General features: G+C 56.6%; 58 protein-coding genes and 6 pseudogenes (2 of these 64 running past the window's edge). 32 read left to right on the top strand and 32 right to left on the bottom strand.

The genetic code is table 11. The features are described 5' to 3' along the window. A protein-coding gene (locus tag HDC32_RS07645; RefSeq protein ID WP_184743301.1) for an FAD-binding oxidoreductase crosses the window boundary here: on the top strand, positions 1-11 show its 3' end. Its footprint begins 1,318 nt before the window's first position; only the last 11 of its 1,329 coding nucleotides appear in the window; its start codon lies beyond the left edge, outside the window; it ends in the stop codon at positions 9-11. A 62-nt stretch (positions 12-73) separates the two neighbouring features. Beyond that, positions 74-925 (top strand): VOC family protein, encoded by an 852-nt coding sequence (locus HDC32_RS07640; RefSeq protein ID WP_184743298.1) that lies wholly within the window; start codon positions 74-76, stop codon positions 923-925. Between the two features lie 464 nt (positions 926-1,389). Here HDC32_RS07640 and HDC32_RS07635 read toward each other — a convergent pair whose 3' ends face one another. From HDC32_RS07635 to HDC32_RS07595, 9 genes are all read right to left on the bottom strand, one after another. Then, on the bottom strand, positions 1,390-1,770 hold the full coding sequence (locus HDC32_RS07635; RefSeq protein ID WP_184744122.1) for a rhodanese-like domain-containing protein: 381 nt from the start codon (positions 1,768-1,770) through the stop codon (positions 1,390-1,392). Positions 1,771-1,907: 137 nt separating this feature from the next. Further along, positions 1,908-2,057 carry a hypothetical protein gene (locus HDC32_RS32430; RefSeq protein ID WP_184743295.1) on the bottom strand — a complete coding sequence of 50 codons (150 nt, stop codon included), beginning with the start codon at positions 2,055-2,057 and terminating at the stop codon, positions 1,908-1,910. Positions 2,058-2,099: 42 nt separating this feature from the next. Continuing rightward, a complete protein-coding gene (locus tag HDC32_RS07625; RefSeq protein WP_184743292.1) occupies positions 2,100-2,540 on the bottom strand; it encodes a group II truncated hemoglobin in 441 nt (146 codons plus the stop codon). 11 nt (positions 2,541-2,551) lie between these two features. Continuing rightward, complete coding sequence (locus tag HDC32_RS07620; RefSeq protein ID WP_184743289.1) at positions 2,552-2,839, bottom strand: cyd operon YbgE family protein; 288 nt, start codon at positions 2,837-2,839, stop codon at positions 2,552-2,554. Continuing rightward, positions 2,836-2,958: a cytochrome bd-I oxidase subunit CydX gene (gene cydX, locus HDC32_RS07615; RefSeq protein WP_081044185.1), complete on the bottom strand. Its 123-nt coding sequence runs from the start codon at positions 2,956-2,958 to the stop codon at positions 2,836-2,838. Before cydX ends, HDC32_RS07620 begins: the two co-directional genes overlap by 4 nt. Positions 2,959-2,980: 22 nt before the next feature. Then, positions 2,981-4,117 (bottom strand): cytochrome d ubiquinol oxidase subunit II, encoded by a 1,137-nt coding sequence (gene cydB, locus HDC32_RS07610; protein WP_145336451.1) that lies wholly within the window; start codon positions 4,115-4,117, stop codon positions 2,981-2,983. Beyond that, positions 4,110-5,681 carry a cytochrome ubiquinol oxidase subunit I gene (locus tag HDC32_RS07605; RefSeq protein WP_145336449.1) on the bottom strand — a complete coding sequence of 524 codons (1,572 nt, stop codon included), beginning with the start codon at positions 5,679-5,681 and terminating at the stop codon, positions 4,110-4,112. The genes cydB and HDC32_RS07605 overlap by 8 nt, the downstream gene beginning before the upstream one ends. After that, positions 5,678-5,854 carry a cytochrome oxidase putative small subunit CydP gene (gene cydP / locus HDC32_RS07600; RefSeq protein ID WP_167656415.1) on the bottom strand — a complete coding sequence of 59 codons (177 nt, stop codon included), beginning with the start codon at positions 5,852-5,854 and terminating at the stop codon, positions 5,678-5,680. The genes HDC32_RS07605 and cydP overlap by 4 nt, the downstream gene beginning before the upstream one ends. Before the next feature lie 171 nt (positions 5,855-6,025). Continuing rightward, complete coding sequence (locus HDC32_RS07595; protein ID WP_145336447.1) at positions 6,026-7,351, bottom strand: sigma-54-dependent Fis family transcriptional regulator; 1,326 nt, start codon at positions 7,349-7,351, stop codon at positions 6,026-6,028. Positions 7,352-7,586: 235 nt separating this feature from the next. On the opposite strand from HDC32_RS07595, the gene HDC32_RS07590 reads away from it, so the two are divergent. From HDC32_RS07590 to HDC32_RS07555, 8 genes and pseudogenes are all read left to right on the top strand, one after another. Further along, positions 7,587-8,465, top strand: a complete 879-nt coding sequence (locus HDC32_RS07590) for an MBL fold metallo-hydrolase (protein ID WP_145336445.1) — start codon at positions 7,587-7,589, stop codon at positions 8,463-8,465. A 52-nt stretch (positions 8,466-8,517) separates the two neighbouring features. Further along, positions 8,518-10,188: a bifunctional protein tyrosine phosphatase family protein/NAD(P)/FAD-dependent oxidoreductase gene (locus HDC32_RS07585; protein ID WP_184743286.1), complete on the top strand. Its 1,671-nt coding sequence runs from the start codon at positions 8,518-8,520 to the stop codon at positions 10,186-10,188. 28 nt (positions 10,189-10,216) lie between these two features. Continuing rightward, on the top strand, positions 10,217-11,020 hold the full coding sequence (locus HDC32_RS07580) for a sulfite exporter TauE/SafE family protein (RefSeq protein WP_167656412.1): 804 nt from the start codon (positions 10,217-10,219) through the stop codon (positions 11,018-11,020). A 187-nt stretch (positions 11,021-11,207) separates the two neighbouring features. After that, positions 11,208-11,450 carry a hypothetical protein gene (locus HDC32_RS32425; RefSeq protein WP_409438465.1) on the top strand — a complete coding sequence of 81 codons (243 nt, stop codon included), beginning with the start codon at positions 11,208-11,210 and terminating at the stop codon, positions 11,448-11,450. A gap of 13 nt (positions 11,451-11,463) precedes the next feature. Then, entirely contained in the window at positions 11,464-11,652 is a 189-nt protein-coding gene (locus HDC32_RS07570) for a DUF2892 domain-containing protein (RefSeq protein ID WP_047229595.1), read from the top strand. Between the two features lie 136 nt (positions 11,653-11,788). Further along, positions 11,789-12,028 (top strand): annotated as a pseudogene (locus tag HDC32_RS07565) (MBL fold metallo-hydrolase); the annotation flags it as partial. A 97-nt stretch (positions 12,029-12,125) separates the two neighbouring features. Next, on the top strand, positions 12,126-12,350 hold the full coding sequence (locus tag HDC32_RS07560; protein WP_184743283.1) for a hypothetical protein: 225 nt from the start codon (positions 12,126-12,128) through the stop codon (positions 12,348-12,350). Positions 12,351-12,356: 6 nt separating this feature from the next. Further along, positions 12,357-12,773, top strand: coding sequence for a hypothetical protein (locus HDC32_RS07555; RefSeq protein ID WP_184743281.1), 417 nt, complete (start codon positions 12,357-12,359; stop codon positions 12,771-12,773). A 206-nt stretch (positions 12,774-12,979) separates the two neighbouring features. Here the strand turns inward: HDC32_RS07555 and HDC32_RS32420 are convergent, their stop codons facing one another. After that, positions 12,980-13,177, bottom strand: coding sequence for a hypothetical protein (locus tag HDC32_RS32420; RefSeq protein ID WP_409438466.1), 198 nt, complete (start codon positions 13,175-13,177; stop codon positions 12,980-12,982). Positions 13,178-13,211: 34 nt separating this feature from the next. Here HDC32_RS32420 and HDC32_RS32415 point away from each other — a divergent pair. From HDC32_RS32415 to HDC32_RS07515, 8 genes and pseudogenes are all read left to right on the top strand, one after another. Further along, a pseudogene (locus HDC32_RS32415) lies at positions 13,212-13,376 on the top strand (IS4 family transposase); the annotation flags it as partial. A gap of 922 nt (positions 13,377-14,298) precedes the next feature. Beyond that, positions 14,299-14,436, top strand: a pseudogene (locus tag HDC32_RS07545) (ParA family protein); the annotation flags it as partial. Further along, positions 14,381-14,563 (top strand): annotated as a pseudogene (locus HDC32_RS07540) (DnaB-like helicase N-terminal domain-containing protein); the annotation flags it as partial. The pseudogenes HDC32_RS07545 and HDC32_RS07540, both read left to right, overlap by 56 nt. A 112-nt stretch (positions 14,564-14,675) precedes the next feature. Further along, positions 14,676-15,131: a hypothetical protein gene (locus HDC32_RS07535; RefSeq protein ID WP_131699855.1), complete on the top strand. Its 456-nt coding sequence runs from the start codon at positions 14,676-14,678 to the stop codon at positions 15,129-15,131. Positions 15,132-15,729: 598 nt separating this feature from the next. Next, positions 15,730-15,981: pseudogene (gene tnpA, locus HDC32_RS32410) on the top strand (IS66-like element accessory protein TnpA); the annotation flags it as partial. Positions 15,982-16,057: 76 nt separating this feature from the next. Beyond that, positions 16,058-16,393 carry an IS66 family insertion sequence element accessory protein TnpB gene (tnpB, locus tag HDC32_RS07525; RefSeq protein ID WP_184743276.1) on the top strand — a complete coding sequence of 112 codons (336 nt, stop codon included), beginning with the start codon at positions 16,058-16,060 and terminating at the stop codon, positions 16,391-16,393. 81 nt (positions 16,394-16,474) lie between these two features. Beyond that, positions 16,475-17,961: pseudogene (gene tnpC, locus HDC32_RS07520) on the top strand (IS66 family transposase). A gap of 68 nt (positions 17,962-18,029) precedes the next feature. Then, entirely contained in the window at positions 18,030-18,518 is a 489-nt protein-coding gene (locus HDC32_RS07515) for a GNAT family N-acetyltransferase (protein WP_184743273.1), read from the top strand. 597 nt (positions 18,519-19,115) lie between these two features. Here the strand turns inward: HDC32_RS07515 and HDC32_RS07510 are convergent. Both HDC32_RS07510 and HDC32_RS07505 read right to left on the bottom strand, forming a co-directional pair. Next, positions 19,116-19,742 (bottom strand): DUF1349 domain-containing protein, encoded by a 627-nt coding sequence (locus HDC32_RS07510; protein WP_167656446.1) that lies wholly within the window; start codon positions 19,740-19,742, stop codon positions 19,116-19,118. 101 nt (positions 19,743-19,843) lie between these two features. Continuing rightward, positions 19,844-20,161, bottom strand: coding sequence for a hypothetical protein (locus HDC32_RS07505; RefSeq protein WP_184744172.1), 318 nt, complete (start codon positions 20,159-20,161; stop codon positions 19,844-19,846). A 175-nt stretch (positions 20,162-20,336) separates the two neighbouring features. Here HDC32_RS07505 and HDC32_RS07500 point away from each other — a divergent pair, with 175 nt between their 5' ends. Continuing rightward, entirely contained in the window at positions 20,337-21,119 is a 783-nt protein-coding gene (locus tag HDC32_RS07500) for a DUF4253 domain-containing protein (protein WP_260403582.1), read from the top strand. A 300-nt stretch (positions 21,120-21,419) separates the two neighbouring features. Here HDC32_RS07500 and HDC32_RS07495 read toward each other — a convergent pair whose 3' ends face one another. The 5 genes from HDC32_RS07495 to HDC32_RS32045 form a co-directional block, all read right to left on the bottom strand. Then, a complete protein-coding gene (locus HDC32_RS07495) occupies positions 21,420-22,559 on the bottom strand; it encodes a hypothetical protein (protein WP_131699854.1) in 1,140 nt (379 codons plus the stop codon). A gap of 253 nt (positions 22,560-22,812) precedes the next feature. Further along, the gene (locus HDC32_RS07490; RefSeq protein WP_184743270.1) at positions 22,813-23,904 is read right to left on the bottom strand and encodes a bifunctional transcriptional activator/DNA repair enzyme AdaA; all 1,092 of its coding nucleotides are present in this window, start codon (positions 23,902-23,904) and stop codon (positions 22,813-22,815) included. Between the two features lie 98 nt (positions 23,905-24,002). Then, on the bottom strand, positions 24,003-24,824 hold the full coding sequence (locus HDC32_RS07485; RefSeq protein WP_184743268.1) for an isocitrate lyase/phosphoenolpyruvate mutase family protein: 822 nt from the start codon (positions 24,822-24,824) through the stop codon (positions 24,003-24,005). A gap of 461 nt (positions 24,825-25,285) precedes the next feature. Further along, the gene (locus HDC32_RS07480) at positions 25,286-26,014 is read right to left on the bottom strand and encodes an OBAP family protein (protein ID WP_371920974.1); all 729 of its coding nucleotides are present in this window, start codon (positions 26,012-26,014) and stop codon (positions 25,286-25,288) included. A 62-nt stretch (positions 26,015-26,076) separates the two neighbouring features. Then, the gene (locus HDC32_RS32045) at positions 26,077-26,205 is read right to left on the bottom strand and encodes a hypothetical protein (protein WP_260403581.1); all 129 of its coding nucleotides are present in this window, start codon (positions 26,203-26,205) and stop codon (positions 26,077-26,079) included. Positions 26,206-26,716: 511 nt separating this feature from the next. Here HDC32_RS32045 and HDC32_RS07475 point away from each other — a divergent pair. Beyond that, a complete protein-coding gene (locus HDC32_RS07475) occupies positions 26,717-27,982 on the top strand; it encodes an APC family permease (protein ID WP_167656445.1) in 1,266 nt (421 codons plus the stop codon). A 223-nt stretch (positions 27,983-28,205) separates the two neighbouring features. Here the strand turns inward: HDC32_RS07475 and HDC32_RS07470 are convergent, their stop codons facing one another. Continuing rightward, positions 28,206-28,880 (bottom strand): HAD family hydrolase, encoded by a 675-nt coding sequence (locus tag HDC32_RS07470; RefSeq protein ID WP_131699850.1) that lies wholly within the window; start codon positions 28,878-28,880, stop codon positions 28,206-28,208. A gap of 79 nt (positions 28,881-28,959) precedes the next feature. Next, positions 28,960-29,148, bottom strand: a complete 189-nt coding sequence (locus tag HDC32_RS07465) for a hypothetical protein (protein ID WP_184743265.1) — start codon at positions 29,146-29,148, stop codon at positions 28,960-28,962. Positions 29,149-29,819: 671 nt separating this feature from the next. On the opposite strand from HDC32_RS07465, the gene HDC32_RS07460 reads away from it, so the two are divergent. Then, positions 29,820-30,278, top strand: a complete 459-nt coding sequence (locus HDC32_RS07460) for an Hsp20 family protein (protein ID WP_053130927.1) — start codon at positions 29,820-29,822, stop codon at positions 30,276-30,278. Positions 30,279-30,331: 53 nt separating this feature from the next. Here the strand turns inward: HDC32_RS07460 and HDC32_RS07455 are convergent, their stop codons facing one another. The 3 genes from HDC32_RS07455 to HDC32_RS07445 form a co-directional block, all read right to left on the bottom strand. Further along, on the bottom strand, positions 30,332-31,609 hold the full coding sequence (locus HDC32_RS07455) for a cation:dicarboxylate symporter family transporter (RefSeq protein WP_131699848.1): 1,278 nt from the start codon (positions 31,607-31,609) through the stop codon (positions 30,332-30,334). Between the two features lie 95 nt (positions 31,610-31,704). Further along, positions 31,705-32,913 (bottom strand): pyridoxal phosphate-dependent aminotransferase, encoded by a 1,209-nt coding sequence (locus HDC32_RS07450; protein WP_184743262.1) that lies wholly within the window; start codon positions 32,911-32,913, stop codon positions 31,705-31,707. An 11-nt stretch (positions 32,914-32,924) separates the two neighbouring features. Continuing rightward, positions 32,925-33,587 (bottom strand): RraA family protein, encoded by a 663-nt coding sequence (locus HDC32_RS07445; protein ID WP_131699846.1) that lies wholly within the window; start codon positions 33,585-33,587, stop codon positions 32,925-32,927. Between the two features lie 122 nt (positions 33,588-33,709). Between HDC32_RS07445 and HDC32_RS07440 the strand changes: the two genes are divergently transcribed. After that, positions 33,710-34,606, top strand: coding sequence for a LysR family transcriptional regulator (locus tag HDC32_RS07440; RefSeq protein ID WP_184743259.1), 897 nt, complete (start codon positions 33,710-33,712; stop codon positions 34,604-34,606). A 64-nt stretch (positions 34,607-34,670) separates the two neighbouring features. Then, positions 34,671-35,726 (top strand): D-isomer specific 2-hydroxyacid dehydrogenase family protein, encoded by a 1,056-nt coding sequence (locus HDC32_RS07435; RefSeq protein WP_184743257.1) that lies wholly within the window; start codon positions 34,671-34,673, stop codon positions 35,724-35,726. On the opposite strand, the gene HDC32_RS07430 is transcribed toward HDC32_RS07435, so the two are convergent. Next, on the bottom strand, positions 35,723-36,397 hold the full coding sequence (locus HDC32_RS07430) for a TetR/AcrR family transcriptional regulator (protein WP_184743254.1): 675 nt from the start codon (positions 36,395-36,397) through the stop codon (positions 35,723-35,725). The two genes, HDC32_RS07435 and HDC32_RS07430, sit on opposite strands and share 4 nt — an antisense overlap. 122 nt (positions 36,398-36,519) lie before the next feature. Here HDC32_RS07430 and HDC32_RS07425 point away from each other — a divergent pair, with 122 nt between their 5' ends. From HDC32_RS07425 to HDC32_RS07410, 4 genes are all read left to right on the top strand, one after another. Beyond that, a complete protein-coding gene (locus tag HDC32_RS07425) occupies positions 36,520-37,731 on the top strand; it encodes an MFS transporter (protein WP_145336422.1) in 1,212 nt (403 codons plus the stop codon). A gap of 61 nt (positions 37,732-37,792) precedes the next feature. Continuing rightward, on the top strand, positions 37,793-38,227 hold the full coding sequence (locus HDC32_RS07420) for a hypothetical protein (protein ID WP_131699841.1): 435 nt from the start codon (positions 37,793-37,795) through the stop codon (positions 38,225-38,227). Further along, positions 38,224-39,699 (top strand): ATPase domain-containing protein, encoded by a 1,476-nt coding sequence (locus tag HDC32_RS07415; RefSeq protein WP_184743251.1) that lies wholly within the window; start codon positions 38,224-38,226, stop codon positions 39,697-39,699. Before HDC32_RS07420 ends, HDC32_RS07415 begins: the two co-directional genes overlap by 4 nt. A gap of 8 nt (positions 39,700-39,707) precedes the next feature. Beyond that, positions 39,708-40,727 (top strand): sensor histidine kinase KdpD, encoded by a 1,020-nt coding sequence (locus tag HDC32_RS07410; protein WP_145336418.1) that lies wholly within the window; start codon positions 39,708-39,710, stop codon positions 40,725-40,727. Here HDC32_RS07410 and HDC32_RS07405 read toward each other — a convergent pair. Further along, the gene (locus tag HDC32_RS07405) at positions 40,724-41,785 is read right to left on the bottom strand and encodes an SDR family oxidoreductase (RefSeq protein ID WP_184743248.1); all 1,062 of its coding nucleotides are present in this window, start codon (positions 41,783-41,785) and stop codon (positions 40,724-40,726) included. The two genes, HDC32_RS07410 and HDC32_RS07405, sit on opposite strands and share 4 nt — an antisense overlap. A 156-nt stretch (positions 41,786-41,941) precedes the next feature. Between HDC32_RS07405 and HDC32_RS07400 the strand changes: the two genes are divergently transcribed. Next, positions 41,942-42,739: a DNA/RNA non-specific endonuclease gene (locus HDC32_RS07400; RefSeq protein WP_131699837.1), complete on the top strand. Its 798-nt coding sequence runs from the start codon at positions 41,942-41,944 to the stop codon at positions 42,737-42,739. Between the two features lie 9 nt (positions 42,740-42,748). Here HDC32_RS07400 and HDC32_RS07395 read toward each other — a convergent pair whose 3' ends face one another. Next, complete coding sequence (locus HDC32_RS07395) at positions 42,749-42,928, bottom strand: DUF1289 domain-containing protein (protein WP_131699836.1); 180 nt, start codon at positions 42,926-42,928, stop codon at positions 42,749-42,751. A gap of 303 nt (positions 42,929-43,231) precedes the next feature. On the opposite strand from HDC32_RS07395, the gene HDC32_RS07390 reads away from it, so the two are divergent. Further along, positions 43,232-44,443: a YeeE/YedE family protein gene (locus HDC32_RS07390; protein ID WP_131699835.1), complete on the top strand. Its 1,212-nt coding sequence runs from the start codon at positions 43,232-43,234 to the stop codon at positions 44,441-44,443. 1 nt (position 44,444) lies between these two features. Here the strand turns inward: HDC32_RS07390 and HDC32_RS07385 are convergent, their stop codons facing one another. Then, the gene (locus HDC32_RS07385) at positions 44,445-44,606 is read right to left on the bottom strand and encodes a DUF2986 domain-containing protein (RefSeq protein WP_184743245.1); all 162 of its coding nucleotides are present in this window, start codon (positions 44,604-44,606) and stop codon (positions 44,445-44,447) included. A 164-nt stretch (positions 44,607-44,770) separates the two neighbouring features. On the opposite strand from HDC32_RS07385, the gene panB reads away from it, so the two are divergent. After that, positions 44,771-45,586, top strand: coding sequence for a 3-methyl-2-oxobutanoate hydroxymethyltransferase (panB, locus tag HDC32_RS07380; RefSeq protein WP_131699834.1), 816 nt, complete (start codon positions 44,771-44,773; stop codon positions 45,584-45,586). Here panB and HDC32_RS07375 read toward each other — a convergent pair. The 6 genes from HDC32_RS07375 to HDC32_RS07350 form a co-directional block, all read right to left on the bottom strand. Continuing rightward, positions 45,574-46,962, bottom strand: a complete 1,389-nt coding sequence (locus tag HDC32_RS07375) for a PLP-dependent aminotransferase family protein (protein WP_131699833.1) — start codon at positions 46,960-46,962, stop codon at positions 45,574-45,576. The two genes, panB and HDC32_RS07375, sit on opposite strands and share 13 nt — an antisense overlap. A gap of 11 nt (positions 46,963-46,973) precedes the next feature. Beyond that, the gene (locus HDC32_RS07370) at positions 46,974-48,200 is read right to left on the bottom strand and encodes an MFS transporter (RefSeq protein ID WP_184743242.1); all 1,227 of its coding nucleotides are present in this window, start codon (positions 48,198-48,200) and stop codon (positions 46,974-46,976) included. Between the two features lie 212 nt (positions 48,201-48,412). Beyond that, positions 48,413-48,526 (bottom strand): DUF2569 family protein, encoded by a 114-nt coding sequence (locus tag HDC32_RS07365; RefSeq protein ID WP_184743239.1) that lies wholly within the window; start codon positions 48,524-48,526, stop codon positions 48,413-48,415. A gap of 48 nt (positions 48,527-48,574) precedes the next feature. After that, entirely contained in the window at positions 48,575-49,615 is a 1,041-nt protein-coding gene (locus HDC32_RS07360; RefSeq protein ID WP_131699830.1) for an alpha/beta fold hydrolase, read from the bottom strand. Positions 49,616-49,708: 93 nt separating this feature from the next. Further along, entirely contained in the window at positions 49,709-51,730 is a 2,022-nt protein-coding gene (locus tag HDC32_RS32215) for a methyl-accepting chemotaxis protein (RefSeq protein WP_145336405.1), read from the bottom strand. Between the two features lie 551 nt (positions 51,731-52,281). Further along, a complete protein-coding gene (locus HDC32_RS07350) occupies positions 52,282-53,031 on the bottom strand; it encodes an ABC transporter substrate-binding protein (protein ID WP_145336401.1) in 750 nt (249 codons plus the stop codon). Between the two features lie 601 nt (positions 53,032-53,632). Between HDC32_RS07350 and HDC32_RS07345 the strand changes: the two genes are divergently transcribed. Continuing rightward, entirely contained in the window at positions 53,633-54,964 is a 1,332-nt protein-coding gene (locus tag HDC32_RS07345) for an AAA family ATPase (protein ID WP_184743237.1), read from the top strand. After that, positions 54,964-55,698, top strand: partial view of a DUF4435 domain-containing protein gene (locus HDC32_RS07340; protein WP_184743234.1) — the 5' portion only. It continues 225 nt past the right edge of the window; the window shows 735 of its 960 coding nt (coding positions 1-735); the start codon lies at positions 54,964-54,966; its stop codon lies beyond the right edge, outside the window. Before HDC32_RS07345 ends, HDC32_RS07340 begins: the two co-directional genes overlap by 1 nt.

The following is a 55,698-nucleotide window of genomic DNA, read 5'->3' as shown; positions in this document are numbered from 1 at the left end:
GTCGTGATTGAGCGCCCCCAGCGGTAGTTGGAAGTACAACGCTGCCCCATAACCACCTCATTGAGTATTGCGCATGCGTAAGCATATCCAAGGTATCGACCATGTGGTGATCGCCGCCAGCAGCATGGACGCCGTTGCAAAAACCTATGGCCAGTTGGGCTTTACACTCACCCCCCGCGGTTACCATTCCATGGGATCGGAAAATCACTGCGTAATGTTTGAGGACGACTACTTTGAGCTGCTTACCGTACCGCGTCCTCATCCGGCAACAAGCTACTTCCAGTCATTTGTGGAAGATGGCGGAGATGGGCTATGCGCATTGGCGCTAATGACAGATGACGCGTCAGCTTTTCACGATGAGCTGAGTCGCTCCAACATTCGCAGCGGCTCGCCTTTGGACTTTTCGCGACCAGTCCAATTACCGGAGGGTACCCGTGATGCGCGCTTCCGAATCACCCAGATCGACTTGGAGTCGACACCCGCGGGTCGAGTTTTTGCGTGCCAACATTTTACTAGAGACGTCGTCTGGCGTAACGAATACACGCATCATTCTAACGGCGTGATTGGCTTGGCGAGTGTCACAGTCATCACTGACCAGGTGAAAGTACTCGCATCAGCTTATGGGCAAGTATTTGACAGTGACTGTGCACCCAGTTCGCTGTTTACGCCTGGCCTACAAATAGATACCGGTAATGTGCCTTTACATTTCACAAACGAAGCTGCTTTTAATGCCTGCTATCCCGGGTTGTCACTGGTGAACCGCCCCGATGCCTATTACGGAGCCATCGGCTTCAGGGTTAAGAACCTTATGCCTTTGCGCGCTATCTTGCAGAAAAACGGGATTTCTTTCGTCGATATCTCACCCACCACACTAGGGATAAGCGGACAGCACTGTCATGGGGTAGCACTTCTGTTTCACATGTGAACTGGCTCCACTAACATGACCCGATTAGCGAATAGCGAGATCCATCACCGTGGATTTTGCTGTGCGCACGAAGCATGCGTGTTATCCCTGATGAAATGTTGATCCTGGCTATTGATTTTTTAACTGTTCCAGTTCGAAACCAATGGTTCAGCTTTGGCAACTCTCACGATCTGATCACAGCAAGCTGGTACTGCTCCTGATGGCAGCTATCAACAATGAGACTCGGAACCTGCGATCAGTTGGTTTTGACGTTCTAGACGGAGCAATGCTGTTAAAGTTAGTTTTCGATACAACTACCGTACCTTGAGATTTGAGGTCTGGGTGGATATGTAATATCCGGCCAGCGGATGGCCGATATACCGATGCAGATAAAATTTAGGTGGACACCATCCTTAGAACTTATACGCAACGTTCTCTTGGCTTGAGTAGCACCATTAGCGCTGACTCCACTTGAAGATAAGATGTTAATCTAAGTTTGGCATATGAGGAATGACAATTGGCTTGTCTGCACTCATCCAGGCATCAAATCCGCCGGTAATCGATTTAACATGCAGGTAACCCATATTTTTCATTGATGCGGCCGCCAGTGCGGCACGGCCACTTGTTTTGCAATAAAGCACAATTTTAAGCTCTCGAGAATTTAGGGCGCTGTCGTTAGTAAGTTTAAATTCCAGCATGCCGCGCGACGCATGTATCGCACCTGAAATGTAACCAGCAGCATACTCATCCGCTTCACGCACATCGATAAGTACATCTGCATCCTGGATAGCTTGGTCTGCGTCTTTGATGGCGACCTCTTCGATCAGTGCTTTCGCCTCAGTTACTAGGTCATGGGCATTCTTTATCATGATATTTTAAAGATCCAATTAAGAGAGGTGATTATTCTGCTGGGTGAGACAGCATTGGAAAACCATCTGGGCATAGATACGCGCCAGATGATTACTCCGTTTATTTCAAGAAAACCCCGAAGAAGTTACAGCGACTAGGTCGAGTAGTGCCAATCGATCGTATCGTAACCTTCGGCGGCACGATTTTCGGCGGCCTCGGCAGTCTTCGGTGGCGGTACGATGACCGGTAAGCCAGGGCACCAGGTTTCGGGCGTAGCAATACTATTCTCATCCGGTGTTTGCATGGCCGTTAACAACCGTACTGACACTGAAAATAAGCGCGACGCTCAGACGCGTGTCGCAATACCTGTATTTTGCCCATCAGTATTAATCATATGATCGGCCATTTCGGAAAACATACGTTGCAGCTTGCTATTTAGCGCTATGTCATTCACCTGCTCATCAATTGCCTGACGCATGCACAGCATCCATTCGTCGCGTTCAACAGTACCGACTGCAAAGGGGGCATGCCGCATGCGCAGACGCGGGTGGCCTCGCTCCAGTTGGAACAACGGTGGGCCGCCAAACCAGCCACTGAGGAACTTAAATAAACTGTCAGCACTGTCGGCGAGACTCGATGGATGCATCAGGCGCACCACTCGCGCTTCAGATAGAGTATCCATCAGGTTGTAAAAGCGGTTGACGAGTTTACGGACGCCTGATTCACCCCCTAACTGGAGATAAATACTAGCGCTGTCTTTATATGGGACACTCAAGAGTTCACTCATGTCGTCGGTCCTCAATGTAGAAACTTTACCCAGCCAGCAAGCGCAAGTGCCGCAAAGCAGGTCCAGCCTGAAAAAAGCCAACGCCAGACGAGCATCCGCGGGACAAAACCCACACCTCTCACGAAGGCCACACTCATGGCCGCAAACAACGCAGTAGCCAGCACATGGTCAGCTTTCCCATCGGGGGCCGCCATCATGGGGGGATAGAGCGTACAGGCGAGCATGATCGCAACAGCGATAACCAGACTCAGCACATTGATCCGTGAGGAGGGTGGAGCGTTAGCGACACGCGGCATCATGTCCGCGTCTCCTCATTGTCGCTCAAGGCTCGGCCACCTTCGTTCTCGCCCCACATCGCATTCAATATAGCCAGTAGCAATGCAAAACCGACTCCCAGCATCCAGGCGAAATACCACATAGTCTTTACTCCTTTGCTGGCACTAGTAGGCTGAATGTTCGTTGGCTTTGATGTGTGCAACGGTGACCTTGCCCCGCATAACGCGATACGCCCACGAGGTGTAAATCACGATAAGTGGCATGAAGATCAACGTGGCCCAGAACATGATGGCTAGGCTTAAATGACTGGAGACGCTGTCCCACACGGTAAGGCTTGCCGCAGGTACTGTTGATGACGGCATGATGAATGGAAACATCGACACACCCGCCGTGCTGATGACTGCGATCACCGCAAGCGATGAGGCAACAAACGCCGAAAGTGTGCGACGCATCATCAGCAACATGGCGGCACCTGCTGCGCCAACCAATCCCAGTACGGGCAACAGCCACAACAACGGATAATGACCATAGTTAGCCATCCATGCGCCCGCTTCGCGCACCACGGACTTGTTAAGAATATCGGGCAGTCCGGCGGTATCAACCAACGATGTAATGCGATAACCGTCGATCCATTGCAGCCAGATGCCGGCCGCTGTAAACGAGCACGCCAATACGATTGCCGCCCCCACCGCACCTTTGATTGCCCTGGCCTGGATAACACCTTCAGTGCGATGTGCCAGATAAGCGCCGCCCTGCAAGGTGATCATTGCACTACTCACCACGCCGGTCAGAAGCGCAAAGGGATTTAGCAGTTGCCAGAAACTGCCGGTATAAGTCGACACTAGAAGATCGTTGAAGTGGAACGGCACACCTTGCAACAAGTTGCCGAACGCGATCCCGAACACCAGGGGCGGCACGGCCCCACCCACAAAAAGCCCCCAATCCCAGGTGCTGCGCCAAGTGGAATTGTGAATCTTGCTGCGATAGTCAAAACCTACCGGGCGAAAGAACAGCGCCCATAGGACCAGAATCATCGCCCAATAGAATCCGCTGAATGCGGTGGCGTACACCACAGGCCACGCCGCGAACAATGCGCCGCCCGCAGTGATGAACCAAACCTGATTGCCATCCCAGTGCGGACCAACGGTGTTGATAACAACGCGCCGCTCCAGGTCGTTGCGGCCAACAAAGGGCAGTAGCGTGCCAACCCCCATATCGTGACCGTCCATGATGGCGAATCCGATCAGCAGCACGCCGACCAGCGCCCACCAGATAATTTTCAGGGTGAAGTAATCAAGCATGGTGGAGTTCCTTCAAATGGGCGTCGTGAACATAACGGCCGGTACCGAGGCTGCCAGGACCTTGACGGGCAAACTTGACCATCAGGAACATTTCAACCACCAGCAGCACGGTGTAGAAAACGATGAATCCCGCCAGCGAGCCATAGAGGTTGTTGACGCTGAGGGTGGAAACACTCATGTGGGTCGGTAGGACGCCGTAGATGGTCCATGGCTGACGGCCGTATTCAGCGACGAACCAGCCCAACTCGCAGGCAATCCATGGCGCAGGCAGCATGCAAAGTGCCCAACGCAGTAACCAGCGGTTTCGCGTGCAGGTCGACTTCAGGGTGCTCCAGAAGGCAAGCCCGAAGAGCATAAGCATGGCAAAGCCAAGGCCGACCATGATCCGGAACGCCCAGAACATAGGTGTCACGCGCGGTACGGTATCGTTTACAGCTTTTTCGATAATGGCCGGCGTAGCCTGGTTAACGTCTTCGACATACTTTTTAAGCAGCAGGCCAAAGCCCAGATCGGCTTTGTATTCTTCGAATGTCTGGAAGGCCACCGAATCGCTGCGGTTGGCCCTTAGGGCCTCAAGCGCATTGACGGCGGTAATGCCGCGGAGAATTCGAGCGCGGTTTTTTTCCTTAATGTCATGTATGCCTGGAATTTGCTTGCTGACTGACCGGGTGCCAATCAAGCCCATTACCCATGGCACTTCAACTTCCCAGTTATTTTTAGACTCGGCTTCGTTGATGCTGGCCACCAGTGTCAGGCCCGCTGGCGCAGGCTTTGTTTCCCACATCGCCTCCATGGCTGCCAGCTTGGTTTGCTGCGCTTCACCCACCGTGTAACCTGACTCATCACCCAGCACGATCACGCTGAGCACTGATGCCAGACCGAAGGCGGCCGCCACCCGGAAGCTGCGCTTGGCAAACTCGACATCACGATTCTTGAGTAAATACCAACTGGAAATCGACAGCACAAACATCGAGCCGGTGACGTAACCTGCGGAGACGGTGTGCACAAACTTGGCCTGCGCAACCGGGTTGAAAACGACCGCCCAAAAATCAACCATCTCCATGCGCATGGTGATGTAACTGAACTCTGAACCCACCGGGTTCTGCATCCATCCATTGGCGATCAAAATCCACAATGCTGAAAGGTTTGTACCGATCGCCATCAGTAGTGTGACCAGCAAGTGATGCTCTCTCTTCAGACGATCCCAACCAAAGAAAAACAGGCCGATCATGGTCGATTCGAGGAAGAACGCCATCAAGCCTTCGATGGCCAGTGGGGCACCGAAGATGTCGCCGACGTAGTGCGAGTAATATGCCCAGTTGGTACCGAACTGAAATTCCAGGGTGATACCCGTAGTCACCCCGAGGGCGAAGTTGATGCCGAACAGCTTGCCCCAGAAGCGCGTCATGTCTTTCCAGATGACATTCCCGGTCATCACATAGACGCTTTCCATGATGACCAGCAGCCACACCATGCCAACCGTGAGCGGTACAAAAAGAAAGTGGTAAAGCGCAGTGGCTGCAAACTGCAGCCGAGACAGATCCACCAGTTGTTCTGAAATCACTTGTTTGCCCCTTGAGTCGAGGTGGGTACACCGAACCTGTCGCCGATGGCGTTCGAGTCGACGCTGACGTGCGAATCCCGGATGAACAGCCACCACAGCACTGTCAGCACCAGTAGCTTGATCAGTACTGCTGTGAGCAGATGGCGCCGCAGTCGTTTGTCGGAAATGTTCATGACTATGCAGTTAGCACACGGCGTGCCAAGGGAGGCTTTGTTATGTTTATCGTTTAATAACAGTAACTTATTAGTGAATCCGCCAAGGCAGTGGATGCCATGGCAGGTTAATACGCTGCCAATCTGCCAGAGTGGCAGTCATTGGCAGTCGTGGGGTGTGAGCGCTAGCGACTAGGCCAACCCTTGTTCTTTCAGTCGTCTGTACAACGTACGCTCGCTAATCCCCATTTGCTTGGCCAGCTCGCGGCGGGAACCTTTAAACGTCGCGAGTGCGTGTACCAGCGTGCTGCCGTCTAAAGGAGGGGACGTCGAAGGCTGAGGAGGTATCACGACGCTGGGCTGGGGTAAATGTATGGAGCGGATCACTCCATCGTCAGCGAACAGACTGGCTCTTTCTAGAACATTGCGTAACTCACGGATATTGCCGGGCCAGGAAAGCCGCTGCAATTGTGTCAGAGCATCCGCATCTATCGTCAGCCGGCGCTTGCCTATACCGGCACGTTGTAAAAACGAATTCACGAGCAAACCAATGTCTTCAACTCGGTTACGCAAGGGGGGTAACAGAATTGGAAAAGCGCTGATGCGGTAGTACAGGTCCTGCCTGAACTCACCTCTCTCCATCATTTTTTCCAGTGGTTTGTGGGTCGCAGCAATTAACCTGAAGTTGGCGTGAAGGGTCTCGACACTGCCGACACGGCGATAGGTGCCCGATTCGATCAGGCGCAACAGTTTCACCTGCATTGCCAGTGGAACATCGCCAATCTCATCAAGGAACAACGTGCCGCCCTGGGCCGTTTCGACCAAACCAGGTTTGCGCGTGGTCGCACCGGTGAATGCTCCTTTTTCATGGCCGAACAGCTCGCTCTCAAACAACGTTTCGGTCAATCCTGAGCAATCTACGACTACAAAGGGTCCAGTGGCCCGCTCGCTGGTTTCATGTACCGCGCGAGCGAACAACTCTTTGCCCGTACCTGACTCGCCTAACAGCAGTACCGGCAGCATTGATGGTGCGACCCGCTGCAGCTCAGACAGGGCGAGGTTAAACGCTGGTGAACAGCCCACCAGCCCTTCGTTGCTGGGGCGCGCTGAGGCGCTTCGGACCAGTGTGAGACGCTCCACATACGCAGTAATTACTCCGTGCTCGTCTAGGATCGGCCGCAATTCGACGTCGACATGCTCAGGCCCCCGAGGCGTGTGGTGAATGTGCAAAACACGATCCGGCCCGCGCAATTCCTGCGCCTTTTTCATCGGACAATTCTCACCCGCCTGATCACATGGGACGTCGTAATGGTGTGAGATTTGATAGCACTTATGACCGATAAAGGATTTGTCAGCGCTGCCAAACTGGCGCTGATAGGCAGTGTTGGCAGCGAGGATGTTGTACTCCGGATCGAGCACGATCATCGGCTGGGGTTCGTGCTCAAGAAACGAAACAAGCGACTGCACTTGATCCGGGTGTGGGAGTGAGTTGTCCGGGGCGGGCAGGATGGTCTTCATGGTGGCTCCTGAGAATCCACCATCCTGTTGTGGCACTGCCAGCTCTGTCAACAGGCACTGCCAATGGCAGCGAATTTCAGAGTTTTAAAAAAACAAATTTCCTAGTAAAAATATGAAAGCTATTAAAATCAACAAGATAACCACTATTTTTCGCACGGCGCGGCCTTGGCAGGTTTATTGCTATGTCAGTCCTTAGTGTGAGCGGCTCGAGAGAAGCCCCCTAAGGAGACAGGTCATGAGCGTAAAACTTCACGTCGAAGGATTCTTCGATTCTGCTACCAATACCGTCAGCTACCTCGTGCTGGATGAAGCGACCAACCACTGCGCTTTAGTGGACAGCGTACTTGACTATGACCCTAAATCCGGCCACACCGCCACAACGTCTGCCGACAAGTTGATTGCGAGGGTGAACGAACTCAATGCGAAGGTCGACTGGATTCTTGAGACTCACGTCCACGCAGACCACCTGACGGCAGCGCCATACCTGAAGGAAAAGCTCGGTGGAAAAATAGGGATCGGCAGCCAGATTTCGACGGTGCAAGAGGTGTTCGGCACTCTGTTCAATACAGGTCGTGACATGGCCCGCGATGGAAGCCAGTTCGATCACCTGTTCGTTAATGACGAACTGTTCGCCATTGGCACGCTGCAATGCCACGCGCTCCATACACCGGGCCACACACCAGCCTGTATGACTTATGTGATCAGCAATGGGGCCGAAACGGCTGCATTCGTCGGCGATACCTTGTTTATGCCGGACTACGGTACCGCACGCTGTGATTTTCCCGGTGGCGATGCGCGTACGTTGTTCCAGTCAATCAACAAGGTATTGAGTCTGCCGGCCAATACCTTGCTGTACATGTGCCACGACTACCAGCCAGATGGCCGCGAGGTGCAGTTCGTCAGTACCGTTGCAGACCAACGCGCGCACAACGTTCATGTGCGTAATGGGATCAGTGAGGAGGAGTTTGTGGCGATGCGTACAAAGCGTGATGCATCGATGGACATGCCAACGCTGATCCTGCCATCGGTGCAGGTCAACATGCGAGCCGGGCACTTGCCTGAGCCTGAAGCGAACGGGACGCGCTACCTGAAAATCCCACTCGACGTCGCCTGACGTTGCCTCCCCTAAAAAACCTATAAGAAAAATATCCATAACGGAGACCTTTATGGACATTCGCTGCCTTGCGCCTGGACTGTCGGTATCAGAACAGATTTTTCCCAACCAATTAGCTGAACTAAAAGAAGCCGGTTTTCGCGCCATAGTGTGTAACCGTCCCGATGGCGAAGGCGGCGATCAGCCCTTATTTGCCGAAATAAAACGTACGGCCCAAGCGATCGGTATTGAGGCGCACTACCTTCCCGCTGAATCAGGAAAAGTAACCGACGAGCAAGGTATTGCCTTCGGCAAGCTGCTTGAAACGCTTCCAAAACCGGTGTTGGCCTATTGCCGTTCCGGCATGCGCTCGACAACGATGTGGGCACTGTCACAAGCGGGCCAACACCCCCTGCCACATATCGTCGAGACAGCTAAAAAAGCCGGGTTTGATATGAAAGGCGTCATTCGCCGGATTGCGAATCAGGGGCGCACACCGGTCGAAGTGGCTGAGGCGCAGCATACCGTGGTCATCATCGGGGGCGGTGCGGCGGGTATCGCGACCGCATCCAGTTTACTGGCGCGAGATCCTCGACTCGACGTTGCCATAATCGACCCGGCAGATGTGCACTACTACCAGCCAGGCTGGACACTTGTCGGCAGTGGTGTCTTCGATGCGCCCCAAACTGCCCACACGATGGGTACGACCATCCCCCGAGGAGTGCACTGGATCAAGTCGGCGGTCGCCGCTTTCGAACCCGAGAGAAATGCCGTCATTCTTGATGGATGCAGAGTCGTCAAATACGAGCAACTGATCGTGTGCCCTGGCCTGAAGCTCAATTGGCATGCAATCGAGGGTTTGTCGGACACCCTGGGCCGCAATGGCGTGACGTCAAACTACCTGTACCAACTTGCCCCTTATACGTGGGAGCTGGTGCAGCAACTTCACGGCGGGCGAGCCATTTTCACGCAACCACCCATGCCGATCAAATGTGCCGGGGCGCCGCAAAAAGCAATGTACCTCTCTGCCGATCATTGGAAACGTACCGGTGTATTGGACAACGTCGAGATCGAGTTTTGCAGCGCCGGCGCGGTGTTGTTCGGAGTTCCCGACTATGTGCCCGCACTGATGGAATACATCACTGCTTATGGTATCGACCTGAATTTCGGCAACACGCTCACCAGCGTGGATGGTCCCGCGCGGACTGCAACATTCAACTGCGTTAGTCCGGATGGCAGCGCCCATCTTGTTACGCGCGACTTCGATCTCCTTCATGTTGTGCCACCGCAGATTGCGCCGGATTTTGTCCGAGTCAGCCCTCTTGTTGATGCGACCGGCTGGATCGATGTCGACCCTGCCACTCTGCGTCATAAAACCTGGGTAAATATTCACGCGCTGGGAGACGCCGCCAACTCCAGCAATGCCAAAACCGCAGCGGCTGCACGCAAGCAGGCTCCCGTTGTTGCCCATAATGTGTTGGCTGCAATGGGTAAAGCAAAAGGCAGTGCCCATTACGACGGTTACGGCTCCTGCCCGCTGACGGTTGAACGCGGCAAGATCGTACTGGCGGAGTTCACCTATGGCGGCAAGGTCGCCCCCAGTTTCCCATCCTGGCTGATTGACGGTACCCGGCCATCGAGGCTGGCATGGCTGCTCAAGGAGCGAATTCTTCCACCGCTGTACTGGAAGGGAATGCTCAAGGGTCGTGAATGGATGGCCAAACCTGAGATGGCTGACGTATGAAACCAGACCTGAAAGCAAGGAGACTGAGATGATCATCGTCTTACTGCTCGGGCTTACTGTTGGAGTCATTCTGGCGCTGACCGGCGCTGGCGGAGGAATACTGGCGGTTCCATTGCTGGTGTTTGGGGCGGGGTTGAGCATGGCCGAGGCTGGGCCGATCGGTTTACTGGCTGTCGGTTTAGCCGCGACCCTGGGTGCCGTGATGGGACTCAAAAACGGTACCGTCCGTTATAAAGCCGCGCTCTTAGTTGCAGGCGCGGGGATCGTCTGTTCTCCACTTGGTCTTTGGCTGGCGCAGCGCACGCCTAACCGTCCATTGACGATCATGTTCGCCTTCGTGCTGATGTACGTTGCGTTTCGGGTCTATCAACGATCGCTCGCGCCGTCCACGGAGTCCAAGCCCCCCGTCACCTCCAAACCACCACCTTGTCTATTGGACGTCGACCGAGGAAAGCTTAACTGGACTGGTCCGTGTGCATGGGCACTCGCCGTCTCTGGAATTGTCGCCGGCGGGCTTTCTGGCTTGCTCGGCGTGGGCGGTGGCTTTGTGATGGTGCCGGCCCTCCAGCGCTACACCAATTTGACCGCTCAGTCAGTGCTTGCAACGTCTCTGGCCGTTATTGCGCTGGTTTCAATTTCCGGCGTTGCTGCAAGCTCGGCAGCTGGGCACTTACAGTGGGCTGTTGCCATTCCATTTTCCATTGGAGCATTAGCCGGCATGATCTGCGGGCGCTTGGTCGCTGCCAAACTGTCGGGGCCAAACTTACAAAAAGGGTTTGCCCTCGTATCTGCGGGGGTTGCAGTGGCGTTGCTGGTAAAAGCTATTCAGTAGATCAAGTGGGCGGGGCACTTGCCCGCCTGTTAAGGGCTGTCCTGAAAAGCCTTCAGCTAATCCATGACTGCCAGATCCGGCGGCAATGGTTCTTCTGATGGTATTTATCTCGGTCGCCGCACTGCCCCATTTTCTGGGCCGCTACTGCGGAACTGGATTGAACCTACCGTCAAGAAGGATAGGACTCATGAACGACAGCACTCGTGTGAATTTGCGTTTGGAGCAACAGCAAAACTATCGCTGCACGCTGCACTTCGAAGAAGGTGCGCCAACTCTGACCGTGGATGAGCCACCACCACTGGGTGAGGCTGTTGGCCCCAGCCCCGCAGTGGCAACTCTGCTGACAGGACGCTGGCAAGTGATCGTATTCATGTTGGCCATGGTGGCCGGCATGTTCTTTACTGCGCTGGAGACCCAGCGCAGCCATTGATCGGGAGATCGCCATGAAAGCGAACATTGGAACCATTGACCGTAGCCTGCGCATTGTCGCCGGTCTGCTTCTCATTGGCCTCAGCCTGTCCGGTGTGATCGGCGTGTGGGGTTGGATAGGTTTAGTGCCGCTGGCCACTGGCATTTTCCGTTTTTGCCCTGTCTATACGTTGCTAGGCATCAAAACCTGTAACCGTTGCTGAGCGACAACCGTTGCACACTAGCGGGCGCCTGAAGGTGCCCGTGGTGGTTTAGGTACGAAGCACTGATCACGGTTCCTTACCAGAGCCCGTTGGTAGATCAGCACTCCACTTCGTATATCGAAAAGAGAATTCCATCATGAAACCACATGTAGAAGCTTTTTTTGACACCGCTACGTATACCTACAGCTATGTTGTCAGTGACCCGACTACAGGGCACTGCGCCATTATCGACTCTGTGCTCGATTACGATCCCACATCAGGTCACACCTCTTGCAAAAGCGCGGAACTTTTAATTACCTACGTGCGTGAGCAAACCCTTACGGTGGAGTGGTTATTAGAAACCCATGTATATGCCGACCATCTTTCTGGACTGCCTCCGACACCGTAGACATCTCCAGCCTATGCTTCATTGTCCTGCTCAGAGCTGCTACAAGGGAGCTCCCATCAGCACAAAAGATGGTCCTGCAATAAAAATGGACCCAGCGGATCACGAAAAAACTTCAAGCTACGGTGGCTCAAAGCCAGCTGAAGCTTATCGAGCCAAGCAAGAAGAACTGCTTAGTCAGGGGAAGCTTAAAGAGGCTATGCAAATGGATATTGATGATATTAGGCGTCAGTTTGGTAATAAGTATGATGAGGGCATCAAGCAGATGCTTGAATACGCATCAAAACTGGATTCCAACGACTTTAAGAGGTAAAAAATTATGCTCTTAAAGTTTATTTCAGTCGGCTGTGTTGGTCCTCTTCAATCAGGGATGAGCCGTGAAAAAGTGCGCGAGGTGTTGGGAGGTGATTTTTCTGCTTTTAAAAAAACAGCGGATGATGGAAATGAAACGGAAGACTATAGTGTGCATCGAGTTCATGTCTATTATGATGCTGATGACCGCTTGGAAGGTGCCGAGTTTTTGAGAGGTAGTGAGTTTTATTTCAATAATATAAAGGTTGTAGGAGAGCGTTACTCTTTTTTGAGTGAGTTGTTGATTAAAGAAAATGTACGAATTGATGTTAGTGCATCCGGCTTCAAGATACGCGAACTTGGATTGAGTTTTTATGTTCCAGATATTGGTGATTACGAGGTTGATGCGTTGATTAAGTCAGTTTATGTTGATTTTAAGAGTTAGCAGTAGTTGACGTAAAGTTACACTATGATAAAAGAATATTGGGGGGCACGATTATTTGATTTTGCGGGAAATGGGACAGATCCTGAGGAATCCCCACAAAACTTTCTTGCAGGTCAGTTAGATATCTTGAGTGGCCTGCATGAGTCGGGCAGTTTGGTAGTCGCCAGGCAAACCAATACCCGAGACTCATGCAGGTCGTACGATTCTTACACAAGGCATTTTTCCAAGCACTCCCCACTCTGCACCGCAAGCGCCTGAACGCCCTGATGAGCTGCGTCAGCGCTTTGCTGTACCGGCGCCGTCTGACGCTGACTGATCTGGGCAGATTTATGCCCAGCAGAGCTTACACCAAGCATTCGATCAAACGTTTGGATCGCGTGCTCGGTCACGTTCAGCTGCAACATGAACGTCCGCCGTTCTACTGGAAAATGCTCACTTCACTTCCAGAGCAACAGCATCAGGCAGAAACCGGTGCTCTCACTCTGGCGTCTCGGCCTCGAATACTTGAGATGCTCCACCATCGGATTGTCCTGCTCGAAATTGGCGGATATGGAGCTATCGCTGCGCGATGAAGTGCACCGGCAAGCTCAGAGACTGGAGTAGATTTGTGGGGATTCCTCAGGGGCTGACCTCAATTTTTCAAGTGAATATTTCCTCTTCTCTTCAGGTTTGGAGAGATATTAGAATGCTAAGGGATCAGGCCTGATATGCGTCCTGATGACTAGGAGAAAATAGGCGGGCAGTTGAAAGGGTTTGTGAGGGCGTTGAAAAGCTTTTCATTATTTCCGATTTTGATTTTTATAATCTAAATTTAATAAAGGGGCTCAGCTTGCAGCGTGAAAATACGGGAGGCGGTTGAAACTTACAAGTTTAGTCTGGAGATGCTTTATGCGTCTAAGTAGTCGGAGTTTGAAGTTGTTTTAGAGTTTACGGGGGTTCGTCGCTTAAGCGTTCCTGATGTGTGTGGAAGTTTTTACTTAAGCGAACTTGAAATGGAGGATGTCTCAGCTGATCAGCTTGAGGGCGTTAAATACAGTCTGAAAGCCTATGGAGGCACAGGGTTTGAAGTGCTCGCTCGGGGATTTTCAGTTGTAAGCTGCAAGTCGCGTCATTAACGCTGGGCCGAGTGGTGTTTACCTGAATGTTCTGCCATCGAAACACAGGGGGCGTCGGTCCATGAGCTGACTGCCGCCGCCTCCTTTTCCTACACCTCATTGCTTTGCCACGCTTTGACAACCCAATCCAACCACGACTAACTTTCGTGGCGTGCTGCGTTCATGCGGCTCACGCTATGCAGCAACCCTATCTCTCCACCACGTTCTTCCGTGGCACCGTTGCGACTAACAGCTAGCAAATGACTGTTAATCATTGGGTCCCTGGTTCGAGTCCAGGTCGTGGAGCCAGATAGGGAAAAGCCTGCAGCGATGCAGGCTTTTTTTTGCCTTGGATTTTTCCGGGGGGATCAAAGCGCACAGCGTGACCTGCATGAAAGCATCTCAAATCCTACGATTCCGAGGTCAATATCATGAAAGTCACTGCGGTCGTTTCAACCAAAGGCGGGCCGGGTAAAACCACGGTTGGCGTCAATCTGAGCGCGTTCTGCGCCGATGCAGGGATCCGTACCCTGCTCATCGATCTGGATAATCAGCTGTCTCTGTCGTCGACATGAGGCCGAGCAAGGCGTGATTGCTGGCCTGATGCTCGACAATTCCACATGGGACCTCATCGCGGACGTCCTCTCTGCGGACGATTTCTTCAGACGTGATCACCGTCTGATTTACCAGGCAATCCATAAGTGGAACAGACTAAATGTCGTGGTAGTCTTCAAGTATGCCCCAATGCCAACGGACTGTTCTTATATGGGGTAGTCCGCAGCGTTGGTTTTTTCATAGGAGGTTTCGCATGTCCTGGAAGTCAAACCTTGTCGTGCTTGCGCTGTCTGCTGTTGCCATTTCGGCGGAGGCCCAATCCGATCGTGAAGTGGTCGAGGATATGGTTACTCGCTCGGCCAATATCTGCCCAGGTCACAGCACCGAGCGGACCACGCCCACGGTAAAGGCGGTGCCTGTAGGCGCGTTGCGGGTCATGCTTGACCGCGGTTTGGTCATGTGCCCCGACCGGCGCCTTGACGCCGACGCGCCGGCTGTGTTCTACGGTAGAGTGGGGGTCTTCGAATGGAACCCCGATGTGCAAGCAAGCTCGGAGGTGATCGTCAAGCAGATCGACGTCATGACCCGCAAGGACGAATTCCCATCGGACACCTTGGTTTGGGATACCAAGGGTATGCCACTTGAGCAGCACACTGTGCCCGCTTTCGAACCCAAGCCAGGGGCCGCTGTGCTGTACCAGATCCGGTAAATTTTGACTTGAATCGTCAGGTTCGCGCCGGTTAGCGACCGTTACTTTGATTAGCCATCCTTGTCTTTCCACAGTGAAGGACTTGCAATGGCCGATTTCTGATTGTCGCGAAGGGCTCAAGCCGACACTTAGCTGACGTTCACTGCGCGCACCGACTGACTCGGTGGTTGGCCTTCTCGCGTATGAATCGTTCCTAGGCAGTAGCATAGGAACGGTAAGCGTTCGGCCAAGTCATCGTCTTGATATTAGCGCTCGGGCTCCAATCGACTATCAGTGATATCCACGGCCTCGTCGCAGGACTATCAGGTCAGCTTATCAATCAATTTTTCAACGATCTCTTTGTCGGGTTTCTCGCGCTAATCGGGGTCTTGCGGATCGAATTTGAAACGGACGCCAATGAGGTCCACCGGGACTCCCACAAATTTGATGTCGTCCAAGTAAATGGGGATAACGTGTGTTTGCGCTGACGCCGAATTGACCCCATGGCCGATGCAACGTATGCGTCCGGCCAACACACCTTCCTGACCCCGACACCAAAGGCGATGGTGTCCACCTGATTTGAGTGGACACCATTTCTAGCCTTTTAAGCGGGTCTTCCATGCAGCCACAACGCCGTTCCTACTCTAAATCCTTCAAGGCCCAGGTCATTCAAGAGTGCGCCCAGCCCGGTGCCTCGATTGCCAATGTCGCGCTGAGCCACAGCCTCAACGCGAATCTCGTCCATAAATGGATTCGAGTGCAAACGCCGAAAACCATGGCGCTGCAACCTGCTTTCATTCCGCTGCCCTTGCAACCTATCGGGGCAAGATCGGAAGCCACGTCGTCGACTATCTGCCTCGAAATCCCACACCCGCGCGGCACCGTCAAAGTGAACTGGCCGACCGAAAGCGCTGCTGCCTGCGCGACTTTTCGCGAGACCTGTTGCGATGATCCGCATCGACTCCATCTGGCTTGCCACCGAACCTATGGACATGCGAGCCGGCACCGACACCGCTCTGGCGCGGGTGGTGGCGGTGTTCGGTGCGGCTCAGCCGCACTGTGCTTATCTGTTTGCCAACCGCCGCGCCAATCGCATGAAAGTGCTGGTGCACGATGGGTTGGGTATCTGGCTGGCGGCGCGCCGCCTGCATCAAGGCAAGTTCTTCTGGCCGGGTTCTCGACACGGTTCTCAGATGGAATTGGGTGCCGAACAACTGCATGCCCTGGTGCTAGGTTTGCCATGGCAAAGAGTCGGGCCTGGCAGCGCAATTTCCATCGTATAACGTCTGCCATGACCACCCAGGCCGTGCAATTGTCCGATGAGCCTATCGTCGGTTTTAGCCGACTCTGGCAAAATCGGCAGCATGACTTCGCGCCCCAATCTCGACCAACTAACCCCTAAACAACTGCGCGCTCTGGCGGCGCAATTGATGCAGCGCGTCGAGAGTCTCGATCAGAAAGTCGAGACCATGGGCCAGAAGATCCACCGCGACCAAACGGTTATCGAAAAGCTGACCCACGAGATTGCGCAGCTCAAGCGCTTCAAGTTCGCCAAGCGCAGCGAGCAATTGAGCCCGGATCAAGCCAGTCTGGTGGATGACCTGATCAATACCGACATTGCAGCCATCGAAGCCGAACTTGAAGCGCTGAAGCTTGCTCCCGCCTCGACCGAGGTTCGGCAAAAACCTAAACGCACTGCCTTGCCGCCGCAGTTTCCGCGCACTCTGATCCATCACGAACCGGACAACAGCCATTGCCAGTGCGGCTGCGCTCTCAAGCGTATCGGCGAGGATGTCAGCGAGAAACTCGACTACACGCCGGGCGTGTTCACCGTTGAGCGGCACATCCGTGGAAAATGGGTCTGCGATCAGTGCGAAACCCTGATTCAGGCACCGGTTCCGGCCCATGTCATGATCGCCAAGTTCGCTGACCACTTGCCGCTCTACCGCCAGGAGTCGATTTTCGGTCGAGCCGGTTTGGCCATCGCCCGCTCGACTCCGGCGCAATGGGTCGGCAACTGTGGCCTGCAGTTGCAGCCGCTGGTCGATGCCTTGCGCGACGCGGTGCTTGGGCATGACGTGATTCATGCCGATGAAACGCCGGTGCAGATGCTCACGCCGGGCGCGAAGAAAACCCATCGCGCCTATGTCTGGGCCTACGCCACTAGCCAGTTCTCGGACTTGGCAGCGGTCGTTTACGACTTCAGCCCCAGCCGCGCCGGAGAACACGCCCGCAACTTCCTGCAAGACTGGAAGGGTAAGCTGGTCTGCGATGATTTTGGCGGCTATAAAGCCAGCTTTGAACTCGGTGTCACCGAGATCGGCTGCATGGCCCATGCACGGCGCAAGTTCTTCGAGCTGCACGCCACCAACAAGAGCCAGCTTGCCTAGCAGGCCCTGCGCTACATCCAGTTACTGTACAAATCGAGAGTGAAGTCCGCGACTTGGAGCCGGATTTACGGCGCCGAATACGGCAAGAAAAAGCCGTGCCGGTGATGGATGCCCTGCATGCCTGGATGATCGCCTAGCGCCAGATCGTGCACGACGGCTTGGATTACACCCTCAAACGCTGGATGGCTCTGTCGCGCTATCTCGATGACGGCGCCGTACCCATTGACAATAATTGGGCAGAGAACCAGATCCGACCATGGGCTCTTGGACGCAAGAACTGGCTCTTCGCAGGGTCACTGCGCAGCGGCAAACGGGCAGCGGCGATCATGAGTTTGATCCAGTCTGCGCGACTCAACGGGCATGATCCGTATGCTTATTTGAAGGACGTCCTCACGCGCCTGCCGACGCAGCGGGCAAGTGAGATTGCGGAACTGTTGCCGTATCAATGGGTGCCCCGATAACCAGGCAAGGTGTTTGAGCAAATAGTAGTGAGCTAGAATGCCGAATGCATAGACCTCAAGGACGCGCGATGATATTGCAACACAGGCCAGTGAAGGCTGATGACATCAAAACTATCTGTAGCTTTCCCCTTAACGCTCAGGAACTGTTTTATATGTTCCCGAAAGCTCAATACCCTCTGACTGAAGCTCAGCTGTCTAACGCTATTACTCAACGATTCGACTCGACGATTGTCGAAGCCGGGAATAGCGTCGTCGGCTTTGCTAACTTTTATCGGGCTGAAACGGGTGGTGTTTGCTGTATCGGCAATGTCATCGTTGCCCAAGAGGCACGAGGTAAAGGTGTGGCGACCTTCATCGTGGAGACGATGACTGCTCTGGCGTTCGACCGCTATGACGCCACAGAGGTGCAGATCTCGTGCTTCAATGAAAATACAGCAGGCTTGCTGCTTTATCCAAAACTAGGCTTCTTGCCCTTTGCTGTCGAAGAGAGAACCTCTATGGATAGTCGTAGATCAGCACTTATCCATATGACCCGCAGCAGAGCAGCTCGACCATAACCTCACCTTGAAAGCCTGGTTAATGCAGCTGCTTTTAGGTATTCAGTCAGCTGCTTTGTTTCTGGTGTGTCAGTGCTGAGTGGGCAACGCTGTGCAGCCTAAGGATCAAGGGATGGGATTACTGGACGGTTACGATGCAACGCTGACCCGACACCAATCGGCGAAAAATCTAAGAGTGGTAGTGGTTCACAAGGTAGGAGCCTGGGTCAGTAAAATTTCGGTAACTGGGTCAATCCTGCGCTGGCGATAACAGTGAGGGGCAACAAACGGCCCAGAGTGTGTAAAAACGCCTAATCAAAATTGAAGTACGCGCATCTACGTTAAATGTGAAATTTATCGGTACGTCAGCAGATGTGGATTTCGCGCAGATGCGCGATTTTCAATCCGGTTGTGAGTAAGGCCGAAAAGCACGACAGCAGTAACGTCAGGCCGGAAATCGCTGATTTTCTTCACATAAGAAAATAGGTGACTTGTGGGGTGGGGCATAGCGCCGGCTGTATCTGTTGATGGTGCGTTACGGAATTTTATATGTAAACATCCAGCGAATTTAACCGTCCGGGCAAGTCATCTGCTTGACCTGTCTGCTCGACATATTGACTAGCTCAAATCATGCAGGTCTCGCCCGAGAGGCTGACTCAAAGACCATTCAGAAAACTTTACCCTCAACCCTTGCCGTTCCGGTGTGCAGCACATAGGGCCAACCATATAGCGTTCCGCCTTTGGAAACGGTGCAAGCCTGAGCAATGGCCAGGTTATGCCGTCCATGGAGTATTGCAAGCGCAGCACTCCATCGGAAACGGTGACACGAAGCCAGAAATCGGTCGGGTCGCCAGAAAAGCAGCTGGGCGCCCAATCCGACGTGCCTTGTGTCAGCACGCTACTGATCATTGGCATTCCATCGTTAAATTCTATCCCTGCCTTGAGCCAGGTCTCCTCATTGAGCCTGACCATAATTCCCGCTTGATCATAAAGCTCGCGAAAATCGGCGTTAATTCTGACCTGAGCCGTAAAGCTTCCTAAGGTTGCAAACCCTAAGAAATGTCCGCTGTCGCGTATGAATCCGTAGTGCGTTTCACGCCAGAAGTCGGTGTGGGAGTCGGTAACCATCTCCAAGCTGCCGTCAGTAAAGGTCTGGTAAAGGCTCGGTTTGTTCAGCCAATTAGCAGTTCGCCAAACTGACGCTTCAATGTCCTGACTGACCTCTACAGTCTGCTTCCTATCCATCATGTTACCTCCACAATTTATTGGATGGATCTGCGTTGCAAACCAATTCTTTCTCTGCACTGGCTCGAAGGTCACCTGCCGAGCATTGGTACAGATTCAAATCACAGGGAGCGTAGACGTTGCCATTCATTCCAGCAGTCCTCCGCTATGATGTCTGGATAACCGCGCTCTTCTTCCATTGCTAATGATCCGGCTAGAATTGGGGGGGCACCTGTTACTGCCGATTGCCCAAGCGGAAGCTGCTTTAAGATACGAATCGATGGTGCTGTTTTCCCAGCCACTTGCTCCAGCTCCGTGGGGGAGGATGGAATAGTCAACGTACGCTCCTGGGCAAAGTCAGCACCAAGCGCTTCAATGAAGACTAAAAACGATTGTTCGTTGTGAACACGTTCCAACAATCCATCAAGGTCTCCACACATCAACATCATTACCTCAGGATGCGAACGTGACAGTGAGTATCGCATGCTGCCGTTTGACGATAGGGGAGTCAAACCCAGTCATATTGTCGCTTGGAAGCAGATCTTCATATGATGATCTTAGAACGCTCAGAATTACCCATTCGATTCAATAGCGACATGGAGCAGACCACAGTTTATGGATATCGAATTTCGCGGTAATGGCATGCGTGACAACCCGTCTATAGGTACATGCGATGAGTACGGCGTGAGCGGGATTACCAGCTTTGAAGATCTGACCAGAGCTCGTCGTAAGATTGCTGAGGCGCACCCAGGCTTTAAACCTCTGTTCTCGCTCGATGATCTGCACCAAGCCCGCTACACCTCGGGCCATGTGCGCAATAACCTAGGGATGGACGATGCATCGGAGCAGGACATCGCGGGCTTGCCTCCAGAGTGCTTCGAGCAGGGTGAATACATAGGCTATCCGACGACGAAAGCGGAGTTCGCGATCTGCCTTCGCAATTTCACACGGCTGGTTGCAGGCACGTCTTTTGAAGATGCTTGTGCTCATGGTTTGACGCTGGATGAGCAGGCCCTGCAGGAGTGGATCGGTTACCAGAACAACCCTATCTCTCTTCTAGAGCAGCCCCTTTCAGCTCTCCTGGTACCCGTTCAGCAGTCTTGCCAGGCACTTGCGGCTTTTCCGAATGGCTATTTCACTTCGGATCTGGATCCTGCGAAAAACTTTTCGGTTGCGCGTCATTTTTCAGAAGCGCATGGCTATGAGTTGATGGGCGTGGGTGCTTCTTACATCGGCTTCATTCGTGCTGAACCGCCTGATACATCCCTTGCTAACGTCGTAGCCAAAGACTTCTGTACGCTCTACAACACTAGCGATGAAAACCTACGGGCACGTGTTGCCAAAGTTGCGCAGGCGATCTCCGGTCGGACGCATCTTTGGCTGCGTTACGTGGAATGAGCTTCGTTCGTAGCAAAAGCCCGGCTGAGTAGATAGGGCAGCCTTGTAGGAGGGCAGTTGCTCTGCAAGTTTTGTTCGGCCCATTACGGTGGCGCTATTTAGTCGAGCCGCAAGATCTGACTGACTTACCTTTGTTGGCGAGCCGCTGTGCGCGGCCAGGCTGTCGTAAACCGAGCTCCCGCGTTCCGCCGTATCTCGGCCCTGCGGGCGTCCATCCTTCACGCCTTCGGCTGTGCCAGCCTGCGCGCTCCGCTTGCGTTGGTTACTCAGCGCGATATGGTCGATACGCCAAACTGCTCGTCATTTCCCCAATGGGGAAACCACATCTTGCCAGCCATCAATCAATTCCATATTTTGCGCAACGAGCTGGCAGGGCTTGCCAGTTGCCTTGCGACAATTGCTAAGTGCCTGCTTTCGTGCTGTCTTGAGTGAGCGCGCGCCGTAGTACCAATAAATGCTGCTACTTTCCTTAGACATTGCCATGGCTTTCTCGGTAACGCTTTGAAGATAAGCCTCAGCGCCCGCACGGTCTTCGGGGACCAGCTTCGAAAGCAGCGGCATTAATGCGCTGTCGTCCATGGCAGGAAACCGGTTGCTCCTGAGAAAATCTTCGATATGAGGCTTTAAAAGTGTATTGGCCTCTTGTTTGTAGAGCGAGTGCCCATCCTTACCGAATGGGGGTAGCGACGCCAGCTCAGCGTTACCTCCCCCCGAGCGATAACCCGCGATCATCCGACCTACAAGATCTGGGCTGAAAAACGGATCATTCTCGGCGTAAATCCAGAGCGTTGGCGTTGGGTTGTCTTTGCCGAATTTCGTGAGGTTTCGCACAAGATCAGTTTGATATAACGAGCAATTAGAGTCGGCGGAGCCCACATTTGTGTAGTGGTAAACGCCGCCAGAGATGTTAATTACCGCCGTCAATGGGTGACTTGGTTGAGCCGCGAGGTCTAGCATTGAAGCTCCGCCGATAGAGATACCAACACCTACTGCCAAGGATGGATCTACATCTGGACGCTCACGCACAGCCGCCAATGCGGCGCCAAGCTCTTTGCCATGCGCATCGAGAAATCGTGCCACGTTGGGATTGGTGCAAGTTCCCCCTTCATTCATGAAGCTTCCGGTCGAGCGGCCATAGCCGGGCCATACAATAGATGCGGCAAGCCAGCCACGGTGCGCAAAGTCGTGGGCGATATGAGCAAGCCAATCGGCATGTGCGGCGGACGGAGATGTTGCCGCCGAGCCGTTAACAATCAGTGCGATGGGGAACTTTCCCTCCTTTACGGGACGGACGATTAATGCTTCGATTTTCTCAATATGGGAGTCGATCTGGATCGGCAATAAGAGCCGTTCTTCGCTTACCAGCGCATCTGCATGAGTTTGGCTTGCAAAAAGCATCAGACCAAACGTGATAGTCCTGAAGCGTAGTATTGATTGCATTTAGAACACTCGCTGATACGTTAGAAGCCAAGCTTAAACTGGTGCGACAATAGCTGATCGTAAGGTTCTGCCCAACACGCCTTGTGGTTAGCCCGGGATGTCTCATCGCGTATCACTCAATCCAGCACCGTTGGGAAATAGGTGATATGGAATTAACCTGCTGACACGTGGGGACTTACGCAATTAGTTCTGGAGTTCGGAGGGTGTGTTTCCGGAACTCTTAAGTTGTGTCTGCGTATATTCCGATTAGCAGCTAATCCAACAGGAATTCGTTCTGTTGAGTCATTTGCAAAGCAGTCTTCTCCAAACGCAGTAAAAACTCTTTCCGGGGCTGTCCTCCGCCATATCCGGCGAGTGCACCGTTTGTCGCTATGACACGGTGGCAGGGCACGACAATAGATAAGCGATTGTGTCCATTTGCATTGCCCACTGCTTGGCTTGCACCTGGCTTACCGATGCCCCTAGCGATGGCACCGTAGGTTGAAATGGTTCCATAGTCGATTTTTAGAAGCTCTGCCCACACAAGCCTGTCAAAAGAGCTGCCTGGCATATGGAGCGGTACTGAAAAACTTTTTAGCTTTCCATCAAAATAAAGTTTTAGTTGAACTTCGATCTGCTTGATGTAGAGGTGCTCGCCAGGCGCAATTGAATACCCATGACGCCCACGCAGTTCGTTTAATTCAGCGGTTAGCGCCGGACGGTCAAGAAATTCGAGGAGTACCAAACCTCGTTCCTCTGCCATGGCAATCATTGGGCCCAACGGTGTAGTCAGATGACGATAAAGCAGGAGCGACGTTTCAGCTGCCTTACCGGGTGGCATTTGAAATGTTTTTTTGAAAGCATCTCTAAAACCACTCAATGACTCGTATCCTAAGTCAAATGCTGTGTTATCCAGCGTTTCGCCCGCAGAAATCCGGCCTAGGGCGACACCGAGCCTTCTAGAGCGCATCCATGCATGAAAAGTCATGCCAAAATTTTGTTTGAACCACCTGCGTAAGCGTAACGGATCGATACCATGCGTAGTTAGTTCAGCATCACTCCAGCGAGCGTCAGGTGATGCAGATACAGAGGCCAGTAGCCCCTTGACCCAACCTGGCGCGGAAGCCGCGAGATTCAATGGCTTGCATCGCAAGCAAGGCCGATAACCTGCTGCCATCGCTTCGTTGGCCTGTGAAAAAAACTCTACATTCTCGGGCTTTGGCTTACGTGCACCACATGTAGGGCGGCAAAAAATACCTGTAGTTTTGACAGCAGTGAAAAAAACGCCCTCGTAGGCGCTGTCGCTGCATAGCATCGCATTCACCATCTCGCTTCTGGGCGGAAGAGCGTGATTGTAAGATCTCATAGACCGTAGCCTCGTCCTCGAATGGGTGTGAAAATCGCTTTCGAGGTGCGGGAAACAGCGGCGATTTTCATGCGAATCACAGATTAATAGGTCGACGATTACTTTTCGCTTAGGTGTTTTTTTGCTGCCATGAGGCTATTCAGGTCGCCGTAGGTATATGCGTCCAATGGATACTCAAAAAGCTTTCCCGTTCGCAAGAAGCTCTTGGCGAGCGCCTTGTTGGCGCCACATAAGAATTCAGCAATGCTGGAACCAGCGCTTAGCCGTTTGACGCCTAGACTCGCCAATTCATCCAAGCCGGGTAGGCCGTTCCAGGAAAGCAGGTTGACGGGTAGCCGCGTTGCCTCGCACAGTGTAGCAATGTCGTTTTGCTCAACCATTCCGGCTGCAAAAATGCCGTCTGCACCTGCTTGCTCGAACAGCGATGCACGGAAGAGGGTCTCTGCCAATTGTCGCGCTGGCTCTACCAAACACCTCAGATAAACGTCAGTTCGTACGTTCACGAACAGATCGATTCCATGCTTGCTTGCTACCTTCTTTGCCACTTCGATTTTTCGCAAAATCAGATCGGTGCCGCCTGCTCCGTCCTCAATGTTGATTCCAACGGCTCCAGCCCTAACTACGCAATCAATAACTTTAGCAACCGACTCAAGGTCGTCGGAATAGCCCCCTTCGACATCGACCGTGAGGGGGACTGTAAGCACTCGAACTATTGACTCAACTGTAGTAGTCAGCAGTTTTAGGGGAAGTTGATTGCCATCTTGGTATCCATGCGCCCAAGCAACGGCGGCGCTGCTGGTCGCGACTGCCTTACTCCCTACGCTCTCGACAATACGTGCGGTGCCAGCATCGCTCACGTTGGCGAGTACCAACAAATTATCTTGGTGAAGGTTGCGGAAAACCGCACTTAGTGGCGTCATTCAGTGGTACCCCGGTGAGAGAAGACAGATGCAGATCGCACTATCGTAAGCGGACTACACCGACGTCTCCACCGAGAAATCGACAGTGATTTAAGAGCTAGCGAATATAGTTTTTGCGGGCTAGTGAGGGGTGAATACCTACGCAAAAGTCTGCTGAAAGACGTTGCCGTACACATCCAGTCATCGCAGGGATCGGGTAGATGACTTCCCCGGACGCTTGCGGTCCTTTTGCCTACGCGAAGTGTTTGATCAATGATCCACGTACGGGCCGACCCTCTGCACAACCAGGTCAGTTGGCTCGTCTACATCGTCGAAACTATGCGAATCAGGACAGCAGACTCTCGTTAGATCGTTCGGGGCGCGCACCCGAACGATGAGCGGGATGCCGCCTTCTCACTTCTTGAGTGAAGGCGGCAGGTGAGGGTAAGAGTCCTTGGGGTCAGTCATATTTGCGATGAACATCAGTGCTGGTGGGGAGTGTCCGTAGGATCAACGATTTGAAAAATCTTGCCCTGGTTCCATGCATCTGCGCCTGGCGCAACGACGGGCGTTGGTATGTCCGCCCGAGCTTTCTTCTTCTGCGCGCTATCTAACCCGAATCGACGATCGCGATCTGCAACCATCTGTGGATCCGCTTGCCCGTCTGCTGTAAAGCCCATCATGAGCTGAGGAACGCCAAGGGGCAGGTCTTTATTGAGGTCGGTATGCCAGGTGTGCCACGTCTTGCCGTAGGTATGGACGAGTTTTTCCATCAATGCATGCTCGGCTACCTCAGGGATCCCAGGCGCTACGAGCTGACCTGATTTCACTTCGTGAACATGACTGTGCCAAAGCGCTTGTTCGGCTTTGGGAAGACCTGCGAACAATTGTTCGCTGATGATGTACTCGACCCCCATCAGCTTGGCGTCCTTACGATTGCCATCGTAGATCACGCACTGGATAACTTCCTCGTTGAGAATCGCGCAGTAGTGGTGCGCCTCCATCTGGGCGTTCATGTGGCCGTTGTAAAAATGGAAGCCATCCAGATACGCATTCAACGCGTCTATCGGCGGACGTGATTGAAGTAGTGCAGCACCGGCATCAAGGGACTGCGTGGCGGGCGATTTGGTATCTCCAGGCGCGATTACGTTAGAGGGCGAATTGTTACCCGTACATGCGACGAGAATGGGCGCTAACAACGCCATGCTCATCGTGTTGACCCTATAGGCTTTGCGCAATCCACTCATTCGAGAGTCCCTTCAGTCGATTTAATTTAATGCGTGCCTTGTCGCTTAGATAGCTTTTCAGCACCCCATGCAGTGGCAGCGATATGGATATCTGCCAAGCAAAGAAAGTTTTTATCTGCGGGGAAATTGCCGACGACAGGTGCTATTTCAGTCATTTCCGTGCGCCTTATGCCGCCCGTCGCGACGGATAAAATCTAATCAAATGATCGTGCCGAGTAGTCCTTCAGATAATCGTGGGCGTCGCCTTGGGTGAGTTGCCGAATGAGTATCGATGCCTGTTGCCCATTAGTTTCCTACTGATCGTTATAGGCCCTAAGGAATGATGAGGAGATCGTGATAGAGATCGAATCAAACTCCGTAACGTTTGTTCCCCCCAGAGTTCATGCAATTCCTACCACCCCTTGGCTCTATGCAGACATATCTAGCCTGACGGAATGGTTCCACTTTGGAGACTACGTAGTAGTTGGTCTCTGCGCGGAGGCTTTGGACGATACCCGACCCCTCGGCAAGATATGTGAACTTTAGTCATACGCGAATTTCCATTGCTTGAGAGTGAAGCCACCTAGCTATCAGCCCGGTGATCGGCTGTCTCAACCTCAAGCCAGGAAGTTTAACGTGAAGACCTTGACCCCCAAGACCTCCCTTCGCCGCGCCGTCACCGGCCCGATGCTGTTTCTATTTATTCTCGGCGATGTTCTCGGGGCGGGCGTTTATGCCCTTGCCGGGACAATTGCGGGAGAGGTAGGTGGCGCAATATGGGTGCCCCTGCTACTCGCTCTGTTTTTCGCGATGCTTACTGCCGGTTCCTACGCAGAGCTGGTGACAAAATACCCTCACGCGGGCGCCGCTTCGGTTTTCGCTGAGAAAGCGTTCGGGTCACCACTCATTTCTTTTCTCGTGGGCTTTTGCATGCTTTCTGCTGCTGTCACAAGCGCGGCAGGTTTGTCCTTGGCGTTTGCGGGCGATTACCTAGCGGCGTTCATCCAGGTACCACCTCACATTGCGGCGCTGCTGTTCCTTGTCGTTATCGCGCTCCTGAATGCAAGGGGGATTAAAGAGTCCCTTGGAGCCAACCTAGTGATGACAGTTATTGAGCTGTCAGGCCTTCTCTTGGTCGTTGTCGCCGCAGCGTGGTATTTCCGCACAGGCGAGGCAGATTTGGGTCGCAGCCTGGAGTTCAAGCCAGGGGTCAGCCCGATGTTAGCCGTTTTGGGGGCGGCATTGATCGCCTTCTATTCGTTTGTAGGATTCGAAACATCCGCCAATCTAGCGGAAGAAATTCGAGACGTTAGAAACGTTTACCCGCGCGCGTTATTTGCCGCATTGGTAACCGCCGGAGTCGTCTACATGGCTGTCGGAGTCGCCGCATCTTCCGTACTGCCCATGGAAAAGCTGGTGGCAACCTCGGCTCCCCTTCTTGAAGTGGTTCGGGCGTCAGGTTTAAACATTCCGCCTCGCGTCTTCGCCTTCATTGCATTGATCGCGGTGGCCAATGGTGCGCTCCTTACGATGATCATGGCCAGCCGTCTAACTTACGGCATGGCCTGCCTTGGGCTCTTGCCAAAGGCGCTGAGCAGAGTGCTGCCTCAGAGACGCACCCCGTGGATAGCAATCATCGCTACCACCCTCGTAGCTATTGGACTCACGCTGACGGGAACTCTAGCTACATTGGCTGAAACCGTCGTCCTGCTCCTGCTGTTCGTATTTCTCTGCACTAATTTGTCCGTGTTAATCCTGCGCCGCGACGAGGTTGCGGAAGATCACTTTCGGGTGCCTACGTGGGTTCCGGTAATTGCTATCGTCTCGTGCTTGGTACTGCTCAGTCAGCAAAGTTTGGAAACATGGATGCGGGGAGGGGCCTTGATCCTCGTAGGCATGCTGCTTTTCGCGTGTTCAAGAGTCGCGCTACCCGCGCCAGTGGAGCCTGGTTAGTCTTGTAAGCGCTTCGCCTGTCTATCGCAGCGTTAACTTGTCGAAGTTGTACGAGTGTCAGGGCGCGCGGTTGTATTGGGAGCATCCAATGCCCCGGATGCTTGATTGTGAGCGACACTGGAGCACCATCCGATCAATCGTCTGGCATGCCTGCACGCAGGAACTTCAACGTCGCCGCCGAGCGGGGGAGCACATCAATTCAAGCCGCGTGCCTGCATATGGCTCACGGACGGGAAGCTACCTCGTCTAGGTGCTGCAGCAGTGCCAGAGGATCCTCGTAGACTCGGAGTGCACCTGCACGTTCAAGCTCTCCTGTGTCGTAACCACCTGAAAGCAGCCCTATACCGGTGGCCTTACAGCGGCGTGCGGCAAGCATGTCCCAGATGGCGTCGCCTATCACCAAGCATTCTTCGATGGGTACATCGAGTTTGCATGCAGCGGCGAGAAAAAGGTCTGGATCGGGCTTGCCATATTTAACGTCATCACGGGTGATGAGATTGACCTCTGCTATATCCAAGCCTAATGCCTTCAGATTTATCGCTGCAGTATCCATCCCACCGCTGGTAGCAATACACCACTTGAACTGATCGCGGTTCAAAGTATCGAGAAGCTCGACAGCGCCAGGGAGCGCGCTTATCTGGCCCTGCAGATCTTTGTAGGCTTTATCATGTTTATCGCTCAGCCTTTTAGCTTGGTCTGGTTTGATTTCCAGTCCTGTTTCACGCGCTAACGTCTTGAGCATCAGCCCACCGCTCATACCGATTTTTCTGTGAATTCGCCACATGGCCAACGGTATGCCTTCTGAATCGAGCGCGGTTTTCCACGCAAAGACGTTCTGGTAAACGCTATCAGTCAACGTGCCATCCAGATCGAATATAAATGAGGTTTGCTGGCGCATGCGTGGCACCTCCCTAAATTGAAACTCAAGCAATAAGTGTCGTATTTTCGAATGTTGGACGCACCGAAAATCAAAGGGACTAGCTTTTATCCTTGAGTCTTTCCAAGTCGGATGGGCCGGGTTCTACACGCGGTTCATCGCCAAGTAATTCATCTTCCCTAACGACTCGTTCGTCATCGGTTAAACCTGTATCTGCCAGGTCTGAGCCGAAAGCCGAGTCCTTCGCGCCTTTACGTTTAACTGATGGAACGAAGCTTTTTGCAGGCATGAGGTCTCTCCTTGCGTTTCGAAATTTAAAGCGCTCAGTTTTTCGAAAGCATGTGCCCTGACTCGTTCAGTCTTTCGCGAATCATTGGGACGTGGAGACGCAAACTGCCGCAGGGAAACCCACAGCCTCATCTCCATGATCGCGGCCTTGCGCGTTCCCCGGCCTGACCAAGTGGTTTTGGTTTATGTACAAAAAAGGGCCCATCTGTAGTCTTAGGATGATCGTATGGGTATGAATTTTAAGCACTAGGCTTAATCTCAATTCAAAACAGTTATTTAGTCTAAGAGTGCCAGATAGGGAAAAGCCTGCAGCGATGCAGGCTGTTTTTGCTTGGGATTTGACCATAGGCATCAAACGTTGGGCGCAAGTGTCCGCTCTCCCTTCAGCGTCCTCCACAATGTCCTCATCGTCGCGTTCTGATTGGCAATCGCGCAATATGAGCGCCTCTCCAACCGGATCGGCGCTGGCGGATGATGGCGGCGATCTACGGCGACTCCAGCACGTTTCTTGCTCGCCGGTGCGTCAGCCTGTTTGAAATGATCGCAGCGCCGGATAAAATTTTTTTTGTGGCCGTGCTTGAAATTTCCCCCCCTGAACCTACTTAGGTTTTACGCGATGCCGAATACGGGTCGCGTCTCAAATCACTTGGAGAAAACTCAGGAGATTTTGCAATGGCTACTACTCTTTCGTTGGCCCCACTGTTCCGTCATTCCGTCGGTTTTGACCGTTTCAACGACCTTTTTGAATCGGCGCTTCGCAGCGAGGCCGGTACCACCTACCCACCCCACAACGTCGAAAAGCACGGTGAAGATCACTACCGGATCGTCATCGCGGCCGCAGGCCTGGTGGAGGATGACCTGGAGATCCAGGTGGAAAAAGGCGTGTTGACCGTCGCCGGTGGCAAGCGCGAACACAACGAGGGCATCACCTACCTGCACCAAGGCATCGCCCAGCGCGCGTTCCGTTTGTCGTTCCGCCTGGTCGATCACATTGAAGTGCAGGGCGCGCAACTCGCCAACGGGTTGCTGAGCATCGACCTGCTCAGGGTGGTTCCGGAGGAAGCCAAGCCTAAGCGCATTGCGATTGGCGGTGCTGCCAAGGCTGAGGTGAAATCCATCAGCGAGCAGTAAGGCTGGAATGAATAAAGGCGCTCTCCGGAGCGCCTTTATTCGTAGCGTTCACATTACAGCGAGGGAACATTTCTCCCACTCGACTCATGCCCTGTCCGCACCTCACGCCCCTCCCACTTGGCAATCACCAACGGTGCCAACGCATTACCCAGCACATTCAGCGCCGTGGTCGGCATCTCCATCAAGCGGTACACCCCGGCGATAAACGCGATGCCTTCCAACGGCAGACCGGCGCTGGCCAGGGTGGCCGAGAGAATCACGAACATGAACCCCGGCACTCCGGCGGCCCCCTTGGAGGTGAGTACCATGGTCACCACCAGCAAGGCCTGATCGCCCAGGCTCAAATCAATGCCGTACAACTGCGCGACGAACAGGGTGCCGATGCCGAGGAACAGTGAGGCGCCGTCGAGGTTGAACGAGTAACCCACCGGCACCACAAAGCTCACCAGCGAAGGGGGTACGCCGTAGGTCTCGAGTTTTTTCATCAGTTGCGGCATCACCGCCGCCGAGCTGGCGGTGGAGAAGGCCAGCACCAGTTCATCCTTGATATGGCGCATCAGTGCGAACAGGTTGATCCCGCATACACGCGCCACCAGGTTGAGCACCACCAGCACAAAGAAGGCGATGGCCACATAGCTGACCATGATCAGCTTGGCCAGCGGCAGCAACGAGCTGAAGCCGAAGTTGGCCACGGTCACGGCGATCATGCCGAACACGCCGATGGGCGAGTAGGCCATGATCATCGAAGTGACCTTGAACATCGCGTCGCTGACGCCACGCAACAGCGCGATGACCGGGTCTTTGCGCTCGGCGGGCAAGCGCGCCACGCCCAGGCCGAACATCACCGCAAAAAACAGCACCGACAACAGGCTGCCCTGGGCCATGGCGTTGACCACGTTGTCGGGGATGATGCCGACGATGATCTGCCCCAGGCTATGACCGGCGCCGGTACTGGTGGGCAGGGTGATATTCGCCGCGTGCAGGCTGGACAGTTCAGTGCCGGCGCCGGGCTTGAGCAGGTTGCCCATGACCAGGCCGATGATGATCGCCAGGGTGGTGATGCAGAAAAAATAGCTCAGGGATTTGACCCCGATACGGCCCAGGGATTTGCCGTCACCGTGCCCGGCAATGCCCACCACCATGCAGGAAAACACGATGGGCACCACGATCATTTTCATCAGCTTGATAAAGATATCGCCCGCCGGTTGCAGGACATTGTCCACCAACCACGGCCGGGATTCGGGAAAGCGGTGCAGCAGGGCACCAATGGCGATACCGGCGAGCAAGCCGATCATGATTTGCCAGACCAGCGCGATACGGGGCGTGTGCATGGGAGTGCCTCATTTGAGATCAATGATTTTTAAGTTGTTGTTCTAGGCAGTCAAAAGGCGGCCGTCCGCTGGTCGCCGGGTGTTACGGGTGGCCGTCAGCGCAGGTCGTGGCATGCGTCTTTGAGGCGACGGCACCCTTCTTCGATCACGTCCAGGGAGCTTGCGAAGGACAGGCGCACATACGGCGACATGCCGTAGGCCGCACCGCTGACGGTGGCCAGGCCGTAGTCGCGCAACAGGTAGTCCACCAATTGGGTGTCGCTGTCGAGGCGATCACCTTGGGGGGTGAGCTTGCCCATCAGGCCGCTGACGTTGGCGAATACATAAAACGCGCCATCGGGCGGGATGATGCTCAGGCCGGGAATACCCGCCAGTCGCTCCAGCATCAGTGCGCGGCGCTGCCGGTATTCCCCGCGCATCGCGGCGATAGGTGCCTGGTCACCGGCAAACGCGGCCACGGCGGCGGCCTGGCTCAACGAGCTGGGGCAGGTGGTGGTCTGTGACAGCAACTTGGCGATGGCCGCGATCAACCACGCCGGCCCCGCACCAAAGCCCAGGCGCCAACCGGTCATCGCATAGCCCTTGGACGCGCCGTTGACGATCAGCGTGCGCGGCTTGAGGTCGGGCGCAAGGCGTGTCAACGGCACATGCCGGGCGTCGCCGTAGACGAAGTGTTCGTAGATCTCATCGGCCATGACCAGCACATGGGGATGGCGGCGCAGCACCTGCGCCAGGGCCAAGAGTTCGGCTTCGCTGTACACCGCGCCGCTGGGGTTGTTCGGGCTGTTGAGGATCACCCATTTGGTGCGTGGGGTGATCGCTTCTTCGAGCGCGGCGGGCGACAGCTTGAAACCCAGGGTTTCATCGCCGGGAATGATCACCGGTGTGGCATCGTTAAGCCGCGCGATGTCCGGGTACGAGACCCAATACGGCGTGTGCACGATGACTTCATCGCCGCGATTCAAGGTGGCGGCCAACGCGTGATAAATGATGTGCTTGCCACCGCAACCGGCAACCACCTCATCCAGGCCGTACACCAGATCATTGTCGCGCTGCAGTTTCAGGCAGATGGCCTGGCGCAGCGCGAGGGTGCCGGTGGTGGCGGTGTAATGGGTATCACCGCTGTGCATCGCCAGGCTGGCGGCTTCAAGAATATGCGCCGGAGTGTCGAAGTCCGGCTCGCCCACGGTGAAGTTGACGATGTCGCGGCCCTGGGCGCGCAACTCGGTAACCAAGGCGTTGGCGGCGATGCTGGGGGAGGGCGCGATGCCCAGGACACGGTCCGACAAAAATGCAGTGCTCATCTCGGACTCCTTCACACCAGGCCGGCATTGTTGAGGGCCTTGTCGATCCAGCTCTGGCGCACCGCACCGCTGGCGATCTCTGCCTTGACCGCTTCTTCATGCTCGGCATGTTGCGCGGCGCGGCGCAGCACTTCGGTGGCGTCGGCCTGGGAGAATGCGACCAGGCCGTCTTCATCACCCACCAGCAGGTCGCCGGGGTTGATCACCATGCCGCCGATGGACACCGGCACGTTCACTTCGCCGGGGCCGGTTTTGTACGGGCCCGTGTGCACCACGGCGCGGGCGTAGCAAGGGGTATCCTCAAAGCTGGCGACATCGCGAATCGCGCCGTCGATCACAAACCCCACGCAACCACGCTGTTGGGCGTAGAGCTTGACCAGCTCACCGATCACCGCGTTATTGGTGTCGCCCTGGCCGTCCACCACCAGCACATGGCCGGGTTGCAGCATGCTCATGGCCTTGTAGATCAGCAGGTTGTCGCCGGGGCGGGTCTTGACCGTGATCGCCGTGCCCACCAGCTTGCCGCTGCGGTTGTAGCGCGTCAGGCCACGGGCGCCGATATGGCGGCCGAGGTTGTCGCTGATATGCGGCGTGACCACCTGAGCAAACGCCTCGACCAGTTCGGCGGGGGCCATGGGCGCGTTGGGAAGGATGCGTGAACCGGGCAAGGACATGGCAAATCTCCAGAATTGTTAGATAGCGATGGGCTATGGCCGGATCTTAGGAGTGATGAACGAAGAGTTTTAGCGATATTTTATGATGTGATAGCATCGCTTTTTCTCATGAATTGGCCGCCATGATCACCTTCAAGCAAATCGAAGCGCTTTACTGGATTGCCGAACTCGGCAGCTTTGAAGCGGCGGCGAACAAGCTGAACATGTCTCAGTCGGCCATCTCCAAGCGCATCCAGGAGTTGGAAGACACCTTCGACGTCGAGATTTTCGACCGCAGCAAGCGCAACGCCCGGCTGACGGAGAAGGGCGGTGAGCTGCTCGACTACGCCCGCGACCTGCTCAACAGCCGCGACCAACTGCTCGAACGGGTCAGCGCCCGCGAAGTGCTGGTGCGCCGTTTTCGCCTCGGCGTCACCGAACTCACCGCATTGACCTGGCTGCCGGCGCTGGTGGAAGCGTTGCGTCAGGCCTACCCCAAGGTGCAGATCGAACCGTCAGTGGAACTGAGCAGCGAACTGTTTCGCAAGCTGGAAAGCGACCAGCTCGACCTGGTGATTGTGCCGGACGTCTACAGCGACCCGCGCTTCCACAGCACTGCGCTGCAAAGCGTGGAAAACGCCTGGATCTGCGCGCCGGACCTGATCCCCAACCCCGACCCCGTAAGCCTGGAAGTGCTGGCCGATTACACCGTCCTGACCCAGGGTTCGCAGTCGGGCACCGGCTTGATCTACGAGCGTTGGCTGGCCGCGCACAACGTGCAGATGCCGCGCACGCTCACCAGCCATAACCTGCTGGTGCAGGTGGGGTTGGCGCTGTCGGGGATCGGCGTGAGCTATCTGCCCAAGGCGTGTTTGTCGCACCTGATCGAGCACGGCGCATTACGCGCGTTGGTCACGCAGCCGGAGTTGCCGAGTATCCAGTACGTGGCATTGCACCGGGTGGACCGCCAATTCGGCTTGAACCAGGACGTGGCGCGGCTGGCGCAGGCCTGCTGTGATTTTTCGCGGTTGTTGTTTTAGAGCAAGTGTGGCGCGATGCTAGTGTATCGGTGCGGTTGAACACCCTTTAAAGAGGCTCACAGGTATGGCATTCACCACCCTGATACTGGATGCTCCCGGCCCGCCGTTGCTATTCGAGGAAGTCGACCGATTCCTTGAGTTGGGCCTGGTCGTCACCCTGAATCTCTACTATTTCACCGATAAACAGAGTATCCGCGAGCACTATGGCGAGCGCATCCGGTACACCGAGATCAATGGCCACGACAGGCAAGCTTTTATCGACGCCGTGACTCAGGCCGGGGGGTATAGCGTGTTTAAGACGCGCCTGAATATTCCCATTGAGAGCGAACTGATTCGCGCCGCGGCATCATCGGCCCTGCCAACGCCGCTGCGCGCCATCGCCCAAGCGGGTACAGGCGTTAACCATATCGACCGGCAAGAGGCTGAGCGGTGTGGCGTGACCGTACTGAACACGCCGGGCTCCAACGCGGCGGCGGTCGCTGAATACGTCGTCGCCCAGGCGTTGTTTTTATCCAGGGACCTGGACCACTACAACGCCGAAACGCACCGCGGCCGCTGGTCCAAGGGCACCTTGGCGCCCGGCCCCGAATTCGGCGAACTCACGCTGGGGGTGGTGGGCACCGGCAGTATTGCCCAAGCCGTCGCACGCAAAGCGGGATCGCTCGGTATCAAGGTCATCGCCAGCGGTTCAGAGCGTTTTACGCAGCAGGTCGCGCACAGCCTTGGGCTTGAGCGGCGGCAAAACCTCGAGCAATTGCTGGGGGAGGCCGACGTGGTTTCTATTCACGTACCGCTGACACCGCTCACCCAAGGCCTGTTCGGCCTTGCCCAGTTCAGGCAGATGCGTCAAGGCTCGATACTGATCAATACCGCTCGCGGCGGCATCGTCGACGAAGCCCAGTTGGCAAGCTTCATGACCGCGTTTCCCGGGCATATAAAAGCGGTTGCCATCGATACCTTTGTCCACGAAAAAGACCGTTTTGACTCGCCACTGGCAGGCATCGGCAATGCCCAACTGACACCGCATATCGCAGGCAACACGACGACGGCGATCCGTAAGGCTTCACGGCAGATTGTCGACAAGATCCACGCGCTCAGCCTGGCTGCGGACGCACGTTAACCCGCAGGATTCGAGCAGGCCCCTTTGATAAGAGCAAGCTCCCTCGCCACAGGCGGCGTGCTGGACGCAGCTATGTCCCAAGTCATCATGAGCTGGCTGATCGCGGCGTCGAGGGTGGCATGGGGCACGTTGTCCCGCGCCAATATCGACACCCCCTGCAAAAAACTGTCAAACACACTCGCCATCACGGCGGGCTGGGTCTGCTGCGGCAACTGGCCCAACCGAACCGCGCGCTCCACGCACGCCACAATTCCCGCCCGCGTGCGCAGGCGCGACTGGGTCAACCCGTCGGCCACCCGCGCATTTTCCGGGCTGGGCGCACTCATCACGCCCAGCGCGACCATGCAGCCCTTGGGGTGGCCGTCTTCGCACTGCATGCGCGCCGATTGGCGCAGCGCGGTTTCGACGGCCTGGCGCGGGGGCAGGGTTTCGTCCCACAGGCATTCGGTGACCTGGGCGTAGGTCGCCAGGTAGCGCTTTACGCACTCGTCGAACAACGCCTCCTTGGAACCGAACGCCGCGTAGAAACTCGGCGCGGAGATCCCGCCACCCAAACCCGCCTTGAGCTGGGCCAGGGAGGTGGCGTCGTAGCCATGCTGCCAGAACAGGTGCATGGCCTGTTCCACGGCGTGTTCGCGGTCGAAGGTGCGGGGGCGGCCCATTTGTGCCATGTCAGGTCTCCGGTGGGAAAACGAGATAAATACTAGTCGATACATAAGTCGTTGACAACGCGCACCGATCGCCCGCAATATTTGTATCGATCAGTACCTAAGTCTCGCCCAAGGAGTTTACCGTGACCCCCTCACTCACTTTATCGGCCGCATCCGAGCGCCTGCCCATCGGCGCGTTGCTCGCCCTGGCGATGACCGGCTTCATCTGCATCGTCACCGAAACCCTGCCCGCCGGCCTGTTGCCCTTGATCAGCGACGGCCTGAGGATTTCCCCGTCGATGGCCGGGCAGATGGTCACTGCCTACGCACTGGGCTCAGTGCTGGCGGTGATTCCCATGACCATCGCCACTCGCGGCTGGCGCCGGCGCAATGTGCTGCTGCTGACCATCGTCGGTTTCCTTCTGTTCAACTCCATCACCGCGTTGTCGTCCCACTATGGCGTGACCCTGGTGGCGCGCTTCTTTGCCGGGGTGGCGGCGGGGTTGGCCTGGAGCCTGCTGGCCGGTTACGCGCGGCGCATGGTTGCGCCCCATCAACAGGGCAAGGCACTGGCGCTGGCGATGGTCGGCACGCCGATTGCGCTGTCGTTGGGGGTGCCGTTGGGCACCTGGCTCGGTGGCCTGGTGGGCTGGCGTACCACGTTCGGCCTGATGTCCGCCGTGAGCCTGGTGCTGATCGCCTGGGTGCTGGTGAAAGTCCCTGACTACGCGCCGCAGCCCGCCCATCAACGCCTGTCGCTGCGCAAGGTGCTGACCACGCCGGGCGTGCGCCCTGTGCTGGCGGTGGTGATCAGTTGGATGCTGGCCCACAACATTCTGTACACCTACATTGCCCCGTTCGTGGCGCCGGCCGGTTTGGCCGAGCGTGTGGACCTGGTGTTGCTGGTCTTCGGGATCGCTGCGTTGGCGGGGATTTGGCTCACGGCCAGACTGGTCGAACCGTTATTGCGCAACACCGTGCTGGTGAGCCTGGCGACGTTTGCGGCGGTAAGCGTGCTATTCGGCGTGCTGGGGAATGTGCCACTGGTGATCTACCTCGGCGTGGCGGTCTGGGGCCTGAGCTTCGGCGGCGCCGCGACCTTGCTGCAAACCGCCCTGGCGGATGCGGCGGGGGACGGCGCGGATGTGGCGCTGTCGCTGAACGTGGTGGCATGGAACAGCGCGATAGCCGGCAGCGGCGTCGCAGGCGGCGTGTTGCTGGACCGCTGGGGCGTGGCGGCGTTTCCCTGGGCAATGCTGGGGTTGATCGCGGTGGCGCTGGTGATTGCCTGGGCGGCGCGTGGCCATGGTTTCCGACCAGGTCGGCGCACGACGCAGGCGGCAGTGGGCCATTAAAACGTCGGGCTGGCACGATAGGGTGTACGATCAGTGTCAACTCATCGGATATAAGCCCGTCATGTCCACGCTAAGCGAAGAGAGCCGCCAGATCGTAGCTTCTCTGGCGCACCGTGTTGGCCCTACCGCTGACCCTGCAAGCATCGCTGAGGCGATTGTTTCGATCCTGCAGGATATCGACGCAGTACTCACGCCCATTATCGGGCAGCAAGGTGCTGTGGCGCTGCTGCGTCGCAGCCTGCGCTTGAGCGTCCAGACCCATTCGCGCCTGTCCGCCACCTACGACCGCGTGCAGGCGGCGCCGGACCTGAGCGATCTCAAAGCCCTATTGATCGAGCAGACTGAAGCCGATGCGCTGTTCTTCGGTGAAGTACTGCTGACCACTTTCTACACGTTGCTGACCACGCTGATCGGGCCTTCGCTGACCGCCCGTTTGCTGCGCGACGTGTGGGAGCCCTCCTTGAGCGACACCCCTTCCCAGGAACAATCGCCATGAGCACCAAAGTAACTATCAACCGCCTGGCCACCGGCGTGCCAGGACTGGACGAGGTGCTGGGCGGAGGATTGCCGGAGTTTTCGTTCAACCTGATCGCGGGCCCGCCTGGCTGCGGCAAGACTACGCTGGCGCATCAAATGATGTTTGCCCTTGCGACGCCGGAGCGGCCTGCGCTGTTTTTCACCGTACTGGGCGAGCCGCCGCTGAAGATGCTGCGTTATCAGCAGCAGTTCGATTTTTTCGACAGCGAGGTGATCAACCAGTCGATCCGCTATATCAACCTGGCCGACGACACACTGGCCGGCAACCTGGACGAAGTGCTGCGGCGCATTGTCAGCGAGGTGGAGGCGCATTCGCCGTCGCTGGTGTTTGTCGACTCCTTCCGCTCGGTGGTGCTGGCCAGCCAGACGCAGCACAACCCCAACAACAACTTGCCGCAGTTCGTCCAGCAACTGGGCATGTTGATGACGACGTGGCAGGCGACGACCTTCCTGATCGGTGAGTACTTCACCGAAACCGACACCAACCCTATCTTCACCGTGGCCGATGGCTTGATCTGGCTGCGCCAGAGCGTCGAGCGCAATTCGATGGTGCGCAAGATGGAAATCATGAAGATGCGCGGCCAGCCGACATTGCCGGGGCTGCACACCTTTCGGATCGCCAGCTCGGGCATCAAGGTGTTCGCGCCTGCCGCGTTCAATCCGGTCGAGGCGCCGATGGCGCGGCCTATCCAACGCCTGAAAATGGGCGTGCCACGCCTCGACGAAATGCTCGGTGGCGGGCTGCCCAGGGGCTATTCGCTGCTGGTGGCCGGGCCCTCGGGGTCGGGCAAAAGCATCCTGGCGGCGACCTTCCTCGCCGAAGGCGCGCGCCAGGGTGAAACCGGCGTTATCGCAGTGTTCGAGCAGCGCCCCCACCACTCCCAGAACGCCACCCTGGCCAACCTGATTCACAGTGGGCAAGTCGGTCTGGTAGACAGCCGCGCACCTGACTTGTCCATTGATGAAATCGTCCACCTGCTGCTCAGCGAGGTTCGCCGCCTGAACGCCACGCGCGTGGTCATCGATTCGCTGTCGGGCTTCGAGCTGGCCCTGGCGCCGACCTTTCGCGCGGACTTCCGTGAGTCGCTGTCGCGCATGGTCACGGCGCTGACCAGTGCCGGGGTCAGCGTATTGATGACCTCGGAGCTTGAAGACCGCTACACCGACCTGCGTTTCAGCCCTTACGGCACCGCGTTCCTTACCGATGCGATCATTGTGCAGCGCTACATTGAGGTGCGCAGCCGCTTGCTGAGGATCATGGCCGTGGTCAAGGTGCGTGCCAGCGCGCACTCCGATGAGCTGCGCCAATACCACATCAATGACGATGGCCTGCAGATCGGTGAAAGGCTTGCGGACCAGGAAGGGTTGCTCGGCGGGCGGCCAACCGCATTGCATCCGCACGCGCAGGGCGCGGGAGACGAAAATGGTTGAGCTGAGCCATGAGTAAAGGCGAAGGACAGGATGAGCGTGAAGTGGCCAGTGCCGCTCATGAACTCTTCCTGCTCGGCCAGAAAACGGTTGAGGCCCGCGCGGTACTGGCGGCATTACAGCAACAACTGAGTGACGCCAGCAGCCGCCTGGTGGACTCCCAGCACGTCGAGCAACTGATCGAGGCCAACCAGCAGTTGGTGCTGGCGATACTGCTGGCGCAATCGGACGCCGTCGCGGGACCTCCTCAGGAGGAGCAGCACCTCTACCAGGAACTGCGTGAGGCCAACGCGCAACTGGTGATCGCGGCGCTCAGCGCCCAGGACCTGCAGGCAACAGCCGAGCGAGCGTTGGGCCAGCAGAAAAACATTCTCGCCATGGTCGCCCATGAGCTGCGCAACCCGCTGACGCCGATCAGCCTGATCGCCGAGCGTATGGTCAGGTTGCCGAGCGACCAGTTGCCGCGCATGCGTGAGCTGATCGAGGGGCAGGTCCAGCATATTTCCCAACTGGTCGATGACCTGCTGGATGTGTCCCGCGCCAGCACCGGCAAGTTGCGTATCAACCGCCGTCAGGTGGATATGCTGCGCATCCTCAACGCCGCGATCGACGCCTGCAGCCCTGTGATGGTCAAGCGTCAGCAGCAATTGGATGTCGAGCTTCCCGACGCCAGTTTGAGCATCAACGGCGACCCTGGGCGGCTCGCGCAGATTCTGCATAACCTGCTGGCCAACGCGGCCAAGTACACGCCCATCGGCGGGCGCATCAAGGTGTTCTGTACCGCGCAGGCCGGGATGCTGAGGATAAGCATCAGCGACAACGGCATCGGCGTCACCGCCCAGGCCCTGCCGTTTATTTTCGACCCTTATGTGCAGGATGTTCACGCCGTCGGTTTCAACGGCGCCGGCCTGGGCATCGGCTTGACGGTGGTGCGTGAACTGGTCGAGGCACACGGCGGCAGCGTGACGGGTATGAGCGAGGGGCATGGCAAGGGCAGCGAATTTGTGGTGACGCTGCCCCTGATGGATTAAGGGATCAAACGCGCTGCGCCCAGTTGGTCGAACACCTCGAAGAACGCCTGATCGCTGGCCTGGTAAGCGGTAAAGCCCATCTTCCGGCTCTTGGACATGTCCGTGACCACCTCGATGGGCCGGCCCAGGTCGGCGTCGGTGTGCCACGGCGACACCAGCCGATCCATCTCGGCCTCCTTCAGTCCATGCTTCGCAGCGATCTGGCGCCAGGCGGCCTGGTCATTGGCCATTTGCGTCTCAAGCGGCGAGGGCGAGGCCGGGAAGTCGGCCGCTGCCACGCCGAAGTAATCGGCAATCCGGCCCCACATCCACTTCCAGCGGAACACATCGCCATTGGTGACGTTGAAGGCCTGGTTGGCGGCAGCGGGCGTGGTGGCCGCCCATAACTGTTGCTGGGCCAACTGCCGCGCATCGGTCATGTCCGTGAGGCTGTCCCATTGCACGCGGGAGCCTGGGAATACAAACGCGCGACCTGTGTGTTTGCAGACACTGGCGTAGACGGCGAGGGTGGTCGCCATGTTCATCGCATTGCCCACGGCCACGCCGGTGACGGTGTGCGGGCGATGCACGCTCCAGGTGAAGCCGTCCTTTTTTGCGGCGGCGAACACTTCGTCTTCCTGGGCGTAGTAGAAGTTTTCCACGTCCAGGCGGCCTTGTTCTTCGCGGAACGGGGTGTGCGGCAGGCTGCCCTTGCCATAGTTTTCGAACGGCCCGAGGTAGTGCTTCAAGCCGGTGACCAGCGCCACATGCTGCACGCTCCCGGCGGGGCGCACGGCGTCCAGCACGTTGCGCACCATGGCGGCGTTGACGCGTATATTCTCGGCTTCGGTGGCCTGGCGTGACCAGGTGGTGATGAACACATGGGTGGGTTTCAGATCGGCCAGGGCCTGTTGCAGCGATGCCGGGTCCTGCAAGTCGGCGGCGACCGGAATCACGCCTGGCACCTGCGAGGGCTGACGGGACAGGGCTGCAACGTGCCACTGGTGTTCGAGCAGTAACTGGGTGATGGCGCTGCCAACGATGCCGCTGGCGCCCACGACGAGTGCGGTCTGGGTCATAGGTTTCTCCCGAGGATGTAGGGTTCTGAGCCCCTGGGTGTAGGAGAGGTTCAACCTTATCCGTGAGGCACGCGGCACCAAATACACGAATCAGGGTCCATAAGCCCCGCACGAACATTCGCGCTCATCCGTTACCCTCACCATAAGATTTAAAGCATGTACCTACGCACTATCGCAGTCGGGCTGTCGGCCCTTGTTTTGTTTTCCAGCGCTGTAGACGCCCGCAGTCTGGCCAACCCTTACACCCCCACCGAGCAACGTGCCTCATTCGATGGCTGCGCCGATCTCTTCCCTGGCGCTGCCCCGATCAAGACGGCCACCGTCCCGGCGTCGATGAAGCCGCTGGCGCTGTGTTCCGAGACGTTTGCGGTGCTTTACTCACAAACCAGCAAGACCCCGCTGGTGGTGGTCGAACGCCTGAACACCGCGCAGTTGAAAAATGCCAAAGGCGAGGAGCGCACCAACCAGTTCTACGCCGACCCACGCATTCCCAAAAGCGGCCGCGCGGAGCTGAGCGACTACCGCAGCCAGCACCCGGCCATGGACCGTGGCCACCAGGCCCCGGCCGCCGACGCACCCAATGCCCGGGCCATGGCCCAGTCCTTTGCGCTGTCGAACATGGTGCCCCAAGACCCCACCAACAACCGCAAGATCTGGAGCAAGGTCGAGGCCGACGTACGCAAGTTCGCGGTGCGCGCGGGCGGTGACGTGTATGTGTTCACCGGGCCGCTGTTCGACCCAGGCTACAGCACCATCGGCGACAACAAGGTCTGGGTGCCGACGCGCCTGTTCAAGCTGGTGTACGACGCCTCCAGCCAGCGCGCCTGGGCCTACGTGCTGCCCAACGCCGAAACGCGCATCCAGAAGCCGATGGACTACGCCACCTTCGTGAAAAGCACCGGGCTCAAATTGCTGGGCAATCTTCCGGTGTCAGGGTCGGTTGGGCGCTCCTGATCAAGCGGCTTACTTGGTTTTTTTCAACGCTTTCAAGCGTTGGGTCGCGCGTTGCACGGCGGCCATTTTCTCGGGGCGTTTCATGCGTTTCCACTTGCGGATCTCGTCCTTGCTGCGCCCACAGCTGACGCACAGGTCGCCGCTGAGCTGGCAGGTGGAGACGCAGGGGTTTTCGATGTCTTTAGCCAAGAGGTCACCTGGAGATGGGGTAAAGGGGCGCACCCTGCCCGCGAGTATATGCACATAGGCTGATTCCAGGTTGTGGTCGTTGCCAGGGGGACGATGACTGACATGGCGCGGCCGGCGCAGTGCTCAGCCACAGTGACGGCCAATGTGGGCGTTGTCGAACCCTGGCGAGGCTGCGATGACGGCGGCAGTGCCAACCTCTATGTTGCCTGACACATCGCTATCGCAGCCTCACTTAAGCCCGACAACTCCCACAGGCTATACTCGCCCGTTCGCAATCCCCCTTCAAACAAACCGAGATACCCCATGAGCACCTCTCTCCCTTTCACCCCCGCGCGCAGGCCTGTCGCGCCGCTGGTGGCCTTTATCATCCTGGTGCTGGGCGCCCTGTTCCTGCAAAGCAGCGTCGGTTCGCGCCAGGTGCTGTTGCTGGTGGTCGGCGCTGCACTGGGCTTGACCCTTTACCACGCCGCCTTCGGCTTTACCTCCGCCTGGCGCGTGTTCATCAATGATCGCCGGGGCGCTGGCTTGCGGGCGCAGATGGTAATGCTCGCGCTGGCGGTGCTGCTGTTTTTCCCGGCGCTGGGGGCGGGCACGTTGTTCGGGCAGCCGGTGGTCGGGCTGGTGGCGCCGGCCGGGGTGTCGGTGGTGTTCGGTGCGTTTATTTTCGGCATCGGCATGCAGTTGGGTGGCGGGTGTGCCTCGGGCACGCTGTTCACGGTGGGCGGCGGTAATGCGCGCATGCTGGTGACCTTGTTGTTCTTTATCTGCGGTTCGCTGATCGCCACCCACCATGTGGACTGGTGGTTTGCGTTGCCGGCATTCCCGGCGGTGTCCATCGTCAAGAGCTTTGGCGTGGTGCCGGCGTTGCTCGCCAGCCTGGCCATGTTTGCGCTTATCGCGGCCGTCACCGTGCGCCTGGAAAAACGCCGCCACGGCCAGCTTGAGGAAGGTGTCACCAGCGAACACCAAGGCCTGCGCCGCTTCCTGCGCGGGCCGTGGCCCTTGGTGTGGGGCGCGATTGGCCTGGCGCTGCTCAACTACGCCACGCTGGCGTTGGCCGGGCGGCCGTGGGGGATTACCTCGGCGTTCGCGCTGTGGGGCGCCAAGGTGGCAAGCGGGTTGGGTGTGGACGTGGCCAGCTGGGCGTTCTGGCAAATGCCGGGCAACGCCAAGGCCCTGGCTGCGCCGGTGTGGGAAGACATCACCAGCGTCATGGACATCGGCATCGTCCTCGGTGCGCTGTTGGCCGCCGGCCTGGCCGGGCGTTTTGCCCCCAGCCTGAAGATCCCGGCGCGTTCGCTGGTGGCGGCAGTGATCGGCGGCCTGCTGCTCGGCTACGGCTCGCGCCTGGCCTACGGCTGCAACATCGGCGCGTACTTCAGCGGCATCGCCTCGGGCAGCCTGCATGGCTGGGTGTGGCTGGTGGCGGCGTTTATCGGCAACGGCGTGGGCGTGCGCCTGCGGCCGTTTTTCTTTGCCGGTGAGCGCCGGCCCGAAGCGCTGAGCGGTTGCTGAGTTAACCCTCAGGGGAAATGTCTAGCGCCTGAGCGGCCTCAGTCGCCAGCTTTTCCCGCTCGGCCTTGCTGATGTACTTATCCTTGGATTTCGGTGCCAATTTGGCGCTGGCCTTTTTGGCTTTGGCCTTGAACAGCTGTTGCAGTTTTTTCTGGCGATTCATGGGTTGTTACCTGGCGTGTACGTGCGCGGATGATACCAGCTTAAAAAACCGCGACTGCTGCCTGGGTCGCTTTTTAGCGCCGATCTGTGCATTGAATCGCCGTGTCTTTCGCCAATACTCGGGCCCCGCAACCCCCGAGTATCGAACGCTATAGGGAAGACACCATGAGCCTCCACACCCGTACCAAACGCATGACCGTGCCTCAACTGGTCGCCATGAAAGGCCAGCAGAAAATCGTCTCCCTCACGGCGTACACCAGTTCCATCGCCAAGCTGATCGATCCGCTGGTGGACTTCATTCTGGTCGGTGACTCCACGGCCATGGTCGGCTATGGCCGGCCGTCGACCTTGAGCATGCAGCTCGAAGAAATCATCGGCCACACCCGCGCTGTGGTCGACAGCACGCGCCTGGCCTGTGTGATTGCCGACATGCCATTTGGCAGCTATCAGGAATCCCATGAACAGGCGTTCCGCAATTGCGCCCAGGTGTTGGCGCGCACCGGCTGCGATGCGGTCAAGCTGGAAGCCAACCAGGCGCTGGCGGGCACCGTGGCGTTCCTGGTGGCGCGTGGTATTCCGGTAATGGCGCACGTGGGGCTGATGCCGCAGTTCGTCAACGTGATGGGTGGGTTCAAGGCCCAGGGCCTCACGGCTGAAACCGGCGCCGTGATTACCGAAGACGCCCGCGCCAACCTGGAGGCGGGCGCTTTCAGCCTGCTGCTGGAAGGGGTGGCCGAAGGCGTGGCGCGGCAGATTACCCAGAACTCGGACAGGCCCACCATCGGCATCGGCGCCTCACCGGCCTGCGACGGCCAGGTGCTGGTCACCGAAGACCTGTTGGGCCTGGGTGGCGAGCACCTGCCGCGTTTCGTCAAACAGTACGCCGATGTCGGCGCGGTGATCCGCGACGCGTGCGAGCGGTTTGCCGACGACGTGCGTCACGGCCGCTTCCCCGAAGCGCGGCACTGCTACGGGCTTTGACGGATCGCCTGGGCCAACAGTTGCACGGCCTGGGCGATATCCTTGCTCCAGTCGAGGGTGTAGCTCAGGCGCACATGCTGCGCCCAGCTGCCGTGCGGGCTGAACAACTGCCCCGGAGCGATCACGACGCGCTGGGCCAGCAGGCGTTCGAACACCTGTCCCATGTCGACCGGGCGCCTGGCCTCCAGCCAGAAACTCGCGCCGCCATGGGGTTCGACCACGTCCCACTCGCCGTGCGTTTCCAGCAGGGCTTTCATGCGCGTCATCCGTTCCCGCAAGGCCGCGCGCAGCATCAGCAGGTGCTGGTCGATGCGCCCGGAGGTGAACAGCTTGGCGATCGCTTTCTGGCGGGTCGGCGACAGGCGAAACCCACGCTCCAGGAACACCCGCTGCAACTGCGGCCCTTGCCCGCGACACAGCACATAAGCGTAGGGCGCCTCCGCGCCGATCACCTTGTCGAAGGTCGAGAACACCAGCAGTTTCTGCGGGTCGGCAAAGTCGCGATAGCGGGCGGCGGGCGGCTCGAAACACAGCTCGCCGTAGGTGTCGTTTTCGAACAGCCAGATGTCCCGCTCTGCCAGCCAGCGGCAGATCTGCTGTTTATCCTGCGCCGGCATCACGCCGCCCTGGGGCACGTTCACACTGGATGACAGCACCGCCAGGCGGATCGGCTCCCGCTCGAGTAGTGCCTGGAAGGCGGGCAGGTCGAAGCGCCCGTCCGCGCCGAGGGGCATTTCAATCACGCGGATATTCGCCGCCTGCAACTGACGCAGCACCGCCCACGAACACGGCGACTCCACCAGCGCCAGCGTGCCACGCAACGCCAGGGCGCTGAGCGACAGGTCCAGCACGCTGTGCAGGTCCGAGCCGATATACACCTGTTCGGCCTGCCAATAGTGGTGGGTGGATTGGGTGTAGCGCGCGGCCAGCGCCGCACGCAGCTCGGGCTCGCCGAACGGCAGGTACAGCGGCGTCGGGGAGCGCGGATACTGGCGGGCCAGTTCGCGCTCCATCATCAACAGCGGGTTTTCCAATGACAGCAGCATCGCCGGGGCGTCGCTGCTCAGGGCCAGCATGCCCGGCTGGCGGGCGTTGGCGAACACCTGGTCGAGCAAATCAGGCGAACCTTCGCTCAACAGCGGCGCCGGCACGGCCCGGGTGAAATAGCCACGCTTGGGCCTGGCCTGGACACGCCCCTCATCCTCCAGCAGCGCATAGGCGTACTTGGTGGTCGACACCGACACGCCCAGGCGCCGGGCCAACTGGCGCAGGGACGGCAGTTGGCGTTCGCCTGCCGAAGGGCTCGCCTCGATCAACTCGACAAGGTAGCGGTACACCGCCTGATAGGCGAAAGAAGCGGCGTTGGCGGTATTCATGGTCCCTCGGTTTAGCCAGGCTGGGCCGCGAGGCTATTACTGATGTTGCGCCCCAGTACCAGCACTGTAACAAAACCGCAGCCCACCAGTGCCGTGGCCAGGCTCAACAGAACCGAGCTGCCCAGTTGGTCGACGATCTGCCCGCCGAAGAACGAACCCAAGGCAATGATCACCTGGAACAAGGCGACGAACAGCGGCATGCCGCGTTCGACATCCTTGGGCGCCACCACAAACATCCAGATACTGGCACAGGCCGGGAAGGCGCCGAAGGCGAAGCCCCACAGCCCGATCAGCATCGCTGCGCCGGTCATCCCCGTGGCGAAGTGGGGGAACAGCGCGGTGCTGGTGCCGATCATCAGCGCCACCAGCAACAGGGTGTGGCGCACGCTGCGGTTGGCGGCGAAACCGGCAAAGATATTGCCGAATACCCCGGCCACGCCGAAGAGCAGCAGCAGCGAGCCAATTGTCGGCCCATCGAAGCCGGAACTGTATTTGAAGAACGGCGCGACATAGGTGTAGGCCGCAAAGTGCGCCAGGCCGATCAACAGCACCGCGATCAACCCGACCCGCGCCTGTGGGTTGATAAACAACGCCGGCAGGTCGCTGACGCGAATGGCCTTCTCCGGGGTGAGCCGAGGCAGCAGGAACACCTGCGCCAGTAGCACCGGCACGCCCAGCAGCGCGGTGACCAGGAACGTCATGCGCCAGCCCATCAAGCCGCTGAGCCAGGTGCCCACGGGCACGCCGAGCACGGTGGCCAGGGTCACGCCCATCATGATGATCGAGGTGGCCTTCGCGACGTCCACACCCTTGGGCGCCAAGCGCCCACTGAGGGCAATGGCCGTGGCCCAGAACCCGCCGATGCTGATGCCCAGCAATACGCGTCCGAGCAGCAGCAGGTTGAAGTCACTGGCAAAGGCTACGACTGAGTTGGCAATGATCATGATCAACGTCAGGCCGATCAGCAGGTAGCGACGGTCCATGGCACCGATGCTCACCGACAGAAACGGCGCGGCGAGGGCGGCCATGATGCCGGGTAGGGTCACCATCAGGCCGGCGTGGCCGGCACTGATACCGAGGTCGGCAGCGACGTCGTTGAGCACGCCCACCGGCAGAAACTCACTGGTCACCAGGGCGAAGGCGCCCACCGCGACCGAGAGAATCGCCAGCCACTGCTGTTTCACGCTTTGTTGATTATGTTCAGGACGGCCGCTGGGGGCCTGGAGGGCGCTTGGCATGATGCTGGATTCCAAGGGGGGATGTCGCCTGAGGCCAGGCGAAGGGGAAGAACTGGGAGGCGATTATAGGAATCGGGCTTGACCACCCCATAGGCGAGCGGTTCGATAGTAATCATCAGTGCTATCGATGTGACGGGGTTGGGCTGCGTATTTCAGCGGCATCGCTTCGGGCAGCCTGCCGGTCATCCGGCAGGCGCTCGATGCTTACCGCGTCAAAGGCTGACGGGGTCAGGCGTTTCTGCCTCAACCGGTCGGTGTTGTACAAACGTTGCCTTGACCCTTTTAGAGAACAGTATGTAGGGGACCCAGATAGAGGTGGACACCATAAATAGTCAGCGCGTGTCGCGCCACGGGCTCTAAGGTCGACGGCGGCTTTACTGTCGAAACGATCGGTGTAAAAACTCACTGATCAGCCCCACCACCTGCTGCTGAATCACCGCCCTCGGCCGAGCCCCCTCGCCATCGCGGCAAATCATGCCGTCGCCTGGCGAACTCTCCTCAATCAGCGCCATGCCTCCCGGCTTGCAGATCGACATAAAGCTGAAGTGCGTGGCATCGGCGATCTCCACGTACTTCGTCGTTGCTTCAGGCAGCCGCTTGACCATGTCGGCGGACTCCAACTGCGGGTCCATATCCTCCGACGGCACGCCCCCCGCAATCACCAGCGCCGGTACCGGCAATGCAGCCAGGCTGGCGTCGGTGAAGCCGCGCGACAGGCCCAGGTCCAAGGACACGATGGCGGTGACGCGTTTGTCGCTTAAATCGGCGGCCAACCGGGCCTTGCCGGCTGGCGTGCCGGCGGGGTTCATCTCCTGGTAACCCATGCAACCGCCAAGCTTGGGGTGGGCGCTGCAGTCGCGGCTGAACAGATCGGGGTCGAAGCGCGCCCCGGCGATTTCCAGCACGGTCCAGCCGCCAAGGGAATGGCCCACGGCGGCAATCTGGCCATTCGCGACCGCGCCAAATGGCTTCGGCTGGGCCAACACCGCGTCAATCGCGCGGCTCAGGTCGGCCGGACGTTGCCATAACCGCGCGGCGGTTTGTGGGTTGCGGTCTTTTGTGGTGGTGCCGGGGTGGTTGACCGCCGCGACGATGTAGCCCTGATGCGCCAACGCACTGGCCAGCCACACCTGCTTGCCCCAGTTACCACCATAACCGTGGGAGAGCACCACCAGCGGATGCTCACCGGCAGCCGGCGGCGCGTCGGGCACGGCGAGGGCACCGATGAACACCGCGCTGTCGGCGATCAGCGTGGCTTTGGCGGTGGTGGTAGCGGGGTACCAGACGACCAGTTCGAGTGGTCGGTTGTTTTGCGCATCGGGCAGGGTGACGGTCTTGAAACCGACCGGGTTTTCGGCGGCGACGGCGGGAGCCGTCAGGCACAGCAATAGCAGGGAGGCGAGGGCGTTTTTCACTGTTGTTATCGTCCTTGATATGAGCGACGCATCATGCACTGAATCCCCGTTCAGTGCCATGAGCCCCGCGCCATTTTTACCTGCCGTTAACGCCTACCCATGGGTCAACCCCGTCAACGTATCCGCAATGGTCTTGGTCCGTTGCGCCGTACCCTCCGTTGCACGGCTCGACGCCTCCAGCACATCCAACATCTCCCGCAGCGCACCCACCCCGGTGGACTGGTCTTCAATCTGCTGGGCCACCCGCTGGATCTCACTCGACAACAAGTCGATATCCACACCAATTTCCGCCGCATTCTTGCGTGTGATTTCCGCCAGCTTGCGCACCTCGTCGGCCACCACCGCAAAGCCCCGGCCCAGGTCGCCCGCGCGCGCGGCTTCAATCGCGGCGTTGAGCGCCAGCAAGTTGGTCTGCCCGGCGATCTGCTGGATCACCTGCACAATCGACTGGATACGCAAACTCGACCCCGCCAGCGTGCGCGCCCCCTCCACCGCGACATCCGCCTGGCTCGACAGCCCCTCCACCGTGGCCCCGGCCTGGGCAGACACCGTGTTCTGCTGGCCAATCGTGCCCACCAGTTCATCCATCGAGGCGTGCAACTCACCGGAGTAATGCTTGAGCTGCGACGCGATGTCCTCATGCTGACGCTGGGCATGGGCCAACACCAGGCCCAAGTCGGCCAGGCCTTCGAAGACTGGCAGGATATTGCGGTCCAGGCCGCGGGTATTCAGGGTATTGCTGAAGTCATTGTTTTTGTATGCGGTAATCTGCTTGACGACCACATGGTTCAACCCTGCCAACTTCTTCACCTGGCGCCGTAGGAAAAATGCCTTGAACTCGCCGTAATGGGCGATGAAATTGTCCACGTATTCGTCACTGAAACTCGCGCCCTTGGCCACCCGGAAGAAGAAAATCGCCGTCAGCGTCTGGTTCAGGTTCAAGCCCAAAATCTCCCCGAAGGTCGAAAACCCCGCCAACGGCACATCCCCAAAAATGCCGGCCATGCTACCCAGCTCGGCGCTGTTGTTCAGCCGGCGCAAGATGCAGTCATTCAAAATCCCCGCCACCGGCTGGCCTCCCTTGCCGCGCAGGAACTGCTCATAGTCCAGGCGCGTCGCCTCCCGCAGCGGCGTACGCCGCACCATCACCAACTCCTCGCCCGGCGCCACGTCGCAAAACAACTGCACGATCTGCTGTTCGAAGTCGATACGCGCGATGGACCGCACAAACAACTCACTGCCCACCCGAATCGCAAACGAATAGTCCGCCAGCTTCGACTCCAGCGCCTGGGGCGCGCAACTGAACGCATCACACAGCGCCTGCACCATGCTCTTGATATTGCCGCTGCTGTCGATCACTTGGTCAATCGTGCGGTCCTCCACCGACGCCGTCAGCACACTGAAGGTCAAATCCGCCGGTTTAAAGTTCTGGCTCTTGAACACCCCAAATCGCACATGGGCCGCCGTCTTCAGAAACACGATCTGCGCATGGTTCTGATAACTGCGCTGGCCGTCATGAATCAGCGTCTTCTGGAAATCCGACTTACCCCCGGCCGATCCCCCTACAAACAAACACGGAAACCGCCCCGACTCATACAGCGCCTCCATAAAAAACGACTCCGACGCCGACAACCCATCGAACACCACATACGCCAACGTATCACGATGATCGATCGACGTACGCACCTGCACCCGCTTGATATTGGCCACCAACTTGGCAATCCGCTCCTGCATTCCCAACCGCTTACCGCCACCGCGAATGTCCTCACACTCCAACGGCACCATCACCACCTCGGCCGAGGCGATCAGACTGTCGTCGAACAACTGCAACACGACCCGGTCCCAGCGCTCGCCAGTGGCGCAATACAGCGAACCGGGCGCATTGCACAGCTCGCCGGAGGTGGTGCATAGGCTGATGGTGGACTGGGGGAAACGGCGTTTGAGCTTGGCCGCGATGGCGTCGATGTCCAGATGCGGCGAGATAAAGCCGGTGATCAGGGTGGGGGTGATACGCAGGGCAGTGAGTGAGGCGTCCAGGTCGTTGGCAGTGCTGGTGAGCGTGGCGGTGCCTTGACGATCGGCCCGGGCTTTTTTTAGAAGGGAGAGTGGGTTCATGTGGTGGACTCGATCGAGTGGTGATGCAGGGGGTAGACATACGGTTAGTAGGGTTATCGGCAGGTTGGGTGGGGACTGGAGGGGGAGGGTGGGGGATGCGACGGATGGACGCGGGTGTAGGGAGTTTTCCTATTATTGACAGGCTGCTTTCGGCCGATTCTGTTGAAAAAGTCGGCTATGGTTTCCACGGCAGAAAAGTACGCGCTTGAGATTGAAATTTTTACTTTGAGCAGAGGATTCCGGGCTCGGATTTCGCGTAGCAGCGCGCAAGAAAGGCGTTTTCAGCGGTCAATATTCCGGCAGGCTGGAAGAACCGACTTTTTCAACAGAATCGGCCAGAAGCTGTCACCGAGCGTCTACAAAATCAGGGCCGATTCACTTTGGTGAAGCATCATCTGCTCAGCAAGCTCCTTTGGCGTGGCCGGGTTAAGCCATTCCCTTGTTCCAAGGCTGATGGCTGTATGTTGCAAAAATGTTCATGGCTTATCCTCCGCGTTGAGTGAGAGCAAGGCTGGATAAGCGCGAAGCGGGCTTGCTCTGGTTCCGCGCTTTCATTGCTCGATGGGTTGGTTGTATCGATCCTGGATGCGCTCCAGCTCGCCCGAGTGGCGCAGTTGCTCCAGGGCGTGGGCCCAGGAGGCTACCAGTTCGTCGTCACAGTCGCGGCTGAAGGCAATGTACAGCGATGAGCGATAGAGCTCGATGGGAATCTGCCGCAGCGTGCCGGGGGCGATGTTCAACTGGCGGCTGTAGTAAGCCACCCCCGCATCGGTGTCGCCTATGATGATATCGGTGCGCCCGGCTAGCAGCATGCGATAGAGCTGCAGGCTCTCGGTCGCAGTTTTTTCGAGGTTGTTGAAGCCCCGCGACTGCAGAGTCTCGGGTATCAGGCCGGCATGTCTCGTTGTAATTTTTGGGGCGTGCAGTAGCTGCTCTAAGGAATTCACCGGCTGCTGCGCATTGGCTAACTGATAGGGGTGAATGGACTCTTCCACGATCGGTCCGACCCACTTGTATAACGGTTCACGCTCTGCCGTGCGGAATAGTGAATACATGATGGTCTTGGGTCGGGTCTTCAATGCACGGGCGCTTCGCATACTGGGCAGCAGCACCACCTCAAAGTCATCCCCGGTCAGCGCCATTATGCCTCGAACGATCTCCGTGGCCATGCCGGTAAGCTGATTGTTCTCCTGGTAGTTGTACGGCGCCCACTCTTCAGTAACGACCTGATACTGCTCGGACCTGACGGGAGTGCCAAGTAATAGGCAGAGCAGCGCGGCAGTAAGTGTCGAATGTTTCACGTGTTCTGCCTGGTGGGCTGTGCGGTGATCAAGGGTGGATCTGATTAAAATGGCGAAATTAGTATAGACCCTGACACAGGTCAAACGCCTGATGCAGTCCCGTAAACCGTCACCACGGCGATTGATACATACGAACTAGTACGCATGGCGCAGGTTTCTCAAGAGCGTTTAGCGGATTGCCTCTTATCGGTATCGGTTGGGACACATAGTGACCGTCCGCTTCTGGCCGACTACTGCCGGTAGCGAACGGCAGCATCGGGTCGATTGCTGCCCTTCGCGAAAGGCAGCAATCGGCCAAAAGCCGACGCTGAATACAGTTGTTAACTCGGTGACCTACGCAAGGCTTCCACCTCGCGTGTCCAAGCGCATTCAATAGCGCATCAGAGAGCTCGCGACGAATCGAATCAGCGCTCCGGAGTGTTTCGTGGCCTCGACAGCCATGGCGATTGGCCACTGTAACAATGTCGGCAGACGTGGTAAAACGATCTACTATAAGCGGTAATTTTCAGGGGAAGCTAAATACTCAGCCGTTAATAGAATTTGTGCTACGAAGAATAATACGATCAATAATTCAACCTTGACACCAGAAGGATCTATACCGATGTCACTGTTTAAAAGATTTGCGCTTTATGGATTATATGACGAGCGCGACATCGACATCCCGTTCAACACAGACACAAGAATTATTGTCGCTGAAAACGGGTATGGAAAAACCACAGTTCTTAATGCACTGTATTCCTTAGTTACAGGCGATATATCGAGACTGAGCAAGATCGACTTTAAATCCATGGAATTAGAGTTTTCGGATGGAGAGTTATTCAAAATACAAAAAACTGATCTTGAGTACGCGTTTAGCGAAATGGAAGGTGATGTAACTCAATATCTACACATGAAGCTTGGTAGAACAGTAATGGAGCGACTTATACAAGCCTATATGTCGCTAGGTGAAACAGGCATGCGCCGATCACCTACTTTTCAACGAGCGCTCAATTCCGCAGGCGGCATTGGCCCATCGACCATACTTAGAGCAATACGAGATCTAGTGGAAGCTAAGGAGGCTAGCGGATCACTATTTAATGCGAAGGAAACCTTAGATAAAATTAAATCAAAAATACCTTTTGATGTGCTATATCTTCCAACATACAGACGCGTTGAACAGGATTTGAAAAATCTATCCGGAGATGAAGAAAATAACGATAAAGCGTTTCTAAATCAGGCTATTAATTTCGGCATGGGAGACGTAGACGCACGCATAAAACAAATTACCAAAGAAATCCTCAGTTCGTCGGTTGAATGGTTCTCCAAAGTCAACGGTCAGATGCTAAATCAATTAGTTGACGGGTTAAAAATTGAACAACACATGCTGGATAGCATTCAAAGTCCAGCCGCAGTAAAGATCGTGCTTGATAGAGTCGGGAATAACATCTCAAGCAACAGCAAAGAACGAATTCTAGAACTGATAAAAACAAAAGATATTACAACCGGGCATGATCACTTAATATATTTCATTTCAAGCCTAGTTAAGGTTTATGAACAACAACGGGAAAATGACACAGCCCTGCAACAGTTCTGCGCTGTTTGCAATAAGTATTTGGGCGACAAAATGTTACGCTATGATGAAAGCAAAGTAGAAGTCGACATCGTTCGGAAAAAAAACCTTCGCGATGTAAAAATCGAGACATTATCTTCAGGAGAAAAGCAGATAATTTCCTTATTCTCAAGACTCTACCTTCATAATCAAGATAATCTTGGCATATTTTTTGATGAACCGGAACTCTCACTTTCTATTGAATGGCAAAAGACTTTGCTCCCTGACATATTGAATTCAGGAAAATGCGTATTCCTTTTCGCAACCACTCACTCACCATTTATATTTCACAACAAACTAAAGTCTCACACCGTCGACCTCAGTTCTTTTATTAAGGAGCTGTGATGAGCAGAGTAGATAAAATGTCGTCAGACGCTGAAGAATTCTCTACAAAATTTTTGGAGTTCATGAGAATAGTCGGCGCAGACCCAGAACTCCTTATCTGTATCTTTGAAGGAGAAGATGAGAAATACTTCTCTGGCCGACTACACGCGCTCTTGAACAACACAACTTGGGAATGCATAAACACTGGAGGGAGAGCTCCGGCAATTGAGTTATTTGAAACAATTATCGATCACCCACTCTACTCAGCTTACAAATATCTTTGCTTTATCGACAGAGATTACGACGACATATACGACAACCATACACCTTCCAAACTATATTCAACACCAGGGTATTCAGTCGAGAACTTTTACTTTTCACTTGCCTGCCTGAAAAAAATCCTCTCGGCAGAGTTCAATATTAAACCAGAAAACGAGCTCAAACATCTCCATGATCGCTACACTCAACTTTTCCAGAAAGCACAAAAAGAGTTTATTGCTGAAATAAAAAAATTTAATATCTGGGCAAAAACAAATTACATTATGGGAAAGAATGCAACTCCACTTAAAATGAGCATCAAATCGGTCAAAACCAACGAATTGGTTGATATAGGACTTGAAAGTGTCAAGGCGAAATACGATCATAATGATATTTCTTCAGTCTTTCCTCACTTAAATAACGCGAACTTATGCCCTGCCTCTTTTCAAGAAGCAACGTCAAAGCTAACTGAACAAGACCCAGAATTAAACTTCAGA

The organism is Pseudomonas sp. JAI120 (assembly GCF_014207255.1).
GTDB lineage: Bacteria > Pseudomonadota > Gammaproteobacteria > Pseudomonadales > Pseudomonadaceae > Aquipseudomonas.
This window is presented reverse-complemented; position numbering and strand designations above follow the sequence as displayed.

Coding starts and splice junctions, on each gene's coding strand:
- HDC32_RS07640 (WP_184743298.1), top strand. CDS start 74: ATGCGTAAGCATATCCAAGGTATCGACCATGTGGTGATCGCCGCCAGC.
- HDC32_RS32430 (WP_184743295.1), bottom strand. CDS start 2,057: ATGCAAACACCGGATGAGAATAGTATTGCTACGCCCGAAACCTGGTGC.
- HDC32_RS07625 (WP_184743292.1), bottom strand. CDS start 2,540: ATGAGTGAACTCTTGAGTGTCCCATATAAAGACAGCGCTAGTATTTAT.
- HDC32_RS07620 (WP_184743289.1), bottom strand. CDS start 2,839: ATGATGCCGCGTGTCGCTAACGCTCCACCCTCCTCACGGATCAATGTG.
- cydX (WP_081044185.1), bottom strand. CDS start 2,958: ATGTGGTATTTCGCCTGGATGCTGGGAGTCGGTTTTGCATTGCTACTG.
- cydB (WP_145336451.1), bottom strand. CDS start 4,117: ATGCTTGATTACTTCACCCTGAAAATTATCTGGTGGGCGCTGGTCGGC.
- cydP (WP_167656415.1), bottom strand. CDS start 5,854: ATGAACATTTCCGACAAACGACTGCGGCGCCATCTGCTCACAGCAGTA.
- HDC32_RS07595 (WP_145336447.1), bottom strand. CDS start 7,351: ATGAAGACCATCCTGCCCGCCCCGGACAACTCACTCCCACACCCGGAT.
- HDC32_RS07590 (WP_145336445.1), top strand. CDS start 7,587: ATGAGCGTAAAACTTCACGTCGAAGGATTCTTCGATTCTGCTACCAAT.
- HDC32_RS07585 (WP_184743286.1), top strand. CDS start 8,518: ATGGACATTCGCTGCCTTGCGCCTGGACTGTCGGTATCAGAACAGATT.
- HDC32_RS07580 (WP_167656412.1), top strand. CDS start 10,217: ATGATCATCGTCTTACTGCTCGGGCTTACTGTTGGAGTCATTCTGGCG.
- HDC32_RS32425 (WP_409438465.1), top strand. CDS start 11,208: ATGAACGACAGCACTCGTGTGAATTTGCGTTTGGAGCAACAGCAAAAC.
- HDC32_RS07570 (WP_047229595.1), top strand. CDS start 11,464: ATGAAAGCGAACATTGGAACCATTGACCGTAGCCTGCGCATTGTCGCC.
- HDC32_RS07560 (WP_184743283.1), top strand. CDS start 12,126: ATGGACCCAGCGGATCACGAAAAAACTTCAAGCTACGGTGGCTCAAAG.
- HDC32_RS07555 (WP_184743281.1), top strand. CDS start 12,357: ATGCTCTTAAAGTTTATTTCAGTCGGCTGTGTTGGTCCTCTTCAATCA.
- HDC32_RS32420 (WP_409438466.1), bottom strand. CDS start 13,177: ATGTTGCAGCTGAACGTGACCGAGCACGCGATCCAAACGTTTGATCGA.
- HDC32_RS07535 (WP_131699855.1), top strand. CDS start 14,676: ATGTCCTGGAAGTCAAACCTTGTCGTGCTTGCGCTGTCTGCTGTTGCC.
- tnpB (WP_184743276.1), top strand. CDS start 16,058: ATGATCCGCATCGACTCCATCTGGCTTGCCACCGAACCTATGGACATG.
- HDC32_RS07515 (WP_184743273.1), top strand. CDS start 18,030: ATGATATTGCAACACAGGCCAGTGAAGGCTGATGACATCAAAACTATC.
- HDC32_RS07510 (WP_167656446.1), bottom strand. CDS start 19,742: ATGGATAGGAAGCAGACTGTAGAGGTCAGTCAGGACATTGAAGCGTCA.
- HDC32_RS07505 (WP_184744172.1), bottom strand. CDS start 20,161: ATGTGTGGAGACCTTGATGGATTGTTGGAACGTGTTCACAACGAACAA.
- HDC32_RS07500 (WP_260403582.1), top strand. CDS start 20,337: ATGGATATCGAATTTCGCGGTAATGGCATGCGTGACAACCCGTCTATA.
- HDC32_RS07495 (WP_131699854.1), bottom strand. CDS start 22,559: ATGCAATCAATACTACGCTTCAGGACTATCACGTTTGGTCTGATGCTT.
- HDC32_RS07490 (WP_184743270.1), bottom strand. CDS start 23,904: ATGAGATCTTACAATCACGCTCTTCCGCCCAGAAGCGAGATGGTGAAT.
- HDC32_RS07485 (WP_184743268.1), bottom strand. CDS start 24,824: ATGACGCCACTAAGTGCGGTTTTCCGCAACCTTCACCAAGATAATTTG.
- HDC32_RS07480 (WP_371920974.1), bottom strand. CDS start 26,014: ATGAGCATGGCGTTGTTAGCGCCCATTCTCGTCGCATGTACGGGTAAC.
- HDC32_RS32045 (WP_260403581.1), bottom strand. CDS start 26,205: ATGACTGAAATAGCACCTGTCGTCGGCAATTTCCCCGCAGATAAAAAC.
- HDC32_RS07475 (WP_167656445.1), top strand. CDS start 26,717: ATGCTGTTTCTATTTATTCTCGGCGATGTTCTCGGGGCGGGCGTTTAT.
- HDC32_RS07470 (WP_131699850.1), bottom strand. CDS start 28,880: ATGCGCCAGCAAACCTCATTTATATTCGATCTGGATGGCACGTTGACT.
- HDC32_RS07465 (WP_184743265.1), bottom strand. CDS start 29,148: ATGCCTGCAAAAAGCTTCGTTCCATCAGTTAAACGTAAAGGCGCGAAG.
- HDC32_RS07460 (WP_053130927.1), top strand. CDS start 29,820: ATGGCTACTACTCTTTCGTTGGCCCCACTGTTCCGTCATTCCGTCGGT.
- HDC32_RS07455 (WP_131699848.1), bottom strand. CDS start 31,609: ATGCACACGCCCCGTATCGCGCTGGTCTGGCAAATCATGATCGGCTTG.
- HDC32_RS07450 (WP_184743262.1), bottom strand. CDS start 32,913: ATGAGCACTGCATTTTTGTCGGACCGTGTCCTGGGCATCGCGCCCTCC.
- HDC32_RS07445 (WP_131699846.1), bottom strand. CDS start 33,587: ATGTCCTTGCCCGGTTCACGCATCCTTCCCAACGCGCCCATGGCCCCC.
- HDC32_RS07440 (WP_184743259.1), top strand. CDS start 33,710: ATGATCACCTTCAAGCAAATCGAAGCGCTTTACTGGATTGCCGAACTC.
- HDC32_RS07435 (WP_184743257.1), top strand. CDS start 34,671: ATGGCATTCACCACCCTGATACTGGATGCTCCCGGCCCGCCGTTGCTA.
- HDC32_RS07430 (WP_184743254.1), bottom strand. CDS start 36,397: ATGGCACAAATGGGCCGCCCCCGCACCTTCGACCGCGAACACGCCGTG.
- HDC32_RS07420 (WP_131699841.1), top strand. CDS start 37,793: ATGTCCACGCTAAGCGAAGAGAGCCGCCAGATCGTAGCTTCTCTGGCG.
- HDC32_RS07415 (WP_184743251.1), top strand. CDS start 38,224: ATGAGCACCAAAGTAACTATCAACCGCCTGGCCACCGGCGTGCCAGGA.
- HDC32_RS07410 (WP_145336418.1), top strand. CDS start 39,708: ATGAGTAAAGGCGAAGGACAGGATGAGCGTGAAGTGGCCAGTGCCGCT.
- HDC32_RS07405 (WP_184743248.1), bottom strand. CDS start 41,785: ATGACCCAGACCGCACTCGTCGTGGGCGCCAGCGGCATCGTTGGCAGC.
- HDC32_RS07400 (WP_131699837.1), top strand. CDS start 41,942: ATGTACCTACGCACTATCGCAGTCGGGCTGTCGGCCCTTGTTTTGTTT.
- HDC32_RS07390 (WP_131699835.1), top strand. CDS start 43,232: ATGAGCACCTCTCTCCCTTTCACCCCCGCGCGCAGGCCTGTCGCGCCG.
- HDC32_RS07385 (WP_184743245.1), bottom strand. CDS start 44,606: ATGAATCGCCAGAAAAAACTGCAACAGCTGTTCAAGGCCAAAGCCAAA.
- panB (WP_131699834.1), top strand. CDS start 44,771: ATGAGCCTCCACACCCGTACCAAACGCATGACCGTGCCTCAACTGGTC.
- HDC32_RS07375 (WP_131699833.1), bottom strand. CDS start 46,962: ATGAATACCGCCAACGCCGCTTCTTTCGCCTATCAGGCGGTGTACCGC.
- HDC32_RS07370 (WP_184743242.1), bottom strand. CDS start 48,200: ATGCCAAGCGCCCTCCAGGCCCCCAGCGGCCGTCCTGAACATAATCAA.
- HDC32_RS07365 (WP_184743239.1), bottom strand. CDS start 48,526: ATGGTGTCCACCTCTATCTGGGTCCCCTACATACTGTTCTCTAAAAGG.
- HDC32_RS32215 (WP_145336405.1), bottom strand. CDS start 51,730: ATGAACCCACTCTCCCTTCTAAAAAAAGCCCGGGCCGATCGTCAAGGC.
- HDC32_RS07345 (WP_184743237.1), top strand. CDS start 53,633: ATGTCACTGTTTAAAAGATTTGCGCTTTATGGATTATATGACGAGCGC.